The following is a 57,377-nucleotide window of genomic DNA, read 5'->3' as shown; positions in this document are numbered from 1 at the left end:
ACCATGGCCATCTCAGCCGTCGCAATGCCTGAAAGAGCCATGACGTCAGTCAAACTGCCGAGATGCCCGATACGGAACACCTTGCCGGCAACCTCGCCCAACCCAGTTCCGAAAGCGACATCGTACTTCCTCGCCGCATGCGCGACGATCGAAGTGGCGTCGAAACCTTGCGGCGTGCGGATCGCACTCACCGTGTCGGAATAGAGTTCCTCGCTTTTGGCGCATAGATTAAGACCCCATGCCCGAACGGCGGCTCGAATGCCGCCGGCGATACGCCGGTGTCTTGCAAATACGTTCTCCAGGCCTTCGGCGAGCAACAGTTCCGTCGAGAGCTTCAGGCCATTCAGGAGTCCGACAGCCGGGGTATAAGGATAGGCGTCGTTCGCATAGCTCTTCGCCATATCGCGAATGTCGAAGAAGGTGCGCGGGAGCTTTGCATGGTCGACGGCTGCCAGGGCCTTCGGGGAAAAGGCCGTGATCGCCAGGCCGGCGGGCAGCATGAAGCCCTTTTGCGAACCGGTCACGGCGATATCGACGGACCATTCGTCCATGCGGAAATCCATCGAGGCGATGGAGCTGACACCATCGACGAACAACAAGGCGGGATGGCCGGCGGCATCGATCGCCCGGCGGATGGCCGCGATATCGGATTTGACGCCGGTTGCCGTCTCGTTATGCGTGACCAGGACGGCCTTGATTTCATGCGTGGTATCGGCTGTGAGAACTTCCTCATAGCGATCGGCGGGAGCGCCGCCGCCCCATTCGGCCTCGATGATATCAACCTTGAGGCCGTGGCGTTGGCACATGTCGATCCAGCGATAGCTGAACATACCGTAGCGGGCCGCCAATACGCGGTCACCCGGGCTGAGCGTGTTGGTGATGGCCGTTTCCCATCCGCCGGTCCCCGTAGACGGAAATACGAATATGGAGGCCTTTTCGGTTTTCATGACTTTCTTAACGCCGGCAAGCGCCGGACGCAGAATTTCACCGAAAAGCGGGGAACGGTGATCGAGCGTCGGCATGTCCGCAGCCTTGCGAAGGACCTCGGGCATATTCGTCGGACCGGGGATGAAGACCGGATTTTGCATGTACATCTGCGTGTCCTCCTACTGTTGAAAGATGGATACCATGTCCGGCGCAGGAGATAAATTTTTTTGAAATCATTTTTCAAAATGCGAAAAATGTAAGTATTATCTATACAAAACAGTATGTTGAATTTTTTCATTGGATAATTTAATTTTTCATAGCAGAATTTTTCTGCAAGTTGACTTCTCAAAGGGGACGATGACCGATGGCTGCCGAAATGCGCCGACGCGGGCGACCGAAGGCCTTCAACGGCCCTCAGACACAAAATACGATCCAGGCGCTCGATCGCGCACTGGACGTGCTCGATGCGCTCTCGACGCCGGAGGGGATGACGCTCTCGGAGCTGGCCGGGAAGCTCGGCCAATCGGCGGCGACCATGCATCGCGTGCTCGCGACGCTGGAGCGACGCGAATTCGTCGAGATCAGCCCCGATCGCCAGGTATGGTATATCGGCCCGGAGGCATACCGGCTCGGCTCCGCCTTTCTCCGGCGCACCAATGTCGTCGAGCGGAGCCGCCCGGTCATGCGGGAGCTCATGCTGGAAACGGGCGAGACCTCCAACCTCGGCATCGAGAAGGACGGAAACGTCCTATTCATCAGCCAGGTGGAGACCCACGAGTCGATCCGGGCCTTTTTCCCGCCGGGCACGCTGTCGCCGCTGCATGCCTCCGGCATCGGCAAGGCGCTGCTGAGCACCTATGACGACGATCGTCTCGCCACGCTTTTCAGGAAAAAGGAGCTGGAGCGCTTCACCGAGAATACCGTGCGTTCCTTTGATCAGCTGCGCGAGGAACTGCAGAAGACGCGGGACCGCGGCTACTCCTTCGACGACGAGGAGCGGACCAAGGGAATGCGCTGCGTGGCTGCTCCTATCCTGAACGTGCATGGAGAAGCCATCGCAGGCATTTCCGTCTCCGGACCGAAGCATCGGCTCGAGGACGTCGACATCCACCGGATTGGTGAACGTGTGAGGAGTGCCGCCGGAATGGTATCCCGTCGTCTCGGAGCCCCGTGAGATCGGCGGGCCGAAAATGGGTTGCTATGTCATGTGGCAGCTATAAATATGGTGCATATCATTTTTTTGCTTGCCTGGTCATGTCAGGCGATTGCGAGCGAAGCCGGTGGACAATCCCGGCGTTCCCGCGAGCCATTGGTTTCGAAAACCGATCGACTCGCTTGGAAATGGTCTGAAAAACTAGAATGTCTTTCGCAAATTGCAGGGAAATCGGGCTCTAGCGTCCGGAGCCTTTAAAAGCGCACAATCTCCCTCGCCACGAAACGCCGGTCACAGGCGCTTCTCGCGCCCGCATCGGAGGAGATGCGGGTAAGCCCCATGACATTCATGAGCGCCTGAAACGCTTAGGGAGGAACGATGCTTGAACGACTTTTCAAATTGAGTGAGCACGGCACGTCCGTGCGCACCGAACTCATCGCGGGCGTGACGACGTTCTTGACGATGTCCTATATCATCTTCGTCAATCCGGATATCCTGTCTACCACCGGCATGGACCGTAATGCCATATTCGTCGCCACCTGTCTTGCCGCGGCATTGGGTTCCATCGTTATGGGGCTTGTCGCCAATTGGCCGATCGGCATGGCGCCGGGCATGGGCCTCAATGCCTTCTTTGCCTTCACCGTTGTCGCCACGCTCGGATTTACTTGGCAACAGGCGCTCGGCGCGGTCTTCATTTCGGGTGCCATCTTCGTCTTGCTGACGGTCACGGGCGTGCGCAGCTGGCTGATCGCCGGCATCCCGCGTTCGCTGAGAAGCGCGATCGCCGCCGGTATCGGTCTCTTCCTGGCGATCATCGCGCTCAAGAGCGCCGGCATCGTCGTCGCCAACAAGGCGACGCTCATCGGTCTTGGAGATCTGAAGCAGACAGGCCCTCTTCTCGCGATCTTCGGCTTCTTCGTCATCGCCGTTCTTGACGCGATGAGAGTAAGGGGCTCGATCCTGATCGGCATTCTTGCCGTCACCATTCTCTCCTGGATCTTCGGCGTCAGCCAGTTCCACGGCATCGTTTCGGCTCCGCCCTCGATCATGCCGACCTTTTTGCAGCTCGATATCGTGGGTGCTCTTCATGGCGGCCTGATCCACATCATCCTCGTCTTCGTGCTCGTCGAGGTCTTCGACGCGACCGGAACGCTGATCGGTGTCGCCAAGCGGGCAAAGCTTCTCGAGGAAGGAAAACCAAACCGCTTGAGCCGGGCTCTGCTTGCCGACAGCGCGGCCATCGTCGCCGGCTCGCTGATGGGCACCAGCAGCACGACGGCCTATGTCGAAAGCGCCTCGGGCGTTCAGGCGGGCGGCCGCACCGGCCTGACGGCATTCACCATCGCCATGCTTTTCCTGGCGTCGCTGTTCTTTTCACCGCTCGCGGGCTCCGTTCCCGCCTATGCCACCGCACCGGCCCTGCTTTATGTCGCCGGCCTGATGATGCGCGAGCTGACCGAGATCGAGTGGGACGACCTGACGGAGGCGGCACCGGCGGCGCTGACGGCACTTGCAATGCCGTTCACCTATTCGATCGCCAACGGCCTTGCCTTCGGGTTCATCAGCTACGTCGTCCTGAAGGTCTGCACCGGCCGCTGGAAGACGCTTCATCTGGCAACGCAGATCGTTGCCGCCCTGTTCATCGTGCGCTTCGCCTTCTTTGCGGACTAGCCAAAGCGGCGCATTTCAAGGAGCCGGATCGTCCGTTGCGATGGTCCGGCTCCCAATTTGTTTGCAAGATCTGCCTGTTTATCCGGCAAGGTAGCTAGGACCCGAAATGCCGCGCATCTCACGGATGGGCAATACCCAGAAACTACCAGCGGAAGGCTGTACGTCGCAGGCAGGATGAGAAGCGAGACATCCAAATGAATCAAGGGGCGCCGCAATTGCGGCGCCCCTTGATTCATTTGAACCCACTCCACTGTTCAGCAGATCAGGAATGGCTCCGCAAAGAAATGTTCCTCCAGGTTTACGCCCTCACCGCCACGATCGACGACGACAAAATCCGAAATGCCGTCGAGAGGCGTGAGGATGCCATGCCAGATATTGCGGCCGATATTGACGCCCTGCCCAGGCTTTGTGCGAAAAGCCAGCGGCTCTCCCGGTCCATTTTCGGTTTCCCGCGCCACGACAACCAGGAACGGATTGTCGGTCAGCGGTATGAAGGCCTGGCTGCCGAGCGGATGCCGCTCCACCATCTGCAGCTCCAGCGGCAGCGTGTAGGGCTCGCCGCGCAGCAGGCTGATCATCGCGCGCGCCTTCTCCCCGGTCGTCTCGATTTTTGCCAGATCATGGTATCGCACACATTTCCCGGCGTTGATGGGGTAGTTATAGGCCCCATCCATCTCTATCACCTCGCCGAAGGGGAAGAAGGCAACACGCGTCAACGGTTGAATTTCGATCACCTTCATTCACGTTCTCCTCATTTTTGCTCTTGAGTGCGATAGCCGGCCTCATGCGGCACTCCGCTGCACACTCGGATCCAGTCCTTCTCCAGTGGGAAGCATGGCCACGAGCCGGAGGAACGCGATGCGCTCCACCTGGCGGCAGGCGGTGGCGAATTCGGTGTCTCGGTCATTCTCGATCCGGATCTCGAACGCGGCGAGAATCCCGGATTTCGTGTGATCCCGCACGGCGATGATGAACGGGAAGCCAAACTTTGCGACATAGCGGTTATTGAGAGCGGTGAAACGCGCCCGCTCGTCGTCCGTCAACGCGTCGAGCCCGGCGGAGGCCTGCTCTGCCGTCGAGCTCGCCGTCAGACGCCTCGCCTGCGCCAGCTTGCCGGCAAGATCCGGGTGAGCGACGAGTACGCCGAGCCGCTCCTCCTCGCTCGCCGCCCGGAACTGGAAGGTGAGCGCGGCATGGAGCCCGATCGCCGTATCGTTTGCGGGCGAAAGTTCGCCAGCAAAGGCACGGTGTGCGATCCAGGGCGAATGTTCGACGACGCCGCCGAAGCGCTCGATAAAGGTGCCCTCCGGCATCTGCGAGGGCCGCTCCGAGATCGGCCCTGGCGGATGCGTCTTCGCCCAGTGCTCGGCGATATCGACGCGGCGGGCGATCCAGACCTTGTCGTGGCTCTGGACGTAGTCGATGAAGCGGGCGAGCGCCATGATGCGTCCGGGCCGCCCGATCAGGCGGCAATGCAGGCCGATGCTCATCATCTTCGGGCTGCCTGCTGCACCTTCGGCATGGAGCGCGTCGAAGGAATCCTTCAGGTAGCTAAAGAACTGATCGCCGCTGTTGAAGCCCTGCGGCGTCGCAAAGCGCATGTCGTTGGCATCGAGCGTATAGGGAATGATGAGTTGGTGGCGCCCGCCATGTTCATGCCAATAGGGAAGATCGTCGGCATAGGTGTCGGAGATATAGTCGAAGCCGCCCGCTTTCGTCACCAGATCGACAGTGTTGACCGAACAGCGGCCGGTATACCAGCCGCGCGCCCGCTCGCCGGTAATGAGCGTGTGCAGGCGGATCGCCTCGGCGATCGCCGCGCGCTCTTCTTCCGGCTCCATATCTTTATGCTCGATCCATTTAAGGCCATGCGAAGCGATTTCCCAGCCGGCCTCTTGCATGGCGGCGACCTGCGCCGGCGAGCGTTGCAGCGCGGTTGCGACGCCGTAGACGGTCACGGGCACCTGCTTCTCGGTGAAAAGCCGGTGCAAGCGCCAGAAGCCGGCACGGGCGCCATATTCATAAATTGATTCCATGTTCCAGTGGCGCTGGCCCGGCCATGGGGCAGCGCCGACGATTTCCGAAAGGAAGGCTTCGGATGCCGCATCGCCGTGCAGCACGCAGTTCTCGCCGCCCTCTTCGTAGTTCAGAACGAATTGCACGGCGATGCGCGCATTGCCTGGCCACCGGGCCGCCGGCGGCGTCTGGCCATATCCGTGCATGTCACGGCAATATCGCATGAAACACTCCTCCAAATGTCTTCGATCGCAAATGTCTAACCGCAAATCGCGCGCGCTATTCCCATTGGAAATTTTGAAAGTCTCGAACGTTACAGCTGCTTTTCAGCGGAATGAGCCTGTCGGATAGTGGAGGCAGGAGCGCTAGAGCTGGATGATTTTAGGTCTGTTCGACCTAAAATCTGAATCCGCTCTAGAATCAAAGAAGTAGAGCGTGATGTCGTCCGAAAACCGCCTACACTTTTCGGCATCACGCTCCACGTTCGGGAGAAAAACATGCAGTCTCATTCGCCAGAAGCCGGCCGGCTCACGACCCACGTGCTGGATACCGCGCTCGGCAGGCCCGTAAGGGGTCTGCGCATCGATCTCTACCGGATCGAGGGCGACACGCATCGCCACCTCAAATCCGCCGAGACCAATGATGACGGCCGCTGCGACGCGCCGCTGCTGTCGGGCGAGACCATGAAGACCGGCACCTACGAGCTGCGCTTCCATGCCGGTGACTATCTCGACCGCACATCCGAAGGCCCGTTGTTCCTGGATATCATCCCGATCCGCTTCGGTCTCGCCGACGAAGGAGCCCATTACCATGTGCCGCTGCTCCTCTCGCCCTACAGCTATTCCACCTATCGCGGGAGCTAAACGATGGCGACCTTAACTATCCGCTCAGAACTGCGTTTCATCCTGAACGGCGAGGACGTGACTCTCAGCAACGTTGCGCCCGATCAGACCCTGCTCGACTGGCTGCGGCTCTCCCGCTCGCTCAAGGGCACGAAGGAAGGCTGCGCCGAGGGCGATTGCGGCGCCTGCACTGTGCTGGTCGGCAGGCTGACGCCGACGGGCGGCCTCGTCTATGAAGGCGTCAATGCCTGCATTCGCTTCCTCGGCTCGCTCGACGGCTGCCATGTCGTCACTATCGAACATTTGGCAGCCAGCGATAATCAACTGCATCCGGTGCAGCAGGCCATGGTCGATTTCCATGGATCGCAATGCGGCTTCTGCACGCCGGGCTTCGTCATGTCGCTCTACGGGCTATGGATGCAGACGCCAGACCCGACGAACCAGCAGATCGAAACCGCGCTGCAGGGCAATCTCTGTCGCTGCACCGGCTACGAGCCGATCCTGCGCGCGGCGCGGGCCGTTTCCAGCTATGGCGGAACGCTGAACGATCCCTTGCTTATCGAGCGCGACGCGACAATCGCACGCTTGAAGGCGCTTGCCGATGGCGCGCGTGTCGAAATCGGCGAAGGTCGGCATCGGCTGATCGTGCCCGCGAGCCTCGACGATTTCGCCTCAGTCCTCGAAGCATCGCCGACCGCAACGGTGGTGGCCGGCTCCACCGATGTCGGCCTCTGGGTTACCAAGCACATGCGCGACATCACACCGGTCGTCTTCATAGCCGGATTGCAGGAATTGAAGTCGATCGCCGTTGCGGACGGTATCATCACCATCGGCGCCGGCGTCACATACACGGAAGCCTTCGAAACTCTTTCGCAGCATATTCCTGCACTCGGTCCGCTGGTTGCCCGTATCGGCGGCCAGCAGGTACGCAACATGGGAACGATCGGCGGCAACATCGCCAATGGCTCGCCGATCGGCGATACGCCGCCGCCGCTGATCGCGCTTGGCGCATCGCTGACCCTGCACAAGGGTGAGACCCGCCGCACCATCGCGCTCGAAGACTTCTTCGTCGCGTACGGCAAGCAGGACCGCCAGCCCGGCGAATTCGTCGAGGCGGTGCATGTTCCGGTTCCGCCCGCGGACGAGAACTTCGCCGTCTACAAGGTCACGAAGCGGCGGGACGAGGACATTGCGGCGACGCTCGGCGCCTTCCGTGTGGCACTTGCCACCGACGGCACCGTCGCCGGAATTACGATCGCCTATGGCGGCATGGCCGCGACGCCGAAACGAGCCTTCGCCGTCGAAAATGCGCTGCTCGGCCAGCCCTGGAACGAGACGACGGTGGAGGCGGCAATGGAAAAGTACCCCGAGGACTACGCGCCGCTGACCGATATGCGCGCCACGGCGGAATACCGCGCGCTCGCGGCGAAGAATCTTCTCTTGCGTTTCTACCTGGAAACGACATCCAGTGCGGCACCGGTTCAGGTGTCCAGATATGAGGCTGCGTAGGCCATGAACAAACATGCTTCAGACATCAAGGCCGAAACCATCGTCGGCGGAGTTCATACCAGCCCGCGCCATGACTCAGCCCACAAGCATGTCTCCGGTACGGCCGTCTATATCGACGACATTACCGAACCGACCGGGACGCTGCATGCCGGTCTTGGCCTGTCCACGGTCGCCCACGGCGTCCTGAATTCCGTCGATCTTACTGCCGTGCATGCCGCATCCGGCGTCGTTGCGGTACTGACGCATGAGGACGTGCCCGGCATCAACGATATTTCGCCCTCCTACATGAACGACGACCCGGTGCTTGCCGCCGGCAAGGTCGAGTTTCACGGGCAGCCGATCTTCTGCGTGATCGCGGAAACGCGTGAGCAGGCGCGCCGCGCCGCGCGGCTGGCCAAGATCGAATACGAGGAACTGCCGGCCGATATCGACATCTGGGATCTCGACGTTTCGACCCACAGGCAGGTGGTCACGCCGCTGACGCTGAAGCGTGGCGATGCGGCAGCCGCGCTTGAAAGCGCACCGAGGCGGGTGACCGGCCGCATGCGGCTCGGCGGCCAGGATCATTTCTATCTCGAAGGCCAGGTCTCGCTTGCCGTGCCTGGCGAGGATGACGAGGTCGTCGTCTATTGCTCCACCCAGGGTCCGAGCGAGACGCAGCATATGGTCGCCCATGCGCTCGGCGTACCGAGCAACGCAGTGACGATCGAGGTTCGCCGCATGGGCGGCGGCTTCGGCGGCAAGGAAACGCAGGCGAACCAATGCGCCGCGATCGCGGCCATTGCCGCCAAGAAGCTGAAACGCGCCATCAAGATCCGGCTCGACCGCGATGAGGATATGGTCGCGACAGGCAAACGGCACGATTTCGCTATCGACTACGATGTCGGTTTCGACGATGAAGGCCGCATCCTGGCCGTGGACTATACGTTTGCGCTTCGCGCCGGCTTCTCCGCCGACCTTTCCGGCCCTGTCGGCGACCGGGCGCTGTTCCACTGCGACAACGCCTATTTCTTTCCGCATGTTCATGCGAAGTCGGCGCCGCTCTACACCAATACTGTCTCCAACACCGCATTTCGCGGCTTCGGCGGCCCACAGGGCATGGTCGGCGCCGAGCGCGTCATCGACGAGGTGGCATTCGCGGTCGGCAAGGACCCGCTCGACATCCGCAAGCTGAATTTCTACGACGCGATGGGGGTCAAGGGTGAGCGCAACGTCACTCCCTATCACCAGACCGTCGAGGACTGCATCATCCAGCGTATCGTCGCCGAACTGGAGGAAAGCGCCAATTACGCCGGGCGTCGGCAGTCGATTGCCGAGTTCAACGCGAAGAGTCGCATCGTCAAGCGCGGCATCGCGCTGACGCCGGTGAAATTCGGCATCTCCTTCACCAAGACCGAGTCAAACCAGGCCGGCGCTCTGGTCCATGTCTATAGCGACGGCTCCGTGCACATGAACCACGGCGGCACCGAGATGGGGCAAGGCCTGCATCTGAAGGTGGCGCAGGTCGTAGCGGAAGAATTCCAGATCGATCTCGACCGGGTGAAGATCACCGCGACGACGACGGCCAAAGTGCCGAACACGTCACCGACTGCGGCTTCCTCGGGAGCTGACTTGAACGGCATGGCGGCACAGAACGCCGCTCACCAGATCAAGGATCGGCTGATCGCCTTTGCCGCGGAAAGCTATCGGGTGCCGCGTGACCAGGTGGTGTTCCTGCCCAATCGCGTGCGGATCGGCGATAGCGAGATATCCTTCCCCGATCTCATCAAGAAGGCCTATATGGCCCGCGTCCAGCTTTCGGCCGCCGGTTTCTACAAGACGCCGAAGATCCACTGGGACCGGAAGGCGGGCCGTGGCCATGCTTTCTACTATTACGCCTATGGCGCTGCCTGTTCGGAAGTGTCGATCGATACGCTGACCGGCGAATATGTCGTCGAACGCACGGATATCCTGCACGATACCGGTCACTCGCTGAACCAGGCCATCGATATCGGCCAGGTCGAGGGCGGCTTCATCCAGGGCATGGGCTGGCTGACGACGGAGGAGCTTTGGTGGGATGGCAAGGGACGCCTTAGAACGCATGCGCCCTCCACCTACAAGATCCCTCTTGCATCCGACCGCCCGAAGATTTTCAATGTGGCCCTGACTGACTGGTCGGAAGCGTATGAGCCGACGATCCATCGGTCCAAGGCCGTGGGCGAGCCACCGCTACCGCTCGGCCTTGCAGTGCTGCATGCTCTTTCGGACGCGGTGGCGAGTGTGGCCGACCATAAGATCTGCCCGCGTCTCGACGCGCCGGCAACGCCCGAGCGGGTGCTGATGGCAATCGAGCGCCTCAAGGCCGCACAGAAGGAATGAGGTCATGTCTGCCACCTGCGAAGATATCCGGGATTTTCTGCGCCGCGAGCCGGCGTCGATCCTGGTCGAGGTGACTGCCGTCGCGGGCTCGGCGCCACGCGATACCGATGCCTGGATGCTGGTGTCGGAACGGGCGATCTTCGCGACGATTGGCGGCGGGACCCTCGAATATATGGCAATCGACCAGGCGCGCCGAGCCTTGCGTTCCGGCCTTGCCGCCCAGCCGATGAACGTGCCGCTCGGCCCGGAGATCGGCCAATGCTGCGGCGGCCGGGTGGGACTTGCCTTTACCGTGCTCAATCCTGAACTAGCGAACGAACTCATCGCCCGCAGCGACCGGGAAATGGCCGCGCGTCCGCATGTCTATGTTTTCGGAGCAGGCCATGTCGGCGATGCGCTCGCGATGGCCCTTTCGCTCGCGCCGCTGCGTGTCGTGCTTGTCGATACGCGGGAAGACGAACTAACGGCCTCCAAGGTGTCTGGTATCGAAACCTGCCTGACGGCCATGCCGGAAGCCGTGGTGCACGATGCGCCGGCCGGCAGCAGCTTCGTCATCCTCACCCATGATCACGCGCTCGACTTCCTGATTGCCACCGAGGCGCTCAAACGTAACGATTCCGCCTATGTCGGCATGATCGGCTCGAAGACGAAGCGCGCCACCTTCTGCAGCTGGCTTTCGCGCGAAACTGGTCATGCGGAACTTTTCGATCGCCTCGTCTGCCCGATCGGCGGAACTGCGGTGAAAGACAAGCGTCCCACGGTCATCGCCACCCTTGCCGCCGCCGAAATCATGACGGCAGCACTGATCTGGGCCTCCAATCGCGCAAAGCTTAGAGCGTGATGCCGAAAAGTGTAGGCGGTTTTCGGACGACATCACGCTCTCCTTCTTTGCTTCTAGAGCGGATTCAGATTCGGCTCTAGCGGAGCCGTCAGCCGCTAGACGTTCCCGAAATGACCTCGGCATCTTTGCTTGAGGGTATCGTCGTCCTACAGAGGCCGTCGAAAATGGGCTGGCTGCAGGGCAGCCAATCACGGCAAAGCCCGTTATTGGATAATGGGCAACTGCTTCAGTGGATTGGCGAGCGGCACGCCAAGCGGTTCGAAATGGCACTCATTGGCCGTCAAAACAGTGAGGCCGTGCGCAGCGGCAGTGGCGGCAATGGCAATGTCCTCAAAGCCGAGGTCATGAGCACGCGCACGGTCAAGCATCAGGCCAGCGTGCTTCGCTTCTTCGATACCAAACGGCAAGATACGGCCGGCATAGAAATGCTCCACCGCCGCGAGCCAGCGGCGCAGGTGCTCCGCTTTCGTCGTCGCCCCGGTTCTGACCGCGCGGGCGATGCCTGCCTCGATCTCGGCGATGGTGATAGCCGAAAGATAAAGCCGGTCATTATTGGCACGCAGCCAGGCCGCGAATGTACCAACGCCGACGTGGCGCTTGGTCGGCGCATCGGCCGACACGATATTGGTGTCCAGAAGATACAAGATCAGAGGCCGTTTTCACGCAATGCCTGTGCGGGCTTTCGCGATCGTTCCGGAATATCTGCCGGCTCGCCGGGAAAGATCAACAGCAGATCGGCGAATTCAGGCACTTTGGAAACCCGTTGCCATTCTTCAAAGGAAACCAGTACGGCTTCCTTCCGGCCATGGCGGGTGATGACGGTCGGTTCACCGGCCACGGCTTGATCGACCACAGCAGAAAGCGTCGCCTTTGCATCCTTGAGCTGAATTTCCTTCATGCCATTTCTCCATGTGACTATTGGTAGTCATATGTGATCTCACTGATTTGAATCAAGCGGAGATCAACCTGCGGCCTTCAGATCACGAGGCCGCGGCTGCCGGCTCATCTTCGAGTAGTTTGCCGATGAGCCGCTGACAGCGCTCGGCCATGAAATCAATCATCAGGCGGACCTTCGGGTCCTGAAAGCGCTTATGCGGGTAGATGGCGGCGAGCTGCACCGGAGCCGGTGGGCTCTCCTTCAGGATCTCCACCAGCCGGCCCTGCTTGAGATAGGCCTTCACCTCGAACAACGGCTTGTTGATGATGCCGCGATCTTCCAGCGCCCATTGGGTGAGCACGTCACCATCGTCGCTGTCATAGGGGCCGGCAACCTCGAATTTGCGAGGGCCTTCCGCCGTCATCAGCATCCAGTAATATTCCTTCGACCCGGGATAGCGCAGCAGAAGACAGTCATGCTTGTCGGCAATCAACGCGTCGGCGGTCGGTGGCACGCCACGCTGCGCGAGATAGGCCGGCGATGCACACAGCACGCGCTCGCAATTGAGGATGCCGCGCATGCGTAGGTTCGAATCCTCCAGGACTCCAAGCTTGAAGGCAACGTCGACGCCCTCCGCCAAAATATCCACATTGTGATCCGACAAGCGCACCCGCACCTCGATATCCGGATACTTATCGTGGAATTCCGGAATGCCTGACGCGATCAGCCGCCGGCCGATGCCGAGCGGCGCGGTGATCCTCAGCGACCCCTTCGGATTGCGTGAGAGATCGGCGATCGCCGCTTCCGCCTCATTGACAGCCTCGATGATCTTCACGGCCTTTTCATAGAAAACACGACCGTGCTCGGTCGGCGACAGCTTACGTGTCGTGCGGTTGAAGAGGCGCACGCCGAGATGGCGCTCAAGCTCCTTGATGCGATTGCTCGCAACCGCAGGCGTGACGCGCTGGTCGCGGCCTGCTGCCGAAAGAGTACCGAGTTCGACCACGCGAACGAAGACACGCACATTATCAAGATAGGACATGGGCCTCTTTCTACCACATCAGCGTGCAGAACAAACCGGCGGGCATCTTATAGATTTTTTTGAAAGTGTTGCGGATTAACCGGGATTTCCGAGAAAATCGCGGGATGGCAAACAGTCCCATGAGGATCAGGCCCATGAAGGCCGGGAGGAGTTCCCATGTACGAATATGCCATCGCCTGGGACTGGATAACCTTCGCCGTCCGCTGGCTGCACGTGATTACCGCGATCGCCTGGATCGGCTCGTCGTTCTATTTCGTCGCGCTCGACCTGGGTCTGAAGAAACATCCGGCCCTGCCGCCGGGCGCCTATGGCGAGGAGTGGCAGGTCCATGGCGGCGGCTTCTATCATATCCAGAAATATCTGGTGGCGCCGGCCAACATGCCGGACCATCTCGTCTGGTTCAAGTGGGAGAGCTATGTCACCTGGCTTTCGGGCTTCGGCATGCTCTGTCTCGTCTATTATGCCGGCGCGGATCTCTACATGATCGACCCGGCAGTCCTCGATGTGTCGAAGCCTGTGGCGATCGCCATCTCGCTCTGCTCGATCGCCGGCGGTTGGCTTCTATACGACCTGATCTGCAAATCGCCCTTCGGCAACGACAATACGCGGCTGATGGTGGCGCTGTATTTCATTCTGGTGGCGGTGGCCTGGGGCTATACGCACCTGTTCACGGGCCGCGCGGCTTTTCTGCATCTCGGCGCCTTCACCGCGACGATCATGTCAGCCAACGTCTTTTTCATTATCATTCCGAACCAGAAGATCGTCGTCGCCGACCTGATCGCCGGCCGCACGCCCGATCCGAAATACGGCAGGATTGCCAAGCAGCGCTCGACGCACAACAACTACCTGACGCTGCCAGTGCTGTTCCTGATGCTGTCGAACCATTATCCGCTGGCGTTCGGCACGCAATTCAACTGGATCATCGCCTCGATCGTCTTCCTGATGGGCGTTACGATCCGCCACTGGTTCAACACCCGCCACGCCAATGCCGGCAACCCGACCTGGACGTGGATCGTCACCGTTGTTCTGTTCATCATTATCATGTGGCTTTCCACGGTGCCGAAGATACTGACGGGCGAAGGAACCGACATCAAGATTTCGGCTACCCAGCACCCCTTCGTCACGGCTGAGGCCTTCCCGAGAGTTCGCGACACGATCATGGGGCGCTGCTCGATGTGCCATGCCAAGGAGCCGAGCTGGGAGGGCATCATCGCACCACCGAAGGGCGTGGTGTTCGAGACCGATCGCGACATCGCCGCCCACGCCCGCGAGATCTATCTGCAGGCCGGGCGCAGCCATGCCATGCCGCCGGCCAACGCCTCGCATATTACCGACGAGGAGCGCCGCCTGCTCGTTTCCTGGTACAAAAGTGCCATCAATGGGGAGAAGACCCAATGAATGAAATCCTGATCCGTGGCCGAGTGCTCACCTTCCTTGCCGAGCCGCAAGGCATCGATGATGCCGCCTCCTACCGTTATATCGAGGACGGCGCCGTCTACGTTCGTGATGGAAAGATCATGGACATCGGTTTGTATAACGACATTTGCAAACTGGCCGATGCAGGCATCCGGATCGCGGACCATCGCCCGAATCTCATTCTTCCCGGCTTTATCGACACGCATCTGCATTTCCCGCAGACGCAGGCGATCGCCTCTTATGGCGCACAGCTGCTCGAATGGCTGAACAGCTATATTTTCGTCGAGGAGCAAAAGTTCGCCCGCGCCGCGCACGCGGCTGAAGTCGCCGATCGTTTCATGGACGAGCTCCTGTCGAACGGCACGACGACAGCGGTTGCCTATTGCTCGGTGCATCCGGAGAGCGTCGACGCCTATTTTACCGCCGCTGAAGCGCGCGGCATGTGCATGATCGGCGGCAAGGTCATGATGGACCGCAATGCGCCGGACGCGCTGCGCGATACGCCGCAGCGCGGCTATGACGAGACGAAACGGCTTATCGGGAAATGGCATGGCCGCGGCCGCGCGCATTATGCGATCAGCCCGCGCTTTGCCATCACCTCGACGCCCGAGCAAATGGACGTGAGCAGAGCCCTCGTCGCCGAGCATCCGGACTGCTATGTCCAGACGCATTTGTCTGAAAATCGCGACGAGATCGCCTTCGCCACGTCTCTTTATCCCGAGGCGAAGGACTATACCGATATCTACGCCCGCTACGGCCTGCTCAATAACCGCATGCTGCTCGGCCACTGTATCCATATGAGCGAAAGGGAAGTTTCCGTGCTCGCCGAAACCGGTGCGGTTGGTGTTTTCTGCCCGACCTCGAACCTCTTCCTCGGCTCCGGGCTTTTTAACGCCGCGCGGTTCGATGCTCTCAGCGCCCGTTGGTCAGTGGCAACCGATGTCGGCGCCGGCACCAGCTTCTCGATGCTGGAAACGATGGACGAGGCCTATAAGGTGCTGCATCTGCAGGGACAGCGGCTGACGCCTTTCAATTCCTTCTACCGCATGACGCGCGGCAACGCGCTCGCGCTTGGCCTGGAGAAACGGATCGGCTCGCTCCAGGCAGGCGCGGATGCCGATATCATCGTGCTCGATTCCAGCGCCAAGTCGGCGATGGAATTCCGCATGCGCACGGCGACCTCGCTTGCCGAGGAGCTCTTCATTCTCCAGACCATGGGTGACGACCGCTGCGTCAGCGAGGTCTATGTCGCCGGCAAGGCGATGAAGACGGGGGATGCAAAGCATCAGGCAACGGCAAGTCGGAGATCGGAAGCTGCCCTGTTCGCATGAGGATTTCCATGCGGCTTCGATCTCTCTGAGGAGAATGGGCGTAAGGTTCGATGAAAAAATAGAGCGCGCTGTCGCTTGGTGCGGGTCTGGAGATCGGCCCTCGCGTCGCGCGCATTTTCCGCTTCACCAGTGGGAATATTATTCCAAAATCATTTCGGAAATTAGCAAATCACTATAGGCTGGGTTCGACTCGGCTGCGCATGCGCTTTGGGGGAGTTTGCCGCGCCCGTCGAGCAAGACAATCCGATGAAGAAAAGCCGACATGCCCAATAGAACCTCGCCGCTCGTCGCGTTCCAGTCCAAGACATTTCGTTCGCTCTGGTCGGCAACGCTCATCTCCAATCTCGGCGGACTGGTCGAAGGTGTCGGCGCCGCCTGGCTCATGACCAGCCTTGCCACGTCTCACGGCATGGTGGCGCTGGTCCAGTCCTCCACCACGCTGCCTGTCATGATCTTCTCGCTCGCGGCCGGCGCGCTGGCCGACAATTACGACCGACGACGGATCATGCTGATCGCGCAGATGCTGATGCTGTGCGTGTCCGCGATGCTGGCGGTGCTTTCCTACACCAATGCCTTAACGCCATGGCTGCTGCTCAGCCTCACATTCCTGATCGGCTGCGGCGGCGCCTTGCATAATCCATCGTGGCAGGCCTCCATGGGCGATGTCGTGCCGCGCGACCATCTGCCGGGAGCCGTCGCGCTCAACAGCATGAGCTACAACCTGATGCGCAGCATCGGGCCGGCGATCGGCGGCGTCATCGTGGCGGCGGCTGGAGCCGCGTTCGCATTTCTTTTCAACGTCTTCTGTTATTTCGCGCTTATTTTCACCTTGTGGCGCTGGAAAAAAGCGCCTGTCCGCAATGCCCTGCCGCGAGAACCTTTCGGCAGTGCGATGTCGGCCGGGTTTCGCTATGTCCTGATGTCGCCGAACCTGCTCAAGGTGATGTGCCGTGGCTTCGCCTTCGGCCTGACGGCGATCGTCATTCTCGCGCTATTGCCGCTGGTTGCGCGCGATCATGTGCATGGCACGGCGATCACCTATGGCATCATGCTCGGCTTCTTCGGCTTTGGCGCCATCTGCGGCGCGATGCTGATCGGCCGCATTCGCGATTTCCTCAGCAATGAATGGGTGATCCGCGGCGCCTTCTTCACGCTGGCGGTCAGCTGCGTCTTTCTGGCGCTGAGCAATCAGGTATGGCTGAGCTGCCTTCTCCTCATGCCGGCAGGCGTCGCCTGGGTCCAGGCCTTCTCGCTGTTCAACGTCACCGTTCAGCTTTCGACCCCGCGCTGGGTCGTCGGCCGCGCGCTCTCGCTCTACCAGACCGCCACCTTCGGCGGCATGGCGATGGGAAGCTGGCTCTGGGGCGAACTGGCCGACGCTCATGGCGTCACCGGCGCGCTTTTCATCGCGAGCGCCGCTCTGGCCATAGGCGGCCTGCTTGGCGTCCTGCTGCGCCAGCCGGACTTCGAATCCCTCAATCTCGATCCGACCAACACCTTCAGCGAACCGCAGCTGCAGCTCGACCTTCGCTCCCGAAGCGGCCCGATCCTGGTCATGGTGGATTACAATATCGATCAGGAAGACGTGCCGGAATTTCTGGCCGTCATGGCCCAGCGGCGGAGAATGAGAATTCGAGACGGCGCAAAGCAATGGTCATTGTTGCGCGATCTGGAAAAGCCGAACACCTGGACGGAAAGCTATCATCTGCCGACCTGGATAGACTATGTCCGCCACAGCCAGCGGCAGACGCATGCCGATGTCGAGGTCGCCGAACACCTGGATGCCCTGCACCGTGGCGATCAGCCGCCGGTCATCCACCATATGATCGAACGGCAGACGGTGCCGAGACATGACGACATGCCGTTGAAACCCTATCTCGACGCGACGTAATGGCGCCTACGGCTGGGCGCTCGCGCTTGTGGAAGCACTCCGCGCATGCTGGCGCGCCATTTCGCGTGGCGAATGGCCGAAGGCACGCTTGAACATGGTCGTGAAGGCCGCCGGGTTCTTGTAGCCAAGATCGATTGCGATCGTCGTCACCGGCGTTCCCGCGACAAGTCGCGGAAGTGCGGCATGCAGGCAGGCCTGCTCGCGCCATTTGACGAAGCTGAGCCCCGTCTCGAGACGGAACATTCGGGTAAAAGCACGACGGCTCATGCTCATATGGCCGGCCCATGCATCGATCGTATCGTGCGTTGTCGGCCGCCTCAGGAAATCCTGGCACTTCTCGGCGAGCATTCGGTGGTGCGGGATCGGCAAGGACAGCGGCAGCGGCTTCAGCCGCGCCAGCTCGTACAGAAGCAAGGTCATCAAGGCACCGGCCCGATCGTTGACGTCATAGTCGACGGGAATATCGACGGCTTCGGCAATGAGCGTGCGCAACAGCGGTGATATTTCAACGACCTGACAATGATCCGGCATTGTTTCGATGGCCTCGGGCCGAATGTAGACGCTGCGCATGCTGACATTGCCAAGCATGCGCACGCTGTGGATCACGCCTGGCGGGATCCACATGCCGCGCTCCGGCGGCATGACCAGCGTGCCGTCCGGAGTGGTGACGATCACCACGCCCGAAAAGCCGTATAGCAACTGGGCGCGGCGATGCTGGTGCGGATCGACGCGATGCCCGTCCCTATATTCATTGCCGAGGGCAACGAGTGGCCGGTCGACATCGATGAACGGATCTATGCGGCTGTTTCTGACCATTCTGGCCCAGTCTCGTAATAATTGCGCCTTATCGCGGTAGCGGGCGATATTGTTTTCCAATATCAGCGCGGCAAATGATTTGAAAGTGAGAGCCATGAGCCAGGTCATGAACCCGCCGCGGGCGGCTGCAACGATATATCCGGTCCTTCTGGTAGCCAGTCTCGGCCACTTCATCAACGACGTCACCCAGGCTCTGCTGCCGGCCAGCTATCCCGTGCTCAAGACCGGCTTCGATCTCACCTTTGCTCAGCTCGGCGTGCTGACCTTCGTCTACCAGATCACCGCCTCGATCCTGCAGCCCTTCGTCGGCTGGTACACGGACGGACGTCCCCAGCCCTATTCCCTGCCCTTCGGCATGGCCTGCAGCTGCACCGGCATGATCACTCTCGGAATGGCCTCGAACTATCCGACCCTGTTGATGGGCGCGATGCTGCTAGGCCTCGGCTCCTCGATCTTCCACCCCGAGGCATCCCGCATTGCGCGCCTGGCATCGGGCGGCAAGCACGGCTTCGCACAGTCGCTGTTTCAGGTCGGCGGCAATTTCGGCACCTCGCTCGGTCCGCTGCTGGCCGCTTTCTTCATCCTTCCGCACGGCCAGCACGGCATGGCTGCGCTTGCAAGCCTGGCATTCCTCGGCATCCTCGTTCTCGGAGGACTGGGCCGCTGGTATCAAGTCAATGGCGGGCACCTGCGCGCGCCGGCCAAAACGGGCAAGCCCCATAAGGCGCTAAGCCTGTCGCGCGCCCGCGTCGGCCTGGCCATCGCCGTCCTGATCGCGTTGATTTTCTCGAAGTATTTCTATCTGGCGAGCTTCACCAGCTACTACAATTTCTACCTGATGGCCCGGTTCGGTGTCACCGAACGGACGGCCCAGCTCTGCCAGTTCGTGTTCTTCGCGGCTGTTGCCATCGGTACGATGGTTGGCGGCCCGGTTGGCGACCGCATCGGCCGCAAGAAGGTCATCTGGGGATCCATTCTCGGTATCCTGCCCTTCACCATCGTGCTGCCGCACGCCAACCTTGAAACGACGATCATCCTCAGCGCGATCATCGGCACCGTCATCGCGTCCGCCTTTTCCGCGATCGTCGTCTATGCACAGGAACTGCTGCCTGGCCGCGTCGGCATGGTTTCGGGCCTCTTCTTCGGCTTTGCCTTTGGCATGGGCGGCATCGGGGCGGCGGCACTTGGCATCCTCGCCGACCATACGAGTATCGAATTCGTCTTCGAGCTTTGCGCCTTCCTGCCGCTGATCGGGCTTTTGACGATCCTGTTGCCGAGCGTGGAAGATTGAGGCTATTCAGAGCCGGCTTGGCCGGTCAATGTTGCGAGACAAAAAGGTCACACCTCGAAGCGTTTGCTGATCGCGCCACCCAGAAGTTGCGGATGTTTCACAACCGCATATTGAGCTGCCTCACAAATTGTCTATTTTGCCGTGCTGCAATTGTGGGCGCAAAGTCGAACCCCAGGATTTTGCGAAGCCACCGCTTCGCCCTTGCTTTGCGGATGCCTACGCAACCATTCGGAGTTCAGGCAGACAATGACATTCCCGACGATACAGCTTCCGCAGAGAGCTCTCACGCTTGCTCAGGGCGTGATTACAATGCCGAGAGCCGTCTATTTCTCGTTGCCGGTATTGATCGCCCTGACTGTCTTCATGGCGATTTCCGAAATGCCTGGCATATTGAGGGATTGGACGATCAGCCAAAATCCCGTCATGCTCGATAGCGGCGATATTCGCGATGGAAAATGCTCAACCCGGAAAGGCTTCTTTACCAACTGCTCGGCCCATCTCACCTATGATTATCAGGGCCAGAACTATGACAAGGATGTCGAGATCATGTTCGTCGACATCCATGCCGGCGACTATGACACGGATCTCGTCGTCTCCGGCGATCACCCGGAGTTGGCGACCCTCAGCCTCGGGCTTGATATGCTCTGGAACCGGATCATCACGCTTGCCGTGTTCGTTGCCCTGCTCGGCGGCGCCTGCATCGCCATGATCTTCCAGCTCTTGCGCATCTGGCGAGTTCGCGGGCAGCTGCGCCAACCCGCTCAACTGGTGCCGGTTCCCGTCGAAATCACCACGTTTCAGCGCAAAGGCAAGCGATTGACGGTGACCTATGCGGATAAGATCGCCGACAGAAAGACGGGGCGAGCGGCACACACACGCTTCGAGCCCGGACAGGAACCTCTGGTCGTCGATGAAAAGGACGGCAAGGCCGTGGCGCTCGCCGCCTGGCATGGAAATGCGGCTCTGCCGGTGCTTCTGGACAGCCGGCTGGAACGGATCGACATGACGGCGGAAGAGCGCGCCAGAACTCTCGCTCCGCTGACAACAGAACTAGGCAGCCACCCGCCGGAACTCGCTGTCCAAGGAAAGAAAGGCCCGTCCATCATGGCGCGGCTTGCCAGAGCCCTGCTCGTCATACTCCTGATCATCGGCGGCCTTTTCGGCTACTGGCTCTGGTATGTGACCAGCGCCGGCTCGCAGTTTACGTCGCCGGCCATGGATCTCAACAATATGATGCCCACTCCTCTCAACCGCTGGGGCTGCGATCAGTTGAAGAAGCGTTTCGGCGATCAACGGGCGCCCTTCGGATGCACCGCAGCGGACTATACCAGCTGGAAGTGACGTTGAACTGGTATCGATGGACGCGGCTTCCTCAAGGAGCCGCGTCCATGCGCGACGCCTCGTCCCTGCCCGATGGTGTCGGGCAGGGACGAGGGTGGGCCGTTTCCGACCACGCGGGAACAATGACCGGCGAATGTCGTTTGGCTTCCATTGTCGACTTGGAGCTTACACGACCTGGAGCCTGCTATGAGCCCGCGCGCGCAATGGAAGGGATACCTGAAATTCGGAGAGGTCAGCTGCGCCGTCGCCCTTTATACGGCGGTCTCGACCTCGGAGCGGATTTCCTTCCATACGCTGAACCGGGAAACCGGCAATCGCGTCAGGCGCGAATTCATTGACAGCCAGACCGAACAACCGGTGCCGCGTGACGACCAGGTCAAGGGTTATGAACTCAACAAGGACGACTACATCGTGCTGGAGCCCGAGGAGGTCGCCGCCGCCGTGCCGGAAAGCGACAAGGTTCTTCGCGTAAAAGCCTTTCTCGCGTGGTCGGATATCGACGACGTCTATTTCGACCGGCCCTACTATCTCGCCCCTTCCGCCTCGGCCAGCGAGGAAGCCTTTGCGCTGATCCGCGAGGGCATGCGCAAGAAGAAGGTGGCCGCCATTGCCCAGGCCGTCCTGTTTCGCCGTCTGCGAACGCTGATGATCCGCGCGCACGGCAAGGGGCTGATCGCCACCACCCTGAACTTCGACTATGAGGTCCGCTCGGCCAGGGAAGCTTTTGAGGACGTGCCCGACATGAAGATCAAGGGCGAGATGCTCGATCTTGCCAAGCATATCATTGCCACGAAGGAAGGCAGCTTCGACGCCAGTGAATTCGACGATCGCTACGAAGCCGCGCTGACGGAGCTCGTCAAGGCCAAGATCGAAGGCAAGGCGATCCCGCAACGCAAGCCGGCGAAGGTTGCCAAGGTGACCGACCTCATGGAGGCCTTGCGCCAGAGCGCCGGCGCGGATGGCGGCGGCAAGGCAGGTCCGAAGCACACCTCACAGAAGGCCGGCTCGACGTCTCGCAAGGCAGAGAAATCACAAGCCGCATCCTCATCCCGGTCGCAGCGCAAGGCGGGCTGACGATGGTATTGGAAACCTATAACCGCAAACGTGATTTCACGAGAACGACCGAGCCGAAAGGGCTGGCAAACAAGGGAAAGCAGAGAGCCTCAGGAGACAGCTTCGTCATCCAGAAACACGATGCGCGCCGCCTTCATTACGATTTCCGCCTCGAACTCGACGGCGTCCTGAAGAGCTGGGCCGTGACCAAGGGGCCCAGCCTCGTGCCGGGCGAGAAGCGGCTCGCCGTGCAGACCGAAGACCATCCACTGGAATACGGCGATTTCGAAGGCACGATCCCGAAAGGCGAATATGGCGGAGGCACCGTCCTCGTCTGGGACAAGGGCTCCTGGACGCCGCTTGGCGATCCCCACAAAGGTCTGAACAAGGGACATCTCGAATTCGAGCTCCATGGGAAAAAGCTCGGTGGCCGCTGGCGCCTGATCCGCATGGCGGGAAAGCCGCGCGAAAAGCGCGAAAACTGGTTGCTGATCAAAGGGGAAGACGATGCGGCCCGCCCGGAAGGGGCACCTGACATCCTCGACGAGCGGCCGGAATCGGCGAAAACGGGACGCGTCATCGATGAGGTTGAAGGCGAAAAACCGGGCTGGTCCTCGAAGACCGGCAAGATCGATCGCAGGAAGAGCCGGACAGAGAATGGCGCTGCCGAGAAAAAGACGGGCCGATCCGAACCGGAAGCGGATGCGAAAGCTGTCGATCCAGCGTCCCTGAAGGGCGCCAGGAAGGCTCCCTTGCCGGCCTACATCGAGCCGGCCCTGGCAACGCTCGTAGCAAAACCACCTTCAGGGACGCGCTGGCTTCACGAAATCAAATTCGACGGCTATCGGCTCGAGGCCCGCATAGAGGCCGGGCGCATCAAGCTGCTCACCCGCAGCGGCCTCGACTGGGCGGGCAAGTTCGGCAAGGAGATCATCGCCGCTTTCAGTGATCTGCCTGTCGGCACGGCGATCATCGATGGCGAACTGGTCGTCGAGCCGGCGGCCGGTGCCTCGGACTTTTCAGCACTTCAGGCCGACCTCAGCGAAGGCCGCAGCGATCGCTTCGTCTTCTATGCCTTCGATCTCCTCTATCTCGATGGCTATGATCTCGGCGCTTGTCCATTGGTCAGCCGCAAGAAACTGCTACAGACGATCATTTCATCCGAAACCGGGATCCTCCGCTTCAGCAGCCATTTTGATGAAAACGGCGATTTGCTGCTGAGCCATGCCTGCCGGCTTAGCCTCGAAGGGATCGTCTCCAAGATCGCCAATGATCCCTATCGCCCCGGCCACGGAAAGACCTGGGTCAAATCGAAATGTTCGTCGCGGCAGGAATTCGTCATCGGCGGCTGGGTTCCCTCCACGACATCGCGAAAGGCGATCGGCTCGCTGGTTCTCGGCGTCTATGACGGTGGCAAGCTCGAACATGTCGGTCGCGTCGGCACGGGCTACACGCACATCGTTGCCGAGCAGCTTTTCAAAACGCTCGGCCGCCTGAAAGCGGAGGAGAATCCCTTTGCAACGAAGCTGACGGCAGAGGAAAATCGCGGCGTCCGCTTCGTGCGGCCCGAACTGGTAGCGGAGGTCGAGTTCCGCGCGTGGACGGCCGATGGTCACCTGCGTCACGCCTCCTTCCGTGGCTTGAGAGAGGACAAGAACCCGCTCGATATCGTTCGCGAAACACCGAAAGCGGCGACAGCAGCCTCAGCCGAAAAGCCTGTCCGCAGCAGCGTGTCCTTGACGCATGGCGACCGTCTCTACTGGCCGGACGAAGGCGTCACCAAGGCAGGACTTGCAGACTATTACACCGAGGTTTGGCGCTACATGGGTCCCTACATCGTCGGTCGGCCTCTCGCGCTCGTGCGCTGTCCGAACGGCATCAACGGCCAGCATTTCTTCCAGAAGCATGCCTGGAAAGGCATGAACCGGAATATCGCCCTGGCGAAAGATCCGCAGGACGAAGAGCCCTATGTGAGTATCAACGACCTGAACGGCCTGATCGGTCTCGTGCAGGCGGCCGTTCTCGAAATCCATCCCTTGGGATCGATGGTCGGCAATTGGGAAAAACCTGACATGATCATCATGGACCTCGATCCGGGGCCGGGCGTCGCCTGGACCGAGGTCATCGCCGCTGCGGAAGAAACCGGCGAGCGGTTGAAACAGGCAGGTCTCGTTCCCTTCATCAAGACGTCGGGCGGCAAAGGCCTGCATATCGTCTGCCCGCTGGTTGCCAAGGCCGAATGGCCTGCCGTCAAGGCCTTTACCAAGGGTGTCGCCGACGCGATGGCGGCGGACAGCCCCGGGCGCTATGTTTCGACCATCACGAAATCGAAACGACGCGGCAAGATCCTCATCGATTATCTCAGGAACCAGCGCGGTTCGACGGCGGTTGCGCCCTATTCCACCCGCGCTCGTCCGGGAGCCGCGGTCTCCATGCCGCTATCCTGGGACGAACTGAGCCCGGCCATCGGCCCGGACTACTTCACCGTACCCAACGTGGCGACACGGCTTGCCGCGCTCCGCTCGGATCCCTGGGCCGACTTCAGAGCCGCAGCCGAACCGTTGCGTCAATCGAAAGCAAAAGGCAAACGTGGTTCATGACGAAGTGGGCGGCTATCGTCTCTTGCCGCCCTTCTCCTGCGAGAGGCTCTTTCGAAGCGCATCCATGATGGAGATGACATTGCTCGGCGCGGCTTCCTCTGCCACCTTCGCCTTTACCGGTCGCTTGCGGCCCTTCTTCTTGGAGGCGATAATGTCGAGCAACTTTTCCTGGACGGGGTCCGAGACCATGTCGGGATCCCACGGCTTCATCCGCTCTTCTATGAGCTCCTCGACCAGCCGCATCAGCTTGGTGTCCACCGATTTCGACCCGATGTCGCCGAAATAATCCCGATCGTCACGCACCTCGTCGCCAAAGCGCAAGGTCCAAAGCACGATGCCCTTATCTCGAGGCTCCAGCATGACGGCTCTTTCGCGGGATATGCCGACCATGCCGCTCGCCTCCATCGCGTCGCGAATGACGCAGTAAGCCTCCTCGCCGACGGGATCGTCCGGCGTCAGATAATGCGGGGTATCGAACCAAATCCATTCGATGCCGTCTCGCGGCCCGAACATCTCGATATCGATCGTCCGCGTGCTTTCCAGGGCGACAGCGTCGAGCTCCTCGTCCTCGAGCACGACATAGTCGTCCTCGCCACGCTCATATCCCTTGACTTCATCGTCCTCATCCACCGCCGTGCCGGTCACGGAATCCACATATCGGCTGACGATGCGATTGCCTGTCTTCCTATTAAGCGTATGGAAGCGAACCTTTTCATTGTCGCTGGTTGCTGGCGCCATGGCGACGGGGCAGGTCACGAGCGACAGCTTGAGGTAACCCTTCCAGAATGATCGCGGAGCCATGAATTTTTCCTCCAATACGAGAAGAGGAACGGTCTTCGCCACGCATGGTTCCGCTCGACCCATCCGTGGTTCCTGTCATGTCTGAAAGGCAACTCGACCGGATCGGTCGGTTTGCCTATAATTTCCATGGCTACGGATCGCTTCAGCCCATAGGCGATCGATTTGGCGGGAATAGAAACATGGATCAGTTCAGCAGTACCGCCACGACGCTCCTTTCCAGCAGAGATCGCGGCTGGAAGGGATTCGAGGCGAACTTCCTTCATCTCCAGGCTGGCCGCACCCATGTGCCCGGATCACAGACGCATCGGCTGGGCATTCACTTCGGGCGAGCCGTGAACGCATTTTGCCAATGCGACGGCCTGCAGCATCGCCGCCGACAGAAACATGGTGACATCGACATTGTTCCGGCGGAACTGGATGGCTGGTGGGAAGATGACCGCGACTGCACCGTTCTGCGCCTGAATATTCGCCCTGAGCTCCTTCGATCCGCCGCTCAAGCGCTTGGTCGAAATCCCGACACGGTTTCGCTGACACCAAAATTCCAGCTTCGGGATGCCCGGCTGGAATCGATCGCCTGGGCCATCAAGACCGAGATAGAGGCACCCATACCATCAGACCGGACATACGCCGAGGCATTGGGATTGGCTTTGGCGATCCGCCTGGTGGAAAGCGGGGGACAGGAAGCGGCAGGCATCACCGCGACAGGCGCGACGTTAACGGACAAGCAAAAACGGCGCGTGATGGAATTTATCGAAGAGCATATCGACAAGTCGCTGTCTCTCGCCGATTTGGCAGAGATTGCCGGGTTCAGCGTATCGCATCTGAAGCCGCTCTTTCGCGCCACATTCGGAATGCCGGTTCATCAATATGTTCTGGCACGCCGGGTCGAGCATGCAAGATTGCTCATCCTGTCCGGCGACATGCCCCTTGCCCAGGTCGCAGCAGCGACCGGCTTTGCCCATCAGAGTCACATGAGCCACTGGATGCGGCGCATTCTGGGCCTCACCCCAGGAATGATCAACCGAATGCATGCCTAAAGCGCGTCGCGATCTTTCAGATTCGCTTCGCGCGCTTTAGGTCCTTGAATTTACGCATGCCGTTTTCGCAAAACCGCGGCACACTTCTGCGCGATATGCTTTCGCTTCGATTGTCGTCCGAACCTGCAACCGACCATCCGATCATGTGCGCTCCGATGAGCGCAGACGGATAGGCTGCAGGAGTATTGACAGGAGAAGACCCCATGCATGCCATTCTCGGTGCCAGCGGAAAAGTCGGCCGCACGACCATCAGCTCCCTGCGGAAGGCCGGCGTTCCGGTTCGCGCCATACTGCGAGACCCCTCGAAAGCAAAGGAATTTTCCGAACTCGGCTGCGAGATCGCCGTCGCCGAGATAAACGATCACCAAGCTTTGACCGCCGCGCTGACGGGCGCCAGAGCGGTTCAGGTCATCTGCCCCGTCGACGTTCGCGCGCAGCAGCCCCGCTCGAGCATGATGCAATTGATCGATTCAATCGGTGCTGCCTTGGCGATGGCCAAACCACAAACCATTCTCGCCATTTCCGACTATGGCGCACAACACGATTCCGGAACCGGCATCACCCTGCTCTTTCACGCGTTGGAAATGCGTCTGCGAAAGCTGGATTGCAAGCTTATCCTTCTGCGCTCGGCCGAGCATATGGAGAACTGGGCTCGTCTGGCAAAGGCCGCAGCCGAAAGCGGCCGATTGCCGAGCTTCTACCATCCTCTGACCAAGGCTCTTCCAACCGTCTCCGCCTTCGATGTCGGCGCGATCGCTGCCGATCTGCTTCTGGAGAAGACAGATGCAATCGAGAGACTTGTCCATGTCGAAGGGCCGCGACGCTATACGCCGGAGGATGTTGCCGCTGCCATAGCGTCTCTGACCGGCCGCAGCGTTATCGCTCAACCGCTACCCGAGGCCGACTGGCAGACGGTATGGCAGCGGGCCGGACTGTCCGAGGAATACGCACGATTGCTGGTCGAGCTCTATATCGCCCACAATGCCGGCCGAATAAACGCGGAAAGCGGCGTTGGAGAAATCCGTCGAGGGACGACCGAAATGATCGACGTGTTGCGGCGACTTCTCAAGAGCTGAGCGCATATATCGCTGTCAATGCGCACCGCCGCTGCCACCCTCCTTGAGATCGACATTGCTGAGGATCAGGGCAAGCGGAATGGCACAGAGCACGATCAGCATCAGCACGTGGAACACATCGACATAGGCGAGATAGCTCGCCTGTGTCTGCACCTGCTGCTCGATCCACGCGGTCGCCTGCGCCCGCGCATCCGCTACCGTCGTACCCTTTTCGGCAAAATAGCGCGACATGGTCTGCAGCGTCTCCTGGTAGGCCGGCGAGGATGGCACGATATGCTCGACAAGGCGGCTCTGATGCCATTGCTCGCGATGCGCCAGGACATTCGACGCGACGCACACGCCAATGGAACCGCCGATATTGCGGGCTGCATTGATCATGGCGGACGCCTGGTTGGTCTGCTCCGGCCTGAGGCCGTAATAGGAGGCCGAAGTGATCGGGATGAAGATCAGCGGCAGGCCGAGACCGATATAGAGGCGCGACCAGACGAAGAATCCGAAGTTTAAGCCGGGATAGAGCCGTGTCAATTGCCACATGGATACAGCAATGATCGCAGCGCCGATGGCAATCAGATATTTCGGTTGAACCAGCGAATTCACGCGCCCGGCGACAAACATCATGACCATGGTGACAAGCCCGCCGGGCGACAGGACAAGCCCGGCCCAAGTCGCCGTATAGCCGTAGTTCTGCTGCACGACCTCGGGAATGAACTGCGTCGTCGCGATCAGGATGGCGCCGGTCGCCATCATGACGATGAAGCAGGACCCGAATTGCCGGGTGCCAAGCAACCATCCATCGATGATCGGGTTGGCCTTGGTCAGAACCCATGGGATCGCGAGGAGAAATGCAAGAACGCATAGGGCAGTCATCATAATGATAAAGCCTGAGCCGAACCAGTCATCGGTCTGGCCTCGATCCAGCACGAGTTCCAACGCGCCGAGAAAGGTTGCCACCAGCAGAAAGCCGACAAGATCGAAGCGGACTCCTTTTCGCCGATACTCCTCGCGCATTTGCTTCGTCTGAGGCGTTTCCTTCAACAGCACATAGACCAGGGCAAAGGCGAAGACGCCGACGGGGCCGTTGATAAGAAAACACCAATGCCAGGAAAGATTGTCGGAGAGATAGCCGCCCAATGTCGGTCCGATGACCGGCGCGACGACGACGGCGACGCCGAAAAGAGCGAAGGCCTGCCCGCGCTTTGCGGGCGGAAAGGCATCGGCGAGGATCGCCTGCGAGGTCGGCACCATGCCGCCGCCGGCAAAGCCCTGGATCATCCGGAACACCAGCAGAGTTTCCAGATTCCAGGACAGCCCGCACAGGACTGAAGCGATCGTGAAGGTCGCCAGACACAGGAGATAGAACCTGCGACGGCCGAACCGCTCGGCAAAATAGCTGCTGGCAACAAGCACGATCGCATTGGAGACCAGATAGGTCGTGACCACCCAGGAGGCCTGGTCAGAGCTGACAGCGAGGCCACCGGAAATATAGCGCAAGGCGACGTTGGCGATCGTCGTGTCGAGCACTTCCATGAAGGTTGCCAGCGACACCACGATGGCAATTAGCCAGGGGTTTGTGGCTTGCGCTGAGGACGCCCCCGCTCCGCCCGCCGTTGCGCTTGCGCCGCTCATATCAGCTCCTCGGGCGCACCGTCACCGTCGGCACCACGGACATGCCGGGGCCTATGGCAACATCTGCGGGCCATTTGTCGACGATGATCTTGACCGGCACGCGCTGTGTGACCTTGACGTAATTGCCGGTCGCGTTTTCGGCCGGCAATAGCGAGAAAGCCGTTCCGGAGCCCGGCTGGACGGATGCCACCTTGCCGTGGAGCTTATGCTCCGGATAGGCATCGATCGTGAGCTCCACGGGCTGGCCCGGCCGCATATCCGTCAGCTGCGTCTCCTTGAAGTTTGCCGTAATCCAAATGTCGTCGGGAACGAAAGTCGAGATCGCCTGCCCCGCATCGATATATTGGCCCTTGGCGCCGGTGAGGCGGACGACGCGGCCCGGCTGGGCTGCGGTGATCGTCGTATAGCTTAGGTTCTGCTGTGCCTCTTCCGCCTGCGCTTGCGCCTGTTTCAGACTGGCAAGCGCACTGGATTTCTGCGCTTCCGCGACGGTCTTGTTCTTCAATGCGGAGGTTACGCTCGCCTGCATCTGCGCAAGACTTGCCTGATCCTGCTGCAGGGTCGAGGCCGCTTGTTGGACGGCCTGCTCGCTGCCGGAACCGCTCTTGACCAATTGCTGCTGACGAGCGGATTCCTGCTGCGCATATTGAAGGGCGGCGGCGGAGGAATTCTGTTGCGCTTTGGCGACGTCGACGGATGCATTGGCTGCTTCGATCTGCGCGCCGGCGCTATCAACGGCCGCCCTGGCGACCTCGACCTGCCCATTCGCCTGATCGAGCGCAATCTGATAGTCACGCGGCTCGATCCGCAAAATGACATCGCCGGCCTTGACATGCTGGTTGTCGGTCACGGGAACTTCCGCGACATAACCGGCAACCTTGGCAGCCACGGAAAAGCTGCGCGCACCGACGAAAGCGTCATCCGTCGACTCGTAAGGATAGAAATAGATCTTCCAGCCGAACCACGCGCCAACGATCAGAGCCACCAGCACCACGATGCCGGAAAGAATCCAGAAGGGATGACGATGGACGAATGAAGGCCGCTTTTCCACCGAGGAATCGGCCTGACGGTCCGCATCCTCAAACGGCCGCTGTTTCCGCCGAGCCGGCTTGGTTTCCATGATATTGGGTTGATTGTCAGCCATGACATGACCTTTGCTTGTTGTCGTGAGGGGTTCAGCTCCCGGTCAATCGGTTGAAACGATGGTCAATACTGCAAAAAGCGTCGGATCTTTTTCAGATCCCGAACGAAGGCAAGCCGGCTCTTTTCCTTTTCATCCTGTTCCCTGATCCGCAAAAGTGCCGAGGGATGAATGGTCACGAGAACATCGGGCTTTCCTGAGGAATGTAGGACATGGCCACGGTCGCGCATGACCTTGACCTTCGAGCCGAGCAGCGAGGACACCGCTGTCGCGCCGAGTGCGACGACCAGCTTCGGCTTCAGGAGCTCGAGCTCAGCTCCGAGCCACCAGGCGCAACGCTGCACTTCTCCGGCATTGGGCCGCGCATGCAGGCGCTTCTTGCCGCGCAGCTGGTATTTGAAATGCTTGACGGCGTTGGTCACGTAGCAGCGATCCCGGTCCACCCCCGCCTCTTCGAGGCACTGATCGAGAAGCCGGCCCGCCGGCCCGACGAAAGGCTGCGCGGCCAGATCCTCCTTGTCGCCGGGCTGTTCGCCGACGAGCACGATATCGGCCGTATCAGGGCCTTCGCCGAAGACGAGATGGGTAGCATTGCGATAAAGGTCGCACCGCGTGCACGAGCGAGCATCGTCGCGCAGTTCATCGAGGGATTCTGCGTCCGCATGTTCATATGCCAGCGAGGGACCTGTACCGGCCAAAGGAAATCTATCGAGCATTGGGGGCTCGCAATGGTTCCAGACTCTACGACGATCAACTAATCGCAGTTCTCTTTGTTCCATGCTCGGGTGCCCACTGTAGGGGAACCCACGTCTCCGCCGTTCGTTAGAACGATGAAACGATGAGAACGGAGGAACCCGTCATGAACAGCGACAGCAAAATCGGCGCCTTTGCGCTGAGCGCATTCTTCAATGACGAATATGATGCGGAGGCAGCGGCCCACGCACTCATGGATGCCGGCATACCCAAGGATGCAATCACCATGACGCCGGGCAATCGACCGGATACATCGCCGATCGATCATATGGGCTTTCTCGATGCGCTGACCGGGATCTTCTTTCACGAGGAACAGCGTGCCGCCTATGCGGCGGCTCTCGAACAGGGCGGAACACTGGTAACCGTACAGGAAATGAACGAGGCCCAGCACAACATCGCCCTGCCGATCCTGGCTGAGAAAGGTCAGATAGACCTCAACGAACGCAACAGTTGATCCGTTCCCCTTGCCGTGCGGGAACAACCGATACCTGGATATCTCCAGCTGAATTAACCCGGATGAATTTGCAACGACCTTGCTTATCAACCCGACGGCCGGCCTGGGAGGTGTTCATCGCTTGGGATCTTCTGCGCGTCCATGAACCCGTGCGCCCACTCGTCTCGACGGTGGTCGCTTTCCGGAAAGGGATTGCTGTCGCCTGTTGCACCCTTTTGGAAGGCCTTCCTGCCGAGTTCATAAGCGTCCGTCTCGGAAATCGCGTCGTCCTTGCTCATGGCCGATACCCGCCCGTTGTCATCAAGCGTGCATCGAGACAGGCCATCACGAAGGCTGGTCTGGATGCTTCGACCGGAATTCGGTGCGAAACGGCTGCGACACAGCGCTCCCTCGCATGGGCATAGGAGGAGCCTCTTTCGCACGGCCATCGCCGCGACAGGAAATGGATTGCATCTTCCGGCCCCCGGACAGTCTGGTAGACCTGATCTCCCGCGGTAAGCCGGACAGGCGCGTTCCAAAGCATTTTAAATTCGACATCAATGACTTCGTGCATGCGATCCTCCCACTTCGTGGAGGTCCCTCCCTTTGTGAAGAACCGCAGACGCGGCCGTTTGTTCCTGAAGCCCGCAGCAATCCGGCTTCGTGAGATTCTTTCGCTCCGATTTGGAAACTTTTATCGGCCCAGAATGTTCTGAACGCTAGGTCTCACGAGGCGCAGGTCCCATGAGGCGAACGCCAGCCTTTGTCTCGCCTTGCGGTTCACTTTCAGTTCACGCGAAACCATTTATAAGCGATCAACTCACTCTGGATTGACCGATGGACAATTCGACGGGCCCCTATAGCCAGATGTTCCGGGGCAAACGGCTTTTGATCGTGGAGGACAGCTATTTCCTCGCCGACGACGCACGGCAAAAATTGCAAGAGCTCGGCGCGATCATAGTCGGACCGGTCGATGACATCGAACACGCCGTCGACCTCATTGAGACAGGCGACGCTGATGCGGCAATCCTGGATTTGCATCTCGTTACGGAACCCGCCTTTTCTCTCGTTGAGCAGCTTGAAAGGCGCAGGCTTCCCTATGTCTTCGCCCTTGGTCGGGAGCCGTCGGGCGCAATCGCGGATTTTGCCGGCTTTGTGCTATGCGGGAGATCGGTTGCCATGGAGCACATCGCCAAGGCCTTGTTCGGTAACCGAAACCAAGATCTCTAGCGCCGATCCTCATCAAGGCGGACGGCCAACTGTTGCCGTGCCCGATTGATCCTGCTTTTCACCGTGCCGATCGCGCAGCCGAATTTTTCCGCCGCGGCATCATAGGATCGCCCCTCTATGACAACATATTCAAGCACCGCCCGATAAGGTTCAGGCAGGTGATTGCAAGCCTCCTCCAACTCCCTTGCCCGGATCGTCCATTCCTGCGACGGCAAGGCGATGCCTTCACCGGAAACACATTTCTTGCTGCCCGGGGCCTCGCGCTTGGCAATGCGGAACTTCGTGCAAAACGTATTGCGCATGATCGTGAACAGCCACGATTTCAGCCGGGTGCCACGGTCGAATTGATTGAGATTGGCCAATGCCTTCGCCAAGGTCTCCTGAACCAGATCGTCGGCATCGTTGGTATTTCTGTGAAAGGTCCGCGCAAAGGCGCGAAGGGCGGGAATAAGTTCGACTATTTCGGTTTGCAGACCGGTTGTTGAATACAGGTCGGTCACAACTTTCCTCCTCGACAGGTTCCAATGAAGCGCCTCCTCGCCCGCACTGCATGCAGCACCCGATCTCGTTCAACGCCTGCCATGCGCGATGAAGATCGGCATCCATGCAGGTGCCGGCTCAATCGCCATTGGTCTTGATCTGATTAGTCTTTACTTTTCGCCGTAAGTCGCGATGTGTTACCGGGATGCTTTGGATTGCCTCTCGGGCTTTAGACGCCATTTACATCTGGCTGGGAAACGGCTGTATTCCGCGCTTGTTCCATCCAATTTCAAAAATTGCCAGATGTAGCTGGGGAAGAGATCGAAAAAGAAGCGAGCCGATCCGGAATTCGGCTATCGCTCGATTGTCCCGTTGCGGCGAATCTTGCGTTGGAGAAGCATGATGCCCATAGAGCAAGGCTTCCGCGGTCGGTGGACAGCCCGGCACGTAGATATCGATGGGAACGACCCGATCGCAGCCGCGCACGACCGAGTAGGAATAGTGATAATAGCCGCCGCCATCGGCGCAGGAGCCCATCGAGATAACGTAGCGCTGCTCGGGCATTTGATCGTAGACCTTGCGCAGCGCCGGCGCCATCTTGTTGCAAAGCGTGCCTGCGACAATCATTAAATCCGATTGCCTCGGGCTGGCCCTTGGCGCAGCGCCGATGCGTTCGACATCATAGCGCGGCATTGACATCTGCATCATTTCGATCGCGCAGCATGCGAGCCCGAACGTCATCCACGTCAGCGATCCCGTGCGCGCCCAGGTGACGAGCTCGTCCGTGCTGGGGACAAGAAAGCCTTTGTCTGCAAGTTCGCTATTGATCGTCCCCATAAATGGATCGCCGCCTGGAGCTTCACCAGGATGTTGAAAGTCACTGATCACAGGACGGTCTTTGAAGGAAGACATGGCCCGTTCTCCATAGGAAAGACACCTCTAACTTCCGTGGGACCGGCTTGTTCCGGAGCGCAGAAATCCAAAAACTTGGAAACAATTGCGCGGCTGTCGCGTTTGAAGGCGGCAATGCAGCAATCGAGGAGCAAACCCCATGAAAAGCCCAGCCCCCATGAGAAACGGTGCTCAGGAACTTGCGAAGGAGTATCTGCGGCTCGGCGGACACAGGCTTCTGGTCATGGATGACAATATCCTGTCGACCGAAAGCTGGGAAGCAGACACCCCGGAAGCCGAGACCTTCTGGAGACGGAAGATCGAGATACTCGAACCAAGGCAACGCAACGAAGTTATGTCGTTTCTCCCCTCCATCAATGTCACCTAGCGGGAGGCTCACCGGCTTTGCCGCGTCCCGAAGCAAGCCGCTCCAGACATGGCTATGAATAGATGATGAAGACAGGTGCGATCCGTATCGGTATTTCAGGCTGGACCTACGCCCCCTGGCGCGGTGTTTTCTATCCGAAGGGCACGACGCAGAAGCGCGAACTGGCCTATGCCTCCCGGCAGTTTCCCTCCATCGAGATCAACGGAACATTCTACGGGCTGCAGCGTCCCGAGACTTTTGCAAAATGGCGGGACGAGACCCCGGATGGCTTCGTCTTTGCCGTCAAGGGCTCGCGCTACATAACTCATATGCGCAAGCTGCGCGATGTCGAAACACCGCTCGCCAATTTCATAGCTTCGGGCTTGCTGCGCCTTGGGCCGAAGCTTGGCCCGATCCTCTGGCAGTTTCCGCCGCGGCTGCGGTTCGACCCCGGACTCTTTTCCGCCTTCATGGCAATGCTGCCGAAGGACACCCGTGCGGCAGCCAGTCTTGCCAGGCGACGCGATGCATGGATGGAAGGCCGCGACTGGCTGGAGATCGACGAAAACAGGCCGCTGCGCCATGCATTCGAGATCCGCAACGAGAGCTTTGCGCAGGCCGATTTCATCAGGCTGCTGAGGGAACACAAGATGGGACTCGTCTGTGCCGACACGGTCGAATGGCCGTTGCTCATGGATCTTACGGCGGATTTTGTCTATTGCCGCCTCCATGGCTCGGAAGAGCTCTATGTCAGCGGCTACGACGACAATGCCCTGGATCTATGGGCAAGACGGATCAGCGCCTGGGCGCACGGCCGCGAGCCCGCCGACGCCAAGCGCGTCTTGCAGCCGCTGAAATCGTCCGCGAAAGGCCGCGACGTCTATGTCTATTTCGACAATGACGTGAAAGTCAGGGCACCCTTCGATGCCCGACGGCTGGCCGAGCGGCTCGGGCTTGCTTCACCCGTCGAAGCCATGCGACCCCCTGCACGGAAGCGCCCGCACAAACCCGAGATTACAGAAGAGGCCCGCCAGCATTGGCCGGGCCGATAAGGTCCTCTTCACTACACGAGAAAGACGCCGGCTCGGTTCGGATCACTCCAATCGGCCCCATGCCGGGTCCCAGGGGTCCTGATCGGGTCGAGCTGCCTCGACAATGCGCTTGGTCAACGGCACGGCACTTCGTTTCCCCATCTACTACCTCCAAGGCTTGGAACGGGATACCACCGCGAGGGAGAACTGAAGGATAATCATAGTGTTCAATCGGCTGCGTCGTCAATCTAAGTTATTGAATAGTAGTTATATTTAGCACCATGGGATATTGTAGGGCTACCTATTTTGATCCTCGGAGCGGATGTAGACCTGCAGCGTGTAGCCGATGTGCTCCGTCATCAGCGCCTTGGCGCGTTCGAGATCGCGGTCGAGGGCGGCCTCCATCAGCGCCGTGTGATGCTCGATCGCCATCGCGTCCTTGAGCGCTGCCACCGCCTTCTCATAACCGGCGGAAAGGCCCGCGGTCGCGCGTTGCGTCGGCGCCAGACCGAGGAAACGGTGGTGGCGCCGAAGTTGATCGGTAATGGTGGACTGGAAGCGTTTGAGCCAATTTGATGTCGCAGCGCTTACCAGCGCGGCATGGAAGGCAGAATGCTTCTCATCCCACTCGTCGGCCATCTCTTCGGAAGCAGAATCCGGCACGATCTTGCAGCGCGACAAGCGGTAATGCGCCGTCACCACGGCAGATTCCCAATCCGGGCCGCCTTTTTCAATCGATTCCATGAACAGCGGCAGCTCGACGACCATCCGCGCACGCATAAGGTCTTCCAGCTCCGCCCTGGAAACAGGGGCGACCGCGAAGCCGCGATTGCTGACGGCCGTCACCAGCTTCTCGGCTTCCAGCCGCGACAGAGCCTCGCGAAGCGGAGTCCAGCCGACTCCATAGGCCTCCCGCAGAGCCCCGAGCCGCAGGGATGCGCCAGGCCTGAGCTTCGTATTGAGGATATCGCGTCGCAACAGCCAATAGGCCGCCTCGGTCTTGCTCAACGCGTCGGTGTCCTGCATGCGGCCTGTCCTTCCTCCGCGACGTCCGGATTATATATAAAACTCCCCTATGCAGAAATATATATATCAAAGGTGCAGATAGTGCACATCATATATCTCAATTTGACAGGCTTGCAGCAGTCGCTATGATCCCCTGCAAGAGGCCCGAAGGAACACGGCTCCTTGTCACATCCGGGAGGAAAATATGCTGAGATCTACATCCAAATGGCTGTCCAGCCTGGTGGTCGCCGGCGCCTTCGTGGCCAGTGCCGCCACCGCATCGGCCGAACCCATTAAGATCGCAATCGCCAATTTCGGTGAACATCCGCAGCTCAATGCTTCGATCGCCGGCTTCAAGAAAGCGCTTGCCGACAACGGTTTCGTCGAAGGCAAGGACGTCGTCTACTCCGAGAGCAACACGAGCTTCGACGCGTCGCTCGTGCCGCAGATGATCGCCAAGCTGCAGTCCGAACATCCGAAGCTAATGTATACGGTCACGACCCCCGTATCGCAGATCGCCAAGAAGGCGCTCGCCGGCTCCGGCATTCCGATCGTCTTCACCGCCGTCACGGATCCGGTCGCCGCCAAGCTTGTTCCTTCGTGGGATTCGGGTGACGTCGGTATCACCGGCTCGAGCGACCTGCAGGACATTTCCGCCATCCTGACCTTCACCAAGAAGCTGCTGCCGAACGCCAAGCGGCTTGGCGTGCCTTACAATCCCGGCGAGGCCAATGACGTCGCGCTGATCGACAAGGTCAAGGCCGCCGCTCCGGCAGCGGGCTTCGAAGTGGTTCCGGTCGGCGTCGATAACGTCAACGACATCCAGCAGCGCATCGCGTCGCTCGCCGGCAAGGCGGATGTCATCTATACGCCCGCCTCCAACCTGCTGCAGCCGGCAATCCCGGCCGTTGCCGCCGCTGCCCGCCAGGCGCAGATCCCGATCGTCAATTCCGACGACGCCGCGGTTCGCAACGGCGTCGTGCCGGCAAGCTTTGCCGTCAACTACGAGCAGGTCGGTGAAAATGCCGGCAAGATCGCCGCGCAGATCCTTAAAGGCGCCGATCCGAAGACGATCAAGCCCGCCGTTCCGGCCTATAAAGACCACGCGCCGCTGATCAACAAGACCGTGTTGAAGGCATTCGGCGCCGACGTTCCGGCTTCGCTTGCCGATTGCAATTGCTTCACGAAGTGATAGGCGGCATCTTCTAGGGATAATCCGATCCATGGCGGCGTCAAGGACGCCGCCATTTCATAACCCTATTCCGCAGGGGAGGCACGGATGCTTGATATCAAATCCGCGCGCAAGGTTTTCTACAAAGGCCAGCCCGACGAAAAGGTCGCGCTCAATGGCCTGACGCTCTCCCTCAAGTCTGGCGAATTCGGCGTCGTCATCGGTTCGAACGGCGCCGGCAAGAGCAGCATGCTGAATGCGATCTCAGGTGCTCTCAGCCTCGATTCCGGTCAGATCCTCATCAATGGCGATGATGTCACGGGCACGCCGGTCCATAAGCGCGCCGCGCGCCTCGCCCGCGTGTTCCAGGACCCGATGAAGGGAACCGCCGCCAGCATGACGGTCGGTGAGAACATGCTCCTGGCGGAACTGCGCGGTAAAAGCAGAGGATTTCGCCCCGGCCTGAATGCCGCCCGTCTTGCCGCCTACAAGGAGCGCCTCGCCGTTCTCGGCCTCGGCCTGGAAAACCGGCTGGATACGAAGGTCGAGCTGCTTTCCGGCGGCCAGCGTCAATCGTTGTCCCTCATCATGGCGGTCGGCGGCTCGCCCGACGTGCTGCTGCTCGATGAACATACCGCAGCGCTCGATCCGCGCACGGCCGACATCGTCATGCAGGCAACGGTACGCACCGTCGAGGCGCTGAAGCTGACGACATTGATGGTGACGCACAACATGCAGCACGCCGTCGATTTCGGCGACAGCATCATCATGCTCGATGCCGGCCGCGTGCATCTCGAAATTGCCGGGGAAGGCAAGCGGCGCATCACCGTGCCCGAGCTGATTGGCCACTTCGCCGTCAAGACCGACCGCATGCTGCTGGTGAGCTGATATCATGATGGATTTCGTACAGACAACCGTCTCAAGCTTCGTCTCGCTCATTCCGGTCACGCTGGCGCAGAGCTTTATCCTGAGCTTCGTCGTCCTCGGTATCATGATCCCCTTCCGGATGCTGAGCTTTCCCGACCTGACCAGTGAAGGCGCGTTTCCGCTCGGCGGCTGCGTCTGCGGCATTTTGCTGGCCGCCGGCGTCGCGCCGCCGCTCGCGATCGCCGTTGCCTTTGTCGTCGGGTTGGCCGCCGGCTGCTGCACGGCCATCATCCATTTGCGCTTCCGTATTCATACGTTGCTCGCCGGCATCCTGATGTCGACCATGCTTTACAGCGTCAATCTCGGCATCATGGGCAAATCGAACCTTTCCGTCTTCGGCTCGCCGACGGTATTCGACTGGGTGCCGTTCGCGACCCCGGGCTTCCCCACAAGTAAGATCGTGGTCGCCGGCATCCTTGCTCTTATCGTGCTGATGGCCCTCAATCTCTATTTCAAGACGGAAAAAGGCACGGCCATGCGTGCCGTCGGCTCCAATCCCGACATGGCCGAGGCGCAGGGCATCAATGTCTGGGCAGCGACCATCGGCGGTGTCGGGATCGCCAGCGCCCTTTCCGCCGCCAGCGGCGCGCTCATGGTCCAGTCACAGGGCTTTGCCGACGTCAACATGGGCATCGGCATCCTGATCAACGGCCTGGCAGCCCTGATGATCGGTGAAGCCTTCACCGGCAAGCAGACCGTGCTTAGACAGTTGCTGGCGCCCTTCGTCGGCTCGATCATTTACTACCAGCTCGTCTCGCTCTGCCTTGCCGCCGGCATGCCGCCGCCGAACCTGAAGCTCGCCACGGGCCTGTTCGTGCTCATCATGCTGGCACTGCCAAGCATTCGTCGCAGCCGCGGCGGAGCGGCCACCCGAGAAACCATTCGCGAATAAGTTTACGAGGCAACGACTTATGGACAGCCTTCCCGATCTCGCGGCCGTCGAGGCCATGGACGAGGCCGACCCGCTGCGCGCTTTTCGCAGCCGCTTTGCCCTGCCGGCGGGCGTCATCTATCTCGACGGCAATTCGCTCGGCGCTGCGTCGCACGAAGTCTTTGCCGAAGTGCGCCAGGCCGCCATGGAGGAATGGGGCAACGGCCTGATCCGTAGCTGGAACAGCGCCGGATGGTTTCATCTGCCGCTCGAGCTCGGCGACCGTATCGGCCGGCTGATTGGTGCAGCCGAAGGCCAGACCGTGGTGACCGACTCCACGTCGATCAACATCTACAAGACCTTGCACGCTGCTCTGGCAATGCGGCCCGATCGCAATGTCATCGTGGCGGAGGGCGATAGTTTCCCGACCGATCTTTACATGGCGGAGGGTGTGGCGTCGACACGATCTGGCCTGACGCTCCGCCTCGAGGGTCGCGATGCCGGCACGATCGAGGAATTGATCGACGACAGCGTCGCCGTCGTCCTCGTCAACCATGTCAACTACAAGAGCGGTGAGCTGCGCGACATGGCGGCGCTAACGAAGCGCATACAGGCCGCCGGTGCACTCGTCATCTGGGATCTGTGCCACAGCGCCGGCGCCCTGCCCGTGGATATCGACGGTACAGGCGCTGATTTCGCTGTCGGCTGCACCTACAAATATCTGAATGGCGGCCCCGGTGCGCCGGCCTTCATCTATGCCGCGCAGCGTCATCACGCGTCGATCGTCCAGCCGCTCAGCGGCTGGTGGAGCCATGCCCGCCCCTTCGCTTTCGAACGGGGCTTCGATGGCGACGCCGGCATTAAGCGTTTTCTCTGCGGCACGCAGCCGATCTTGTCGCTGCGAGCGTTGAAGGGCGCCTTGGCCATCTGGGCTGAAGTGGACATGAAGGCCCTGCGCGCAAAGAGCATCGCGCTTACCGAACTCTTCATCCGGCTGGTCGGAGCGAAATGCGGCCAATATGGCGTCGAGCTCGAGACGACCCGCGACAGCGAAAGACGCGGCAGCCAGGTCTCCTTCAAGCACGACAATGGCTATGAGATCATGCAGGCACTGATCGAGCGTGGCGTCATCGGCGATTTCCGGGCTCCCTCGACGCTGCGCTTCGGTTTCACGCCGCTTTACGTCGGCTATCGTGACGTCTGGCGAGCCGTCACCGTACTGGAGGAAATCCTGAGCAGCGGATCGTGGCAGGACGCGCGCTTTGCCGTACGTTCGGCGGTGACCTGAGCCGCAGAGACGGGTAGCCGGAAAGAGGGAGCTGGACATGAGCTATTTCAAGGTCACCGATTGGGAGAGCGCCTATACCAACGGCGCCTATATCGTCGACGGTGACAGCTGGCCGGCGGCCTGGGTCGAGCCGGCCAAAGCCTTCCGCGATAGCCTGATGGCAGCGGGACGGGCAAAGCTCGATCTCGCTTATGGTTCCGCCGAGCGCAATCGCTTCGATCTCTTTCTGCCCGAAGGCCAGCCGACGGGATTGGTGGTCTTCGTCCATGGAGGCTATTGGCTGCAACTGGACAAAAACTACTGGTCGCACCTCGCCGCCGGCTCGATTGCGGCCGGCTACGCAGTCGCAATCCCATCCTACACGCTCTGCCCGGAAAATCGCATCGGCGGAATCGGCAAGGAGATCGCAACCGCGATCATGGCGGTAGCCGAGATGGTCGATGGGCCAATCATCCTGACCGGGCATTCGGCCGGAGGTCAGCTTGTCGCCCGCATGATGACGACGACATCGCCGCTCGGCGAGGCCACCCGCAAGCGCATCCGCCACGTTCTTGCCATTTCCGGCGTGCACGACCTGCGCCCGATCATGAAGCGCGCCATGAACGAGCAGCTTCGCATCGATTTCATCGAGGCAAGGGCCGAAAGCCCGGCCCTGCTGGAGCCGGTCGAAGCCGTACGCCTCACGTGCTGGGTCGGGGGTGCCGAACGGGCCGAATTCATCCGCCAGAACGCGCTGCTGGCCAATATCTGGACCGGGCTCGGTGCGGCGACGGAGGTCGTGGTCGAGCCGGACAAAAATCACTACACGGTTCTGGACGGCCTTATCGACGCCGATCATCCACTAACGCGGACCCTGCTCGCGGAATAGCAATCTCCCATTACCACAGGAATATGCCCTCGACGCCATTCAGGCCGAGGGCATTATATTGTCAGCTTTCGACGGGCGCATTCATCGCCCAAAGAACGCCGAATGGATCGCGGAGTTGGCCCCAGCGATCGCCCCAAAACATCACCTGCGGCCCGACGACGATCTCGGCCCCGGCATCGACGGCGCGCTTCCACCAGCTATCGAGGTCATCCACGACCAGCTGCATCACGAAAGATTGCGGCTTCTCCAGCGCATGACCATATTCGGGAAAGGCATCACCCAGCATCACCGAGCTGCCATTGATGTAGAGATGGATATGCATGGTCCGGCCCTTTTCGTCGACCGGAAACATGAAGGCCTGCTCTGCGCCGAAGGCGCGCTTGTAGAATTCGGCAGCTTTCGCGGCGCCGTCCACCGTCAGATAGGCCACCACGCCACCACGAACTGGCACGCGGGGCTGCTGAGATTGCGATTGTTCTACTGCATCGGTCATGTTCGTCTCCTTGGGAACGGTTCTGCATATCCGCCCTTATGATGGGCTGTCCCAAGGACGTTGGTCGATCACGACTTCCGACAATGGCGGTTGAAGTTTTTTGTTTTTTCGGGCCTCGCCTGTTCAGCCCTTCCGCGCGTCGTCCATACGCCTGCGTTCGGCAATCAGAGCCTGTCACAAGTCCATGGCATTCTGCGGCCATTGTTGCAGTGGCCCGTGGAGGCGGGCAAGCGCTCTCGCAAGGCCATCGATAGCGCCTATAATGAATATCGGAAGATGATCAAGGCGTTGATACAACGCGACCGAATCGCCTACGTCTATCCCATGAACCGCCATCTGCAGGCAGGCCGGCAATTCATCACGCCAAAGGCTGTTTGAGACATCCATTTCATAACGGACGCATGACATGAAAAGACAGACGCTCGACACCGGCTGGACCCTCTCGCGCCTTCGCGCACCCCCGACTGCGCCAACCCTGCCCAATTCGATCGCCGCCGCCGTGCCGGGCAACGTGCACCTCGACCTGATGGCAGCGCAGCTGATCACCGACCCCTATCTCGACGTCAACGAAATTTCGCAGGACTGGATCGGCCATTCCGCCTGGCGCTATCGCCTGGCTTTCGACTGGAATGGCGAGGACGCCGAGCGCATCGATCTTGCCTGCCTCGGGCTCGATACGGCGGCACGCCTGGAGCTGAATGGCACCCCCCTCGGCGAAACCCGCAACATGCATCGCAGCTACCGCTTCGATATCGGCGGTCACCTGAAAAACGGCCGCAACGAGCTGATCGTCGATTTCCAATCGGCCTACGAGCATGGCGAGGACGTGCGCAAGCAGCTCGGCAGCGCCGCCGACATCCCCCAGAACTATCCCGGCCCGAGCAATCTCATCCGCAAGATGGCCTGCAATTTCGGCTGGGACTGGGGTCCGAGCGTCGTCACCTCGGGTATCTGGAAACCGATCCTCATCCAGAGCTGGTCTAAGGCGCGCCTCGGCGGCATCCGCCCGGAAATCACGCTGCAGGGCAGCCAGGGCGTCGCGCGCCTGCACGTCGAGATCGAATGGGCTGACAAGGGCACGGATAGCGCGGCACTTATCCTGTCCATCGGCGGCAAGCGCGCGGAAGTTCGCGTCGCGCAGGGCGAGACCCACGCGCTGATCGAATGCCGGATCGACAATCCGCAGGTCTGGTGGCCGCATGGAATGGGCGGCCAGCCGCTTTACGATCTCGACCTGCAGCTGCTCGGCTCGGATGGCACGGCGCTCGATGGCTGGAAGCGACGCGTCGGCTTCCGTTCCGTGCGGCTGGATACGACAGTCGACGAAATCGGCTCTGCCTTCACCCTCGTCGTCAACGACGTGCCGGTCTTTGCCCGTGGCGCCAACTGGATCCCCGACGATTGCTTCCTGCCGCGCGTAACGCGCGAGCGTTATCGCGAGCGGATCGCCCAGGCCCGCGATGCCAATATGAATATGCTGCGCGTCTGGGGCGGCGGCATCTATGAGACCGATACGTTCTACGAGGAATGCGACGCCGCCGGCATCATGGTCTGGCAGGACTTCCTGTTTGCCTGCGCCACCTACCCCGAAGAAGAGCCGGTCTATAGCGAGATCGAGGCGGAAGCGCGCGAGGCGATCACACGGCTGATGCCCTATACCTCGTTAGTCATCTGGAACGGCAACAATGAGAATATCTGGGGCTATTTCGACTGGGGCTGGCAGGATGTGCTCGGCAATCGCCCCTGGGGCGCCGGCTATTATCTCGACCTTCTGCCGAAGCTGGTGGCCGAGATCGATCCAACACGTCCCTATTGGCCTGGTAGCCCCTATTCCGGTTCCATGGAAATCGCGCCGAACGCGGACGAGCACGGCTGCAAGCACATCTGGGATGTCTGGAACGAGGTCGGCTACGAGACCTATCGCAACTATATCCCTCGTTTCTGCTCCGAATTCGGATGGCAGGCGCCGCCGACCTTCGCAACATTGGCTCAGTCCGTTCGCGAGAAGGACCGTGCGCCGGCCTCGCCAGGCGTCCTGCATCATCAAAAGGCGACCACCGGCAATGACAAGCTGCTGATGGGGCTGGAGGGCCGGTTCCCGCCGCCGGAAAATTTCGACGACTGGCTTTTCGTGACGCAGCTCAACCAGGCGCGTGCGATCAGCTACGGTATCGACCATATGCGTTCGCATAGGCCGACCTGCATGGGCACCATCGTCTGGCAGCTCAACGACTGCTGGCCGGTCACCTCCTGGGCAGCCATCGATGGCGCCGGCAGGAAGAAGCCGCTCTGGTATGCCTTGAAGCAGAGCTATGCACCACATCTCCTCACCATCCAGCCGCGCGGCGATGGCCTGGCTGCGGTCGCAATCAACGACGCAACCCTGTTCTGGCGCGTGCCCTTCACCGTCGAACGCTTCGACTTCAACGGCACGCTGCTTGCCCGTCATCACGTCTGGCGCATCCTTTGCGATCGCTTCGAGAATACCGACATCGAGATCCCGGCCGAGGTCGCGACCCCCGCCGATCCGCGTCGGGAATTTTTGCGCGCCCGTCTCGGCGACGCAGAAGCCTGGTGGTTCTTCGAGAAGGATATGAAGCTGCAATACCCACAGCCTCGCTTCGATCTCGAGAGCACCCAGACGACCGACGGGATTGCTGTCACCATCACGGCACAGTCGTTCCTGCGCGATCTCTGCCTGTTCGTCGATCGCATCAGCCCAAATGCCGAAGTCGACGACATGCTGGTCAATCTCACGCCCGGCGAAAGCAGGAGGTTCAAGGTCAAAGGCCTTTCCAAGGAGGCCTTCGACGATGCCGACCTGTCGGCGATCCTACGCACGGCCAATCAGGTTGCCCAGCCTCCGCACCATTGAAACCGGGGATCGCTTCGATCGGATTATCCGGCGCATTGCGCCGGATATGTCCTCATAGCATCCGCAATTCATCGCCAGGAATTGCGGGTGCGAGTAGGAAAATGCCTATGATCGGGCACCGCCTTGTGATCTGAAGGACATCGCGATTTTGCAGATTCGCTCATTGCCCTTCAAATCATTTTTTTCGCATGTCGTTGTCGCAAAACCGCTGCACACTTTTACGCGACATGCTTTAGTGCCCTCATCCGATCCATGAATCAGCGAGACCACGCTTATGTCCTCGGACTCCAATCGCAGCTTTCAAACGCCCCGTCGCGAAGAACTCGGTCTTATCACGCTCGGTAACACCGCCGGGCTTTCGGCTTCGGTCTTGCCGAACGGCACGTTGTTTTCGATCGACTTCGCCGACCAGCAGGGCGGCATCATGATCAACCAGGTGCTCGGTTCGCCTGTCTATGGCGGCATCGGCCGGCTCTATCTGCGCGTCGGCGGCGCAAAGCCGGCAACGGCCGAAATCGTCGGGCCCAAGGCTGCCGTGCAGTTCGGCCATGGCGGAAACGGTTTCTCCTGGAGCGGCGAGACGGCCGGCGTGAAGCATACGGTCAGCCTGCGGCTGCACCCGAGCGAGACCGCATGGTTCTGGCAGGTATCGCTGCAGAACACCACGAGCGCCACGGTTTCGGCCGATCTCATCCTCCTTCAGGACGTCGGCCTCGGCGACCGCGGCTTCTTGATGAACAGCGAAGCCTATGCCTCGCAATATATCGATCATCACATCGCCAGCCATGCCGCCTTCGGTCCCGTCGTCATGAACCGGCAGAACCTCAAGCAGGGCGGCGGGCGAAATCCCTGGCTCGCGCAGGGCTGCCTCGAAGGTGCCGCGGCTTACGCGACCGATGCGATCCAGCTCCTTGTGCCATCAAAGGGCAACGACGGCGTCATGGTGCCGGGTTTCGGCAATGATCTGCCGAGCATGCGCCGCCAGCACGAGGTCGCCTGCCCGGCAATCCAGTCAAAGCCGCTTTCGCTCGCAGCCGGGGATACGACCACGACGACCTTCTTCGGTCTCTTCATTGCCGATCATCCGGCCGCCTCCAGCGATGCCGATCTCGCCCATCTCGATGGCTTGCCGAAGCTTCAGAGCGAGCTCGCGGTAGACGCGATATCGGCCGCGCGGTCGGTGCGCAGTCTCGTGCAGGACGCGCCGCTTGCCGAGAGCGATAGCCTCGACCAAGCCGCGATCGATGCGCTCTACCCCAAGCGGATGCTGGAAGAGCATGCGGATGGAAAACTGCTCTCCTTCTTCGTGCCGGATGGGTCGCATAACAGGCACATCGTGCTGCGCGAAAAGGAGCGGCTGGTGGCGCGCCGCCACGGCGCCATCGTCCGCAGCGGCCAGAACATGCTGCTCGATGACCAGACACTGGCCGCCACCTGCTGGATGCAGGGCATCTTCGCCGCGCAGCTGACCATCGGCAACACGTCCTTCCACAAGCTCTTCTCCGTTTCCCGCGACCCCTACAACCTGACACGATCGAGCGGCCTTCGCATCCTCGTCGACCTCGGCGATGGCTGGCGCCTGCTTGGTGTGCCCGCTGCCTTCGAAATGGGCTTGAGCGATACACGCTGGATCTACCGGCTTTCCGGCCGCACCATTTCAGTCTCGGCAATCGCATCCGGCGACGATCCGGCCATGCAATGGAGCGTTACGGTGGAGGGCGAAGCCTGCCGCTTCCTCGTGTTCGGTCACATCGTCCTCGGCGAGCGCGACTATGAGGCCTTGGCGAATATCGCAGTCGACGCGGCGGCCAAGCGCATCTCTTTCCGGCCGCAACCATCCTGGCTCTGGGATCGCTACCCGAAAGCGAGCTACCATCTCGTCACCTCGACCCCGGATGCGTTCGACGCCGTTGGCGGCGATGAACTACTCTATAGCGACGGCACCGCCCGCAATGGCGCGTTCATCGCGCTGAAATCGCACTCGACGAAGGAATTGCGTTTTGCCGTCACGGGCTCGATGACCGATCCGGATGCGGCCGAAGCTCTTGCCGCGCGCTATAGTGCCGGTGTCGAAAGCGAAGAGATGCTGGCGCCGGCGCGCCACTTCTGGAGCCATGTGACGCGGGGCGCGCGCATCGAGGGTGATGGCCGAGATGTGGCGGCGCAGGCCGTGATGCTGCCCTGGATCGCGCATGACGCCATCATCCATCTGAGCGTGCCGCATGGCCTCGAACAATATACGGGGGCTGCCTGGGGAACGCGCGACGTCTGCCAGGGGCCGATCGAATTTCTGCTTGCCTACGAGCATGACGAAGAGGCCCGGCAGATCCTCTTGACGCTCTTTTCCGAGCAGTATCGCGATCGCGGCGACTGGCCGCAATGGTTCATGCTGGAGCCCTATGCCAATATCCGCGCCGGCGAGGCGCATGGCGATATCGTCGTCTGGCCGCTGAAGGCGCTCTGCGATTATATCGAGGCGACGGGCAACATCACCTTCCTTGCCGAAACGGTGCCGTGGCGCGCCGACGACACGATGCAGCTGACCGCCGAGCACGCAACAATCTCCGATCACATTGAGAAGCTGCTGGAAACGGTGCGCAGCCGCTTCGTGCCGGGCACGAGCCTCATCCGCTACGGCGAAGGCGACTGGAATGACAGCCTGCAGCCGGCCGATCCGCATCTGCGCGACTGGATGGTAAGCAGCTGGACAGTATCGCTGCTTTACGAGCAGCTGGTGCGCTACGCCAGCATCCTGACGCTCGCCAGCCGCAACGAGGAAGCGCAATCGCTTCAGGCAACCGCGGTCGCCATGCGCGCCGATTTCAATCGGCTGCTGATGCGCGACGGCATCGTTGCCGGCTACGGCGTCTTCGATCCGAGCCATGACGGCGTGGAATTGCTGCTGCATCCTGAGGATACGCGCACTGGGCTGCACTATTCGCTGATCGCGATGACGCAGCCGATGATCGGCGGCCTGTTCACGCCCGATCAGCGCCACGCCCACATGAAGATCATTCGCGAGAACCTGCTGTTCCCGGACGGCGTGCGGCTGATGGAAAAACCGGCGACCTATTCCGGAGGCCCGGAAAAGCTCTTCCGCCGCGCCGAATCCTCGTCCTTCTTCGGTCGCGAGATCGGGCTCATGTATGTGCACGCGCATCTGCGCTACTGCGAAGCGCTCGCCCTTGACGACGATGCAGAAGCCGTGTGGCAGGCGCTGGCACTCGCCAACCCGATCGCCGTCAGCGGCCGAGTGGAGCGTGCGTCGCTGCGCCAGCGCAACACCTATTTCAGCAGCAGCGACGCGGCCTTCGACGACCGCTATCAGGCGTCGTCGGAATGGTCGCGCGTCAAGGCCGGCGATATTGCCGTCGATGGCGGCTGGCGCATCTATTCGAGCGGCCCCGGTCTTTATACCAAGAGCCTGATCGGTAACGCCTTCGGCTTCAAGCGGCAATTCGGCCAGCGCATCCGCGAGCCACTATTGCCGGCCTCGATCGGCGCCTGCGAGGTCAAGCTGGACTTCAAGGCTTGAGCTATCAAACGCAAAAAGGAAGCCGCTGAGCGGCTCCCTTATTCGTTGGACTATCAGCGTCAGGCCGCTTCGTCCCAGACCGGTGCCAGACCGTCGGGGCTGACGATGCGGCCGCTCGGCTGCGCGAGAGCGTGGACCGCGGCCATCTCCTCCTGCGAAAGCGCGAAATCGAAAATGGCGGCATTTTCCGCCGCGCGGGCTTCCGACACGGTCTTGGAAAGGACGATCAGCCCCTGCTGCACGACCCAGCGCAGAACGATCTGGGCAATCGATCTGCCATGCCGGCCAGCGATGTCCTTCAGCACCGGATCGGTAAGCACCTTGCCATCCGCCATGGCGTAATAAGCGGTCACCGATATGCCGAGGCTGGCGGCGGTCTCCAGGATAGGCGACTGGTCGAGATAGGGATGATATTCGACCTGGTTGGTGACGAGCGGCAGATCGCTGAGCCGAACCGCCTCGCGCACCAAGGCCCGGTTGAAGTTGGACACGCCGATATGGCGAACCTTGCCAGCCTTCGCGACCTCATTCAGTGCGCCGATCTGCTCGGCCAGCGGCACGGCATCATTCGGCCAGTGCAGAAGCAGGAGGTCGACATAATCAGTCTTCAGCTTCTTCAGGCTTTCATCCACCGAGGCGATGAAAGCATCGCGGCGATAATTTTCGACCCAGACCTTGGTGGTTAGGAACAGATCGGCGCGAGCCATGCCCGAACGAAGGATGCCGCCGCCGACTTCGGCCTCGTTGCCATAGATCTGCGCGGTATCGATATGGCGATAACCATTGCCGAGAACATGCGCGACCATGCGTTCGGTGTCCGGGCCTGGCATACGGAACGTGCCGAAACCAAGAGCGGGAATGGATGCGCCATTGGCGCTGACGGTTTTCATGAATGATCCTTTCGATTGCAGGGTTCGATCAGGCGGCGCAGGAGACGGCCTGAGCAGCGGAAGCCGAGCGGCGGTCGAGCGCGCCGCTCCACAGGGTGAGCACCAGGGCCGCGACTACCAGGATCGCGCCGACCCAAGGCGTGGCGCTAAGGCCAAGGGAGGATTCGACCACCAGCCCGCCGATCCAGGCTCCGGCTGCGATGCCGAGATTGAAGGCGGCGATATTGAGCGCCGAGGCGACATCGACGGCGGCGGGCCGAACCTGCCGGGCAAGCTGGACGACATAAAGCTGCAGGCCCGGCACATTGGCGAAGGACAGGAAGCCAAGCGCCGCAAGCGTCGGGATGGCAAGCCAGGGCGAGACCGCCGTAAAGCTGAAGAGGACAAGCACGACAGCCTGGGCGACAAAGAGCCACGTCAGCGCACGGACAGGATTGCCATTGGCGAGACGGCCACCCACGACGTTGCCGATGGCAATGGCGATACCATAGAGTACGAGGATGAGGCTGACGGCGGAGGCGGCAAAACCGGTGACTTCCTGCAGGATCGAGGCCAGGAAGGTGAAGGCGACGAAGGTGCCGCCGTAGCCGAGCGCCGTCATGGCGAAGACGATCAGCAACCGACCGCTTGCAAGCACGCGGACCTGTTCGCCGATGCTTGCCGGCGGCGCCTTCTTCAGACTGGACGGCAGAAGCAAAAGGATGCCGGCAAAGGCAATGACGCCAAGGCCCGCGACGGCCGCGAAAGTCGCGCGCCAGCCGAAGGTCTGACCGATGAAAGTGCCAAGCGGAACACCTGTCACGATGGCAACCGTCAGGCCCATGAACATCATGGCAATCGCCGAAGCACGGCGGTTTTCCGGAACGAGGTCGGCGGCAATGGTGGATCCTACCGAGAAGAAGACGCCATGGGCAAAGGCCGAAAGCACGCGCGCGACGAGCAGCGGCATATAGCCAGGGCTCAGGGCAGCCATGCCGTTGCCGACGATGAACAGGGCCATCAAGCCGAGCAGCAGCGGCTTGCGATCGATACGGCCAGTAAGTGCCGTGAGGATCGGCGCGCCGAAGGTAACCCCGAGCGCATAGACGCTGACAATGAGACCTGCAAGCGGCAGGTTGATATGGAGGTCGTTCGCCACGGTGGGCAAAAGACCGACGATGACAAATTCTGTTGTGCCGATCGCATAGGCAGCGATCGTCAAGGCAAACAAAGCGAGAGGCATGAGAGCACCCGATCAAATGGCAGCCGGAAACGCCGGATGCGCGAGTTCTTGTTCGGGCAGAATATGCCTCCGCGACATTCAATCGATAATCGGCTATATCAACTCAACACTTGTGAATTGAATTCAAAAGGCGAGTTGGAAATGGACAATCGCGCCGGCGAAATGGATGTCTTCGTTCAGGTGGCCGCACTTCGGAGCTTCTCGGCTGCAGGGCGCAAGCTGCGCCTTTCGCCCTCAGCCATCAGCAAGCTTGTGACCCGGCTGGAGAATCGGCTCGGCGCGCGCCTTCTGGTGCGGACGACACGCTCGCTGCAACTAACGCCGGAAGGCGAAGTGTATTTCGAGCGCGCGCAGGCCATTCTTGCCGACATCCATGAGACGGAGCGTATGGTCGCCGCTGGCGGGACGGCGGTGCCACGCGGCCGACTGCGTGTCAGCGCCTCCGTCGCTTTCGGGGTCCGCTGTCTCGTGCCGATCGTTCCCGATTTTCTGCAGTGCTTTCCAGAAATCGAACTCGATATCTCCCTTACCGATAGTGTCATCGATATCGTCGGTGAGCGGGCCGATGTCGCCATCCGCGTCGGATCGCTGCGCGACAGCTCCCTCAAGGCCCGCAAGCTACTCGACAGCCGCCGCATCATCGTTGCCTCCCCCGCCTATATCGGGAGAAATGGCTTGCCGGCGACGCCGGATGAGCTCGATCGTCACAATTGCCTGACCTTCAATTTCCGCCCGACCGCGGAAGATTGGCCATTCCGTGATCCGCTGACAGGCTCACACTTCGTCAAATTGGTGCGGGGCAATTTCCAGGCAAACAATGGCCCGACCGTGCGCAGTCTCTGCCTCGAAGGAATAGGACTCGCCCGCGTCGGCCAATTCCACGTCCAGCCCGATCTCGATGCCGGCAGGCTCGTGCCAGTTCTCGACGATTTCAATCCGGATGACATCGAGCATATCCATGCCGTCTATGCCGGCCATGAGCATCTGGCCGCCCGCATTCGCGCCTTTATCGACTTTCTGGTTAACCGAATCGGATAGAAGTAGCCGGATATTCAAAGGCCGGAGGCGGATTTGGAAACGGCGCTCTATCTCCCGATCAAGTCATTTCTCGAAGCGGCCGGCTATGCCGTGAAGGGCGAGATCGGCGGCTGCGACCTTGTCGGTTTGAGCGAAGGCGAGCTGCCCGTCGTCGTCATCTGCGAGCTGAAGCTGAGCTTCAATCTCGAGCTTATCCTGCAGGCCGTCGATCGCGCCGCGGCCAGCGACGAGGTCTGGATCGCCGCGCGCGTCTCGGCAAAGGGCAAGGGACGGGAAGGCGATCGTCGTTTCCGCGACCTTTGCCGCCGGCTCGGCTTCGGCATGCTGACCGTATCGGACGGCGATCTCGTGGATATCGTCGTCAGCCCCGTCTCGCCGATGCCGCGCAAGAATACCCGCCGTAGGTCACGCCTTGTCGAAGAACACCGCCGCCGCAAGGGCGATCCGGCGCTTGGCGGCAGCACGCGCAAGCCGATCATGACCGCCTATCGGCAACAGGCGCTTGCCTGCGCATCCGCGATCGAAAATGGCGTGCGCCGCCCCAAGGATATGCGCGACGCGGCACCGAAAGCGCCGCAAATTCTGAGAGATAACGTCTATGGCTGGTTCGAGCGCATCGACCGCGGCATCTACGCGCTGACGGAGCTTGGAACAGAAGCGCTCAAGAGATGGCCGACGCCTCAAAGATAAATGTGGAAAAATTCCGGCAGATCAACATTAAATTCATGTAATATCTTAAATTTTTGCAATAGAAACATGATCAATATTTAATTTGCAAAAGTAAATTTGCGGATCATATTATCTGTCAGCGCCAATTCATATTTATACTTCGCCTCCCGGAGTAAAGGGAAGCAAAGGCTCCCCGAAACGAATTGACGCGGCCCCATCCGACGCCTGTCCCGGACATGGACAAGACGCCAATTCGCCAACGACCTCGCAAGGGACTTTTGCCATGTCATCTCTTCTCCGCAAGCATCGCACCGCTGCCATTATAGGCGCCGCCATCATCGCCGGCGCTGGCGCCTTGCCCTTTGCCTTCAGCACGTCTGCCACCGTCGCCGCTGCAGCCGAGCCTGCCGGTATCATCGCGCCCGGCGGCTCTTTCGCTCCCATCGTCGATGCCGACAAGCCGGCCGTCGTTACCGTCACCACGACCATGAAGGCGACCGACACCAGCGCCGACGGCAACAATTCGCCAATGGACGAGCAGTTCCGGCAATTTTTCGAAAACCAGGGCATCCCCTTCCCGAAGCAGATGCCGCACCAACAGCAGAGCCAGCGCGCCATGGCGCTTGGTTCCGGTTTCATCATCAGCACCGATGGCGTCATCGTCACCAACAACCATGTCATCCAGAACGCCGTCGACATCAAGGTCACACTCGATGACGGCACCGAACTGCCCGCCAAGCTTTTGGGTGCCGACGTCAAGTCCGACCTTGCCGTTCTGAAGATTCAGGCCCCGAAGCCGCTCGCAACCATTGCCTGGGGTGATTCCGACAAGCTGAAGCTCGGCGATCAGATTCTGGCGATCGGCAACCCGTTCGGCATTGGCACGACGGTCACCGCCGGTATCGTCTCGGCCCGTGGCCGTGACCTGCACAGCGGCCCATATGACGACTTCATCCAGATCGACGCCCCGATCAATCATGGCAATTCCGGCGGGCCGCTGGTCGACCGTGAAGGCAATGTCGTCGGCATCAACACCGCCATCTACTCGCCGAATGGCGGCAGCGTCGGCGTCGGTTTCGCCATTCCGTCCGACGAGGCCAAGGCGATCGTCGCCAAGCTGGAAAAGAGCGGCTCGATCGATCACGGCTATCTCGGCGTCGCGATCCAGCCCGTGACCTCCGATATCGCCAATGCAATGGGCCTGCCGCAGACCCAGGGCGCGCTCGTTGCCAACGTCAACGACGATACGCCGGCCGCGCGCGCCGGCATTAAGAGCGGCGATATCGTCACCGCTGTCGGCAATGAGGCCGTCAAGACACCGAAGGACCTGTCGCGGCTGGTCGCCGATCTCTCCCCCGGCGACAAGCGCTCGGTCACGCTGTGGCGGAATGGCAAGAGCATGGACGTCAATGTCACCATCGGCGGCAATGACGACAGCAAGCAGGCTGCCAACGACAATGGCGACGGCAAGGTGCAGCCCTCCAACCAGCCGAGCATCGGCGTTGGCCTCGCCAATCTCACGCCCGATGTTCGTCAGCAGCTGAACCTGCCGCATGGCGTCGAGGGCGCCGTGGTTGCCAGCGTCAACCCGGACAAGCCGGCCGCCGCAGCTGGCATCCAGGCCGGCGACATCATCGTCTCGGTCAACGACCAGCCCGTCCGCAACGCCCATGAGGTCCAGACGGCCGTTGCGCAGGCAGGCAAGGATGGCCGCAAGTCCGTGCTGCTCCTGATCGAGCGCGACGGCAACAAGACCTTCGTCGCCGTGCCGTTCTCGGCCGCTTGAAAAGCCGAAACGTCCTCCAGTCGGCCCGCTTCCTCCCAGGCAGCGGGCCGATTGCCGTTACGTCACCAGTAATCCCTGGCGCTCCGCAAGGCCGATTGTCGCCAGCGTGCCGGCATTGAAAGGCAGGAAGTCGGCTTCGATGCCGACACTGAAGATGACGCCATCTCGGAGACGACGGTCATCGGCTCGATCTCGCAATCTTCATTTTGGCTCGGACGGCTCCTCCGCCGTCTTCTCGATAAATCGGCCTTCCGCAAGCGCATCGCGGATTTCATCGAGCCGATAGCAGGCGAATGCGCCGCGCCAGCAACCGCCCCGCCCAGCTCTATCGGCTCAAGCAGGCACGCTCGACCGTCTTCTTCAACCGAACGATCTGAGACGCTGAATTTCCACAGAAGAGGCAGCTCTGCTTTGACATAGGACTCTTTTTGTCCAAACTCTGCCTTTCTGATGGTACAAATAGCGCCGGGGCCGGTTGAAACAGGCAAGCGGCAAGTTTAAACCCCGCCGGCAAGATCAGCGGCTAGGGCCTCGAAACAGGAATAAGCGGCGGCAGGAGTTGGAGTGACTGATCCATACGATATTCTCGGCGTTGCGCGCGATGCGAAAGAAGAGCAGATCAAGGCGGCTTATCGCAAGCGCGTGAAGGCAGCCCATCCGGATTCCGGCGGCGACACGGAGGCTTTTGCCATGCTGCAGAAGGCCTACGAGCTGCTTCTCGATCCCGTGCGCCGCAAAGTGTTCGACGATACCGGCTATGATGTGGAGCTGACCGACGCCGTCGATCTGCAGGCGCTGGTCGCCATCGAAAAACTCATTACCGAGATGGTGCTGGACGAGCGCGAACCGGGAACCTTCGACCCGGTCGCCAAGATGCGCGCCAGCCTTCTCGAAGAAATTCGCAAGGCGAATTTCAGCAAAAGCGAGCTCGAGCGTCATTCCAGCCGCATAGGCCTCCATCTCGACCGGCTTGGCAAGCGTCCCGGCAAGGATGTGGTGGGCCACATGCTGCGCGCCCGCATCAAGGCGATCGCGACCGCCATCAGCGAAACGGAGGCGAAGATCGGCGCCAACGAACGTGCCTGCGATATGCTCGAAGGCTATCTCTACGTGATGGACGAAATCCGAGAAGAGCTCGATGCAGCACCCGAGATCGAATGGGACAAGCCCCAGGTCCGCGCTGCCGCACAATAGCAATGGCGCTTTTTAGTCGCCCCGAGGAGGCGGATTTCGCGTATGCCTTGATGGTGTGATCATTTTCGGCAACGCAATGTTGCAATGCAACAATCGTCCCTAGACAAATCGTGGGGCTGGCCTAGATCAAGCATCCGTAAGCCGTCCTGCCGAGCGGGCGATAGCGGCACGGCAATTGACGGACGTCGGAATCCCGGCTCCGAGATCTGGACGACGAGGTATATGTTTGCTGATTTCTGAAGCGGATGAAATCGTCTTTGAACATCTGAGTGAAAACCGATCGCGGGCCGCGTTGAGGGGCGCCTTCTGGTCGGCGCTCGACACGATGATCCCGACGGCGCTCAACAGCCTGGTCTTCATCGTCACCTCGCGCTTTCTCCTGCCGCAGGATTTCGGCCTGGTCGCGCTCGCCTTCGCCATTGTCAGCTTTGCCGCCGGCTTCGGGCCGACGGCCTTCGGCGAGGCATTGATCCAGCAAAAATCCATTCGGCGCAGTCACCTCGATACGGTTTTCTGGCTGTCATTCCTCTCCGCGGCCATCCTCTATGCCGCGCTGTTCCTGCTTTCACCCCATCTTGCCCACTGGGTCGGACATGACGAGATCGTCAGCCTGCTGCTGATCATTGGGCTGAAAATCTTCTTCGACATGATGATCATCGTCCCCAATGCCCTGATCGGCCGGACGATGTCCTTTCATCTGGCGGCGGCGCGAACCGCGATCGCCACGATCGTCTCGGCGTCCATCTGTCTGGCTTTGATCTTCGCCGGTTTCGGCCTTTGGGCGCTTGCAATCGCCCAGATCGCGGCGCCGGCGGCTGCCTGCGTCGCGGCGTTCTGGGGCGCAAGATGGCTGCCGGGTTTCAGGATCAAGCTCTCGAGCCTGCGCGAACTGCTGCATTATGGCATCTATGCTTCGGGCAACCGCTTTCTGCAGACCATGAATCTCGACCAGCTGATCATCGGCACCTTGGTGAGCCCGGCCGCGCTCGGTATCTACAATTTCGCCCGGCGGCTCTACGAGATGCTCAATAATGTCCTGTCGGGCGGGCTGAACTCGGTCAGCCACGTGCTGCTCTCCTCCCTGCAGCACGACAAGGACAAGGTGCGCGAAGCCTTTCTGATGGCGACCTTCGGTTGCTCGCTGGTCTCTTTCCCGGCCTTCATGGGGCTTGCAGCCGTTGCCGACGATGCCATTCCGCTGATCTTCGGACCGCATTGGGCAGCCGCCGTCTGGCCGGTCCGCTTCTTCTGCGTGATCGGCCTGATGGCCGGAATAGGCGTCATCCAGGCCTCCCTGATCACGAGCCAGGGCAGGTCCGACTGGTGGTTCTATTACCAGCTGGTGCGCAACGTCGTCTCGATCCTCACCGTTCTTCTTCTCCACAAATATGGCGTGGCCACCGTCGTCTTCGGGCTCATGGTTGGCGTTCTGGTGCTGTGGCCGGTGACGCTGTGGATGGTCTCGCGACTGATCGGCCTCAGCATTGCGGAATATTTCGGCCAGTTCGTGCGGCCCATAGCCGCCTATCTCGGCATGCTCGTCGCGGTGCTGGCAACCTCGTCGGCCTTGTACGACTGGTCTCTCGCAGCCCGTCTCGTCTGCGAAGTCCTGGTCGGCGGTCTCACCTATTCGGGTCTTATCCTTCTCCTGTGCAAGGAGAGGATCCTCTTCCTCGCGCGGACGACACTGCAAGGTCGCCGCGC

General features: G+C 60.6%; 51 protein-coding genes and 2 pseudogenes (2 of these 53 cut by a window edge). 33 read left to right on the top strand and 20 right to left on the bottom strand.

Annotation, left to right across the window (positions count from 1 at the left end; all coding sequences use genetic code 11):
- A protein-coding gene (bhcA, locus tag HGP16_RS08495; protein WP_168839564.1) for an L-aspartate--glyoxylate aminotransferase BhcA crosses the window boundary here: on the bottom strand, window positions 1-1,094 show its 5' portion. Its footprint begins 97 nt before the window's first position; the window shows 1,094 of its 1,191 coding nt (coding positions 1-1,094); it begins with the start codon at window positions 1,092-1,094; its stop codon lies beyond the left edge, outside the window.
- A gap of 197 nt (window positions 1,095-1,291) precedes the next feature.
- On the opposite strand from bhcA, the gene bhcR reads away from it, so the two are divergent.
- Both bhcR and HGP16_RS08485 read left to right on the top strand, forming a co-directional pair.
- Window positions 1,292-2,101 (top strand): HTH-type transcriptional regulator BhcR, encoded by an 810-nt coding sequence (gene bhcR / locus HGP16_RS08490; protein ID WP_168839563.1) that lies wholly within the window; start codon window positions 1,292-1,294, stop codon window positions 2,099-2,101.
- Between the two features lie 357 nt (window positions 2,102-2,458).
- Complete coding sequence (locus HGP16_RS08485; protein ID WP_168839562.1) at window positions 2,459-3,751, top strand: NCS2 family permease; 1,293 nt, start codon at window positions 2,459-2,461, stop codon at window positions 3,749-3,751.
- Window positions 3,752-4,005: 254 nt separating this feature from the next.
- On the opposite strand, the gene HGP16_RS08480 is transcribed toward HGP16_RS08485, so the two are convergent.
- Both HGP16_RS08480 and puuE read right to left on the bottom strand, forming a co-directional pair.
- Window positions 4,006-4,491: an ureidoglycolate lyase gene (locus HGP16_RS08480; protein WP_168839561.1), complete on the bottom strand. Its 486-nt coding sequence runs from the start codon at window positions 4,489-4,491 to the stop codon at window positions 4,006-4,008.
- A gap of 42 nt (window positions 4,492-4,533) precedes the next feature.
- A complete protein-coding gene (puuE, locus tag HGP16_RS08475; RefSeq protein WP_168839560.1) occupies window positions 4,534-5,991 on the bottom strand; it encodes an allantoinase PuuE in 1,458 nt (485 codons plus the stop codon).
- Window positions 5,992-6,264: 273 nt separating this feature from the next.
- Here puuE and uraH point away from each other — a divergent pair, with 273 nt between their 5' ends.
- The 4 genes from uraH to xdhC are packed head-to-tail and all read left to right on the top strand — an operon-like array spanning window position 6,265 to window position 11,317.
- Window positions 6,265-6,630: a hydroxyisourate hydrolase gene (gene uraH, locus HGP16_RS08470; protein ID WP_168839559.1), complete on the top strand. Its 366-nt coding sequence runs from the start codon at window positions 6,265-6,267 to the stop codon at window positions 6,628-6,630.
- Between the two features lie 3 nt (window positions 6,631-6,633).
- Entirely contained in the window at window positions 6,634-8,118 is a 1,485-nt protein-coding gene (xdhA, locus tag HGP16_RS08465) for a xanthine dehydrogenase small subunit (protein ID WP_168839558.1), read from the top strand.
- 3 nt (window positions 8,119-8,121) lie between these two features.
- Window positions 8,122-10,476 carry a xanthine dehydrogenase molybdopterin binding subunit gene (gene xdhB / locus HGP16_RS08460; RefSeq protein ID WP_168839557.1) on the top strand — a complete coding sequence of 785 codons (2,355 nt, stop codon included), beginning with the start codon at window positions 8,122-8,124 and terminating at the stop codon, window positions 10,474-10,476.
- Between the two features lie 4 nt (window positions 10,477-10,480).
- Entirely contained in the window at window positions 10,481-11,317 is an 837-nt protein-coding gene (gene xdhC, locus HGP16_RS08455) for a xanthine dehydrogenase accessory protein XdhC (protein ID WP_168839556.1), read from the top strand.
- A gap of 203 nt (window positions 11,318-11,520) precedes the next feature.
- Here xdhC and HGP16_RS08450 read toward each other — a convergent pair whose 3' ends face one another.
- The 3 genes from HGP16_RS08450 to HGP16_RS08440 all read right to left on the bottom strand — a co-directional run bounded on the left by HGP16_RS08450 (window position 11,521) and on the right by HGP16_RS08440 (window position 13,236).
- Window positions 11,521-11,961: a type II toxin-antitoxin system VapC family toxin gene (locus HGP16_RS08450; protein WP_168839555.1), complete on the bottom strand. Its 441-nt coding sequence runs from the start codon at window positions 11,959-11,961 to the stop codon at window positions 11,521-11,523.
- Between the two features lie 2 nt (window positions 11,962-11,963).
- Complete coding sequence (locus tag HGP16_RS08445) at window positions 11,964-12,215, bottom strand: type II toxin-antitoxin system Phd/YefM family antitoxin (protein ID WP_168839554.1); 252 nt, start codon at window positions 12,213-12,215, stop codon at window positions 11,964-11,966.
- 82 nt (window positions 12,216-12,297) lie between these two features.
- Entirely contained in the window at window positions 12,298-13,236 is a 939-nt protein-coding gene (locus HGP16_RS08440; protein WP_168839553.1) for a LysR family transcriptional regulator, read from the bottom strand.
- A 156-nt stretch (window positions 13,237-13,392) separates the two neighbouring features.
- On the opposite strand from HGP16_RS08440, the gene HGP16_RS08435 reads away from it, so the two are divergent.
- The 3 genes from HGP16_RS08435 (at window position 13,393) to HGP16_RS08425 (ending at window position 17,874) form a co-directional block, all read left to right on the top strand.
- Window positions 13,393-14,634 (top strand): urate hydroxylase PuuD, encoded by a 1,242-nt coding sequence (locus HGP16_RS08435; protein ID WP_168839552.1) that lies wholly within the window; start codon window positions 13,393-13,395, stop codon window positions 14,632-14,634.
- Entirely contained in the window at window positions 14,631-15,983 is a 1,353-nt protein-coding gene (gene guaD, locus HGP16_RS08430; RefSeq protein ID WP_168839551.1) for a guanine deaminase, read from the top strand. The genes HGP16_RS08435 and guaD overlap by 4 nt, the downstream gene beginning before the upstream one ends.
- Before the next feature lie 262 nt (window positions 15,984-16,245).
- Window positions 16,246-17,874, top strand: coding sequence for an MFS transporter (locus HGP16_RS08425; protein ID WP_168839550.1), 1,629 nt, complete (start codon window positions 16,246-16,248; stop codon window positions 17,872-17,874).
- A gap of 6 nt (window positions 17,875-17,880) precedes the next feature.
- Here the strand turns inward: HGP16_RS08425 and HGP16_RS08420 are convergent, their stop codons facing one another.
- Complete coding sequence (locus HGP16_RS08420) at window positions 17,881-18,786, bottom strand: AraC family transcriptional regulator (RefSeq protein WP_246705501.1); 906 nt, start codon at window positions 18,784-18,786, stop codon at window positions 17,881-17,883.
- On the opposite strand from HGP16_RS08420, the gene HGP16_RS08415 reads away from it, so the two are divergent.
- From HGP16_RS08415 to ligD, 4 genes are all read left to right on the top strand, one after another.
- Window positions 18,785-19,981, top strand: a complete 1,197-nt coding sequence (locus HGP16_RS08415) for an MFS transporter (protein ID WP_168839549.1) — start codon at window positions 18,785-18,787, stop codon at window positions 19,979-19,981. The two genes, HGP16_RS08420 and HGP16_RS08415, sit on opposite strands and share 2 nt — an antisense overlap.
- A gap of 246 nt (window positions 19,982-20,227) precedes the next feature.
- On the top strand, window positions 20,228-21,322 hold the full coding sequence (locus HGP16_RS08410) for a hypothetical protein (protein WP_168839548.1): 1,095 nt from the start codon (window positions 20,228-20,230) through the stop codon (window positions 21,320-21,322).
- Between the two features lie 186 nt (window positions 21,323-21,508).
- Window positions 21,509-22,396, top strand: a complete 888-nt coding sequence (locus tag HGP16_RS08405; RefSeq protein ID WP_168839547.1) for a Ku protein — start codon at window positions 21,509-21,511, stop codon at window positions 22,394-22,396.
- Window positions 22,397-22,398: 2 nt separating this feature from the next.
- Window positions 22,399-24,975, top strand: coding sequence for a DNA ligase D (gene ligD, locus HGP16_RS08400; RefSeq protein ID WP_168839546.1), 2,577 nt, complete (start codon window positions 22,399-22,401; stop codon window positions 24,973-24,975).
- Between the two features lie 12 nt (window positions 24,976-24,987).
- Here the strand turns inward: ligD and HGP16_RS08395 are convergent, their stop codons facing one another.
- A complete protein-coding gene (locus tag HGP16_RS08395; protein WP_168839545.1) occupies window positions 24,988-25,776 on the bottom strand; it encodes a Ku protein in 789 nt (262 codons plus the stop codon).
- A gap of 179 nt (window positions 25,777-25,955) precedes the next feature.
- On the opposite strand from HGP16_RS08395, the gene HGP16_RS08390 reads away from it, so the two are divergent.
- Window positions 25,956-26,813, top strand: a complete 858-nt coding sequence (locus HGP16_RS08390; RefSeq protein ID WP_168839544.1) for an AraC family transcriptional regulator — start codon at window positions 25,956-25,958, stop codon at window positions 26,811-26,813.
- 203 nt (window positions 26,814-27,016) lie between these two features.
- On the top strand, window positions 27,017-27,889 hold the full coding sequence (locus tag HGP16_RS08385; protein WP_168839543.1) for an NAD(P)H-binding protein: 873 nt from the start codon (window positions 27,017-27,019) through the stop codon (window positions 27,887-27,889).
- Window positions 27,890-27,904: 15 nt separating this feature from the next.
- On the opposite strand, the gene HGP16_RS08380 is transcribed toward HGP16_RS08385, so the two are convergent.
- From HGP16_RS08380 to HGP16_RS08370, 3 genes are all read right to left on the bottom strand, one after another.
- A complete protein-coding gene (locus tag HGP16_RS08380; RefSeq protein ID WP_168839542.1) occupies window positions 27,905-29,515 on the bottom strand; it encodes a DHA2 family efflux MFS transporter permease subunit in 1,611 nt (536 codons plus the stop codon).
- 1 nt (window position 29,516) lies between these two features.
- Window positions 29,517-30,659: an HlyD family secretion protein gene (locus HGP16_RS08375; protein WP_168839541.1), complete on the bottom strand. Its 1,143-nt coding sequence runs from the start codon at window positions 30,657-30,659 to the stop codon at window positions 29,517-29,519.
- Between the two features lie 62 nt (window positions 30,660-30,721).
- Window positions 30,722-31,372, bottom strand: coding sequence for a UdgX family uracil-DNA binding protein (locus HGP16_RS08370; RefSeq protein WP_168839540.1), 651 nt, complete (start codon window positions 31,370-31,372; stop codon window positions 30,722-30,724).
- A 143-nt stretch (window positions 31,373-31,515) separates the two neighbouring features.
- Between HGP16_RS08370 and HGP16_RS08365 the strand changes: the two genes are divergently transcribed.
- Window positions 31,516-31,863 carry a hypothetical protein gene (locus HGP16_RS08365; protein WP_168839539.1) on the top strand — a complete coding sequence of 116 codons (348 nt, stop codon included), beginning with the start codon at window positions 31,516-31,518 and terminating at the stop codon, window positions 31,861-31,863.
- Between the two features lie 86 nt (window positions 31,864-31,949).
- On the opposite strand, the gene HGP16_RS08360 is transcribed toward HGP16_RS08365, so the two are convergent.
- Window positions 31,950-32,141, bottom strand: coding sequence for a hypothetical protein (locus HGP16_RS08360; protein WP_168839538.1), 192 nt, complete (start codon window positions 32,139-32,141; stop codon window positions 31,950-31,952).
- On the bottom strand, window positions 32,138-32,386 hold the full coding sequence (locus HGP16_RS08355; protein WP_246703301.1) for a DUF982 domain-containing protein: 249 nt from the start codon (window positions 32,384-32,386) through the stop codon (window positions 32,138-32,140). Before HGP16_RS08355 ends, HGP16_RS08360 begins: the two co-directional genes overlap by 4 nt.
- A gap of 293 nt (window positions 32,387-32,679) precedes the next feature.
- Here HGP16_RS08355 and HGP16_RS08350 point away from each other — a divergent pair, with 293 nt between their 5' ends.
- A complete protein-coding gene (locus tag HGP16_RS08350) occupies window positions 32,680-33,072 on the top strand; it encodes a response regulator (RefSeq protein ID WP_168839536.1) in 393 nt (130 codons plus the stop codon).
- On the opposite strand, the gene HGP16_RS08345 is transcribed toward HGP16_RS08350, so the two are convergent.
- Together HGP16_RS08345 and HGP16_RS08340 are read right to left on the bottom strand one after the other, a co-directional pair.
- Complete coding sequence (locus HGP16_RS08345; protein WP_168839535.1) at window positions 33,069-33,572, bottom strand: sigma-70 family RNA polymerase sigma factor; 504 nt, start codon at window positions 33,570-33,572, stop codon at window positions 33,069-33,071. The two genes, HGP16_RS08350 and HGP16_RS08345, sit on opposite strands and share 4 nt — an antisense overlap.
- 333 nt (window positions 33,573-33,905) lie before the next feature.
- Window positions 33,906-34,464, bottom strand: a pseudogene (locus tag HGP16_RS08340) (NuoB/complex I 20 kDa subunit family protein).
- A 139-nt stretch (window positions 34,465-34,603) separates the two neighbouring features.
- On the opposite strand from HGP16_RS08340, the gene HGP16_RS08335 reads away from it, so the two are divergent.
- Window positions 34,604-34,831: a hypothetical protein gene (locus HGP16_RS08335; protein ID WP_246703279.1), complete on the top strand. Its 228-nt coding sequence runs from the start codon at window positions 34,604-34,606 to the stop codon at window positions 34,829-34,831.
- Window positions 34,832-34,893: 62 nt separating this feature from the next.
- On the top strand, window positions 34,894-35,862 hold the full coding sequence (locus HGP16_RS08330) for a DUF72 domain-containing protein (protein WP_168839534.1): 969 nt from the start codon (window positions 34,894-34,896) through the stop codon (window positions 35,860-35,862).
- Window positions 35,863-36,138: 276 nt separating this feature from the next.
- Here the strand turns inward: HGP16_RS08330 and HGP16_RS08325 are convergent, their stop codons facing one another.
- Window positions 36,139-36,867: a GntR family transcriptional regulator gene (locus HGP16_RS08325; protein ID WP_168839533.1), complete on the bottom strand. Its 729-nt coding sequence runs from the start codon at window positions 36,865-36,867 to the stop codon at window positions 36,139-36,141.
- A 184-nt stretch (window positions 36,868-37,051) separates the two neighbouring features.
- Here HGP16_RS08325 and HGP16_RS08320 point away from each other — a divergent pair, with 184 nt between their 5' ends.
- The 5 genes from HGP16_RS08320 to HGP16_RS08300 all read left to right on the top strand — a co-directional run bounded on the left by HGP16_RS08320 (window position 37,052) and on the right by HGP16_RS08300 (window position 41,971).
- Entirely contained in the window at window positions 37,052-38,038 is a 987-nt protein-coding gene (locus tag HGP16_RS08320) for an ABC transporter substrate-binding protein (RefSeq protein WP_168839532.1), read from the top strand.
- Between the two features lie 87 nt (window positions 38,039-38,125).
- The gene (locus HGP16_RS08315) at window positions 38,126-38,905 is read left to right on the top strand and encodes an ABC transporter ATP-binding protein (protein WP_168839531.1); all 780 of its coding nucleotides are present in this window, start codon (window positions 38,126-38,128) and stop codon (window positions 38,903-38,905) included.
- Window positions 38,906-38,912: 7 nt separating this feature from the next.
- Window positions 38,913-39,836, top strand: a complete 924-nt coding sequence (locus tag HGP16_RS08310) for an ABC transporter permease (protein ID WP_168839657.1) — start codon at window positions 38,913-38,915, stop codon at window positions 39,834-39,836.
- Between the two features lie 19 nt (window positions 39,837-39,855).
- The gene (kynU, locus tag HGP16_RS08305; RefSeq protein ID WP_168839530.1) at window positions 39,856-41,103 is read left to right on the top strand and encodes a kynureninase; all 1,248 of its coding nucleotides are present in this window, start codon (window positions 39,856-39,858) and stop codon (window positions 41,101-41,103) included.
- 37 nt (window positions 41,104-41,140) lie between these two features.
- A complete protein-coding gene (locus HGP16_RS08300) occupies window positions 41,141-41,971 on the top strand; it encodes an alpha/beta hydrolase (RefSeq protein WP_168839529.1) in 831 nt (276 codons plus the stop codon).
- 61 nt (window positions 41,972-42,032) lie between these two features.
- Here HGP16_RS08300 and HGP16_RS08295 read toward each other — a convergent pair whose 3' ends face one another.
- Entirely contained in the window at window positions 42,033-42,464 is a 432-nt protein-coding gene (locus HGP16_RS08295) for a glyoxalase/bleomycin resistance/extradiol dioxygenase family protein (RefSeq protein ID WP_168839528.1), read from the bottom strand.
- Window positions 42,465-42,554: 90 nt separating this feature from the next.
- Here HGP16_RS08295 and HGP16_RS08290 point away from each other — a divergent pair, with 90 nt between their 5' ends.
- The 3 genes from HGP16_RS08290 (at window position 42,555) to HGP16_RS08280 (ending at window position 48,874) form a co-directional block, all read left to right on the top strand.
- Entirely contained in the window at window positions 42,555-42,842 is a 288-nt protein-coding gene (locus tag HGP16_RS08290) for an FCD domain-containing protein (protein WP_205926371.1), read from the top strand.
- Window positions 42,843-42,870: 28 nt separating this feature from the next.
- The gene (locus HGP16_RS08285) at window positions 42,871-45,339 is read left to right on the top strand and encodes a glycoside hydrolase family 2 protein (protein WP_168839527.1); all 2,469 of its coding nucleotides are present in this window, start codon (window positions 42,871-42,873) and stop codon (window positions 45,337-45,339) included.
- A gap of 274 nt (window positions 45,340-45,613) precedes the next feature.
- Window positions 45,614-48,874 carry a GH36-type glycosyl hydrolase domain-containing protein gene (locus tag HGP16_RS08280; protein ID WP_168839526.1) on the top strand — a complete coding sequence of 1,087 codons (3,261 nt, stop codon included), beginning with the start codon at window positions 45,614-45,616 and terminating at the stop codon, window positions 48,872-48,874.
- Between the two features lie 59 nt (window positions 48,875-48,933).
- Here the strand turns inward: HGP16_RS08280 and HGP16_RS08275 are convergent, their stop codons facing one another.
- Both HGP16_RS08275 and HGP16_RS08270 read right to left on the bottom strand, forming a co-directional pair.
- Complete coding sequence (locus HGP16_RS08275) at window positions 48,934-49,764, bottom strand: aldo/keto reductase (RefSeq protein WP_168839525.1); 831 nt, start codon at window positions 49,762-49,764, stop codon at window positions 48,934-48,936.
- 28 nt (window positions 49,765-49,792) lie between these two features.
- Window positions 49,793-50,986: an MFS transporter gene (locus HGP16_RS08270; RefSeq protein WP_168839524.1), complete on the bottom strand. Its 1,194-nt coding sequence runs from the start codon at window positions 50,984-50,986 to the stop codon at window positions 49,793-49,795.
- 141 nt (window positions 50,987-51,127) lie between these two features.
- Between HGP16_RS08270 and HGP16_RS08265 the strand changes: the two genes are divergently transcribed.
- From HGP16_RS08265 to HGP16_RS08255, 3 genes are all read left to right on the top strand, one after another.
- Complete coding sequence (locus HGP16_RS08265) at window positions 51,128-52,024, top strand: LysR family transcriptional regulator (RefSeq protein ID WP_168839523.1); 897 nt, start codon at window positions 51,128-51,130, stop codon at window positions 52,022-52,024.
- 33 nt (window positions 52,025-52,057) lie between these two features.
- On the top strand, window positions 52,058-52,714 hold the full coding sequence (locus HGP16_RS08260) for a DUF2161 domain-containing phosphodiesterase (protein ID WP_168839522.1): 657 nt from the start codon (window positions 52,058-52,060) through the stop codon (window positions 52,712-52,714).
- A gap of 262 nt (window positions 52,715-52,976) precedes the next feature.
- Complete coding sequence (locus HGP16_RS08255; protein WP_168839521.1) at window positions 52,977-54,479, top strand: DegQ family serine endoprotease; 1,503 nt, start codon at window positions 52,977-52,979, stop codon at window positions 54,477-54,479.
- A 57-nt stretch (window positions 54,480-54,536) separates the two neighbouring features.
- Here HGP16_RS08255 and HGP16_RS08250 read toward each other — a convergent pair whose 3' ends face one another.
- The gene (locus HGP16_RS08250; protein ID WP_246703280.1) at window positions 54,537-54,677 is read right to left on the bottom strand and encodes a hypothetical protein; all 141 of its coding nucleotides are present in this window, start codon (window positions 54,675-54,677) and stop codon (window positions 54,537-54,539) included.
- 21 nt (window positions 54,678-54,698) lie between these two features.
- Between HGP16_RS08250 and HGP16_RS34665 the strand changes: the two are divergent.
- The 3 genes and pseudogenes from HGP16_RS34665 to HGP16_RS08240 form a co-directional block, all read left to right on the top strand.
- Window positions 54,699-54,856 (top strand): annotated as a pseudogene (locus tag HGP16_RS34665) (NrtR DNA-binding winged helix domain-containing protein); the annotation flags it as partial.
- A gap of 187 nt (window positions 54,857-55,043) precedes the next feature.
- Window positions 55,044-55,673, top strand: a complete 630-nt coding sequence (locus HGP16_RS08245; RefSeq protein ID WP_168839520.1) for a J domain-containing protein — start codon at window positions 55,044-55,046, stop codon at window positions 55,671-55,673.
- A gap of 226 nt (window positions 55,674-55,899) precedes the next feature.
- Window positions 55,900-57,377 carry the 5' portion of a lipopolysaccharide biosynthesis protein gene (locus tag HGP16_RS08240; protein WP_168839519.1) on the top strand. It continues 13 nt past the right edge of the window, so the window shows 1,478 of its 1,491 coding nt (coding positions 1-1,478); its start codon is at window positions 55,900-55,902; its stop codon lies off the right edge, out of view.

Origin of the sequence: Rhizobium sp. P40RR-XXII (assembly GCF_012641405.1) — a bacterium.
Classification (GTDB): Bacteria; Pseudomonadota; Alphaproteobacteria; order Rhizobiales; family Rhizobiaceae; genus Rhizobium.
Note: the sequence above shows the minus strand (reverse complement) of the source record. Positions and strands in the feature narration are given on the sequence as shown.

Coding starts and splice junctions, on each gene's coding strand:
- HGP16_RS08485 (WP_168839562.1), top strand. CDS start 2,459: ATGCTTGAACGACTTTTCAAATTGAGTGAGCACGGCACGTCCGTGCGC.
- ligD (WP_168839546.1), top strand. CDS start 22,399: ATGGTATTGGAAACCTATAACCGCAAACGTGATTTCACGAGAACGACC.
- puuE (WP_168839560.1), bottom strand. CDS start 5,991: ATGCGATATTGCCGTGACATGCACGGATATGGCCAGACGCCGCCGGCG.
- kynU (WP_168839530.1), top strand. CDS start 39,856: ATGGACAGCCTTCCCGATCTCGCGGCCGTCGAGGCCATGGACGAGGCC.
- guaD (WP_168839551.1), top strand. CDS start 14,631: ATGAATGAAATCCTGATCCGTGGCCGAGTGCTCACCTTCCTTGCCGAG.
- HGP16_RS08440 (WP_168839553.1), bottom strand. CDS start 13,236: ATGTCCTATCTTGATAATGTGCGTGTCTTCGTTCGCGTGGTCGAACTC.
- HGP16_RS08315 (WP_168839531.1), top strand. CDS start 38,126: ATGCTTGATATCAAATCCGCGCGCAAGGTTTTCTACAAAGGCCAGCCC.
- HGP16_RS08280 (WP_168839526.1), top strand. CDS start 45,614: ATGTCCTCGGACTCCAATCGCAGCTTTCAAACGCCCCGTCGCGAAGAA.
- bhcR (WP_168839563.1), top strand. CDS start 1,292: ATGGCTGCCGAAATGCGCCGACGCGGGCGACCGAAGGCCTTCAACGGC.
- HGP16_RS08255 (WP_168839521.1), top strand. CDS start 52,977: ATGTCATCTCTTCTCCGCAAGCATCGCACCGCTGCCATTATAGGCGCC.
- HGP16_RS08405 (WP_168839547.1), top strand. CDS start 21,509: ATGAGCCCGCGCGCGCAATGGAAGGGATACCTGAAATTCGGAGAGGTC.
- HGP16_RS08335 (WP_246703279.1), top strand. CDS start 34,604: ATGAAAAGCCCAGCCCCCATGAGAAACGGTGCTCAGGAACTTGCGAAG.
- HGP16_RS08370 (WP_168839540.1), bottom strand. CDS start 31,372: ATGCTCGATAGATTTCCTTTGGCCGGTACAGGTCCCTCGCTGGCATAT.
- xdhA (WP_168839558.1), top strand. CDS start 6,634: ATGGCGACCTTAACTATCCGCTCAGAACTGCGTTTCATCCTGAACGGC.
- HGP16_RS08325 (WP_168839533.1), bottom strand. CDS start 36,867: ATGCAGGACACCGACGCGTTGAGCAAGACCGAGGCGGCCTATTGGCTG.
- HGP16_RS08395 (WP_168839545.1), bottom strand. CDS start 25,776: ATGGCTCCGCGATCATTCTGGAAGGGTTACCTCAAGCTGTCGCTCGTG.
- xdhC (WP_168839556.1), top strand. CDS start 10,481: ATGTCTGCCACCTGCGAAGATATCCGGGATTTTCTGCGCCGCGAGCCG.
- HGP16_RS08275 (WP_168839525.1), bottom strand. CDS start 49,764: ATGAAAACCGTCAGCGCCAATGGCGCATCCATTCCCGCTCTTGGTTTC.
- HGP16_RS08380 (WP_168839542.1), bottom strand. CDS start 29,515: ATGAGCGGCGCAAGCGCAACGGCGGGCGGAGCGGGGGCGTCCTCAGCG.
- HGP16_RS08355 (WP_246703301.1), bottom strand. CDS start 32,386: ATGCTTTGGAACGCGCCTGTCCGGCTTACCGCGGGAGATCAGGTCTAC.
- HGP16_RS08360 (WP_168839538.1), bottom strand. CDS start 32,141: ATGAGCAAGGACGACGCGATTTCCGAGACGGACGCTTATGAACTCGGC.
- xdhB (WP_168839557.1), top strand. CDS start 8,122: ATGAACAAACATGCTTCAGACATCAAGGCCGAAACCATCGTCGGCGGA.
- HGP16_RS08390 (WP_168839544.1), top strand. CDS start 25,956: ATGGATCAGTTCAGCAGTACCGCCACGACGCTCCTTTCCAGCAGAGAT.
- HGP16_RS08295 (WP_168839528.1), bottom strand. CDS start 42,464: ATGACCGATGCAGTAGAACAATCGCAATCTCAGCAGCCCCGCGTGCCA.
- HGP16_RS08310 (WP_168839657.1), top strand. CDS start 38,913: ATGGATTTCGTACAGACAACCGTCTCAAGCTTCGTCTCGCTCATTCCG.
- HGP16_RS08365 (WP_168839539.1), top strand. CDS start 31,516: ATGAACAGCGACAGCAAAATCGGCGCCTTTGCGCTGAGCGCATTCTTC.
- HGP16_RS08425 (WP_168839550.1), top strand. CDS start 16,246: ATGCCCAATAGAACCTCGCCGCTCGTCGCGTTCCAGTCCAAGACATTT.
- HGP16_RS08435 (WP_168839552.1), top strand. CDS start 13,393: ATGTACGAATATGCCATCGCCTGGGACTGGATAACCTTCGCCGTCCGC.
- HGP16_RS08265 (WP_168839523.1), top strand. CDS start 51,128: ATGGACAATCGCGCCGGCGAAATGGATGTCTTCGTTCAGGTGGCCGCA.
- HGP16_RS08445 (WP_168839554.1), bottom strand. CDS start 12,215: ATGAAGGAAATTCAGCTCAAGGATGCAAAGGCGACGCTTTCTGCTGTG.
- HGP16_RS08330 (WP_168839534.1), top strand. CDS start 34,894: ATGATGAAGACAGGTGCGATCCGTATCGGTATTTCAGGCTGGACCTAC.
- HGP16_RS08420 (WP_246705501.1), bottom strand. CDS start 18,786: ATGGCTCTCACTTTCAAATCATTTGCCGCGCTGATATTGGAAAACAAT.
- HGP16_RS08350 (WP_168839536.1), top strand. CDS start 32,680: ATGGACAATTCGACGGGCCCCTATAGCCAGATGTTCCGGGGCAAACGG.
- HGP16_RS08285 (WP_168839527.1), top strand. CDS start 42,871: ATGAAAAGACAGACGCTCGACACCGGCTGGACCCTCTCGCGCCTTCGC.
- HGP16_RS08375 (WP_168839541.1), bottom strand. CDS start 30,659: ATGGCTGACAATCAACCCAATATCATGGAAACCAAGCCGGCTCGGCGG.
- HGP16_RS08415 (WP_168839549.1), top strand. CDS start 18,785: ATGAGCCAGGTCATGAACCCGCCGCGGGCGGCTGCAACGATATATCCG.
- HGP16_RS08385 (WP_168839543.1), top strand. CDS start 27,017: ATGCATGCCATTCTCGGTGCCAGCGGAAAAGTCGGCCGCACGACCATC.
- HGP16_RS08270 (WP_168839524.1), bottom strand. CDS start 50,986: ATGCCTCTCGCTTTGTTTGCCTTGACGATCGCTGCCTATGCGATCGGC.
- uraH (WP_168839559.1), top strand. CDS start 6,265: ATGCAGTCTCATTCGCCAGAAGCCGGCCGGCTCACGACCCACGTGCTG.
- HGP16_RS08320 (WP_168839532.1), top strand. CDS start 37,052: ATGCTGAGATCTACATCCAAATGGCTGTCCAGCCTGGTGGTCGCCGGC.
- HGP16_RS08480 (WP_168839561.1), bottom strand. CDS start 4,491: ATGAAGGTGATCGAAATTCAACCGTTGACGCGTGTTGCCTTCTTCCCC.
- HGP16_RS08410 (WP_168839548.1), top strand. CDS start 20,228: ATGACATTCCCGACGATACAGCTTCCGCAGAGAGCTCTCACGCTTGCT.
- HGP16_RS08300 (WP_168839529.1), top strand. CDS start 41,141: ATGAGCTATTTCAAGGTCACCGATTGGGAGAGCGCCTATACCAACGGC.